This is a genomic window from Hydrogenophaga sp. (assembly GCF_011772445.1).
Taxonomy (GTDB): domain Bacteria; phylum Pseudomonadota; class Gammaproteobacteria; order Burkholderiales; family Burkholderiaceae_C; genus Hydrogenophaga.
In genome coordinates, this window is sequence record NZ_WVZN01000042.1 from 55,698 (window position 1) to 110,370 (window position 54,673).

General features: G+C 68.2%; 59 protein-coding genes (2 of these 59 only partly in view). 32 read left to right on the forward strand and 27 right to left on the reverse strand.

The features are described 5' to 3' along the window. The 18 genes from GTO19_RS16695 to GTO19_RS16780 all read left to right on the forward strand — a co-directional run. Positions 1-430 carry the 3' end of an ABC transporter permease subunit gene (locus GTO19_RS16695; RefSeq protein ID WP_291018811.1) on the forward strand. It extends 680 nt beyond the left edge of the window, so the window shows 430 of its 1,110 coding nt (coding positions 681-1,110); its start codon lies beyond the left edge, outside the window; it ends in the stop codon at positions 428-430. A gap of 5 nt (positions 431-435) precedes the next feature. Continuing rightward, positions 436-1,539: an amino acid ABC transporter permease gene (locus tag GTO19_RS16700; protein ID WP_291018813.1), complete on the forward strand. Its 1,104-nt coding sequence runs from the start codon at positions 436-438 to the stop codon at positions 1,537-1,539. 9 nt (positions 1,540-1,548) lie between these two features. Next, positions 1,549-2,298: an amino acid ABC transporter ATP-binding protein gene (locus tag GTO19_RS16705; protein ID WP_291018815.1), complete on the forward strand. Its 750-nt coding sequence runs from the start codon at positions 1,549-1,551 to the stop codon at positions 2,296-2,298. A gap of 78 nt (positions 2,299-2,376) precedes the next feature. Further along, entirely contained in the window at positions 2,377-3,399 is a 1,023-nt protein-coding gene (locus GTO19_RS16710; RefSeq protein WP_291018817.1) for a glycerophosphodiester phosphodiesterase, read from the forward strand. A 5-nt stretch (positions 3,400-3,404) separates the two neighbouring features. Further along, positions 3,405-3,680: a hypothetical protein gene (locus GTO19_RS16715; RefSeq protein WP_291018819.1), complete on the forward strand. Its 276-nt coding sequence runs from the start codon at positions 3,405-3,407 to the stop codon at positions 3,678-3,680. 103 nt (positions 3,681-3,783) lie between these two features. Next, positions 3,784-4,509 (forward strand): thioredoxin family protein, encoded by a 726-nt coding sequence (locus GTO19_RS16720; protein WP_291018821.1) that lies wholly within the window; start codon positions 3,784-3,786, stop codon positions 4,507-4,509. A gap of 40 nt (positions 4,510-4,549) precedes the next feature. Next, positions 4,550-4,951: a hypothetical protein gene (locus GTO19_RS16725; protein ID WP_291018823.1), complete on the forward strand. Its 402-nt coding sequence runs from the start codon at positions 4,550-4,552 to the stop codon at positions 4,949-4,951. Positions 4,952-5,029: 78 nt separating this feature from the next. Further along, positions 5,030-6,382 (forward strand): hypothetical protein, encoded by a 1,353-nt coding sequence (locus tag GTO19_RS16730; protein ID WP_291018824.1) that lies wholly within the window; start codon positions 5,030-5,032, stop codon positions 6,380-6,382. A gap of 9 nt (positions 6,383-6,391) precedes the next feature. After that, entirely contained in the window at positions 6,392-7,786 is a 1,395-nt protein-coding gene (locus tag GTO19_RS16735; protein ID WP_291018826.1) for a copper oxidase, read from the forward strand. 20 nt (positions 7,787-7,806) lie between these two features. Continuing rightward, entirely contained in the window at positions 7,807-8,310 is a 504-nt protein-coding gene (locus tag GTO19_RS16740) for a cupredoxin family protein (RefSeq protein ID WP_291018828.1), read from the forward strand. Beyond that, a complete protein-coding gene (locus tag GTO19_RS16745) occupies positions 8,307-8,783 on the forward strand; it encodes a DUF411 domain-containing protein (protein WP_291018829.1) in 477 nt (158 codons plus the stop codon). Before GTO19_RS16740 ends, GTO19_RS16745 begins: the two co-directional genes overlap by 4 nt. 147 nt (positions 8,784-8,930) lie before the next feature. Continuing rightward, a complete protein-coding gene (locus GTO19_RS16750; protein WP_291018830.1) occupies positions 8,931-10,406 on the forward strand; it encodes a hypothetical protein in 1,476 nt (491 codons plus the stop codon). Between the two features lie 50 nt (positions 10,407-10,456). Next, the gene (locus GTO19_RS16755; protein ID WP_291018832.1) at positions 10,457-10,747 is read left to right on the forward strand and encodes a copper-binding protein; all 291 of its coding nucleotides are present in this window, start codon (positions 10,457-10,459) and stop codon (positions 10,745-10,747) included. 127 nt (positions 10,748-10,874) lie between these two features. Next, positions 10,875-12,458 (forward strand): PAS domain-containing methyl-accepting chemotaxis protein, encoded by a 1,584-nt coding sequence (locus tag GTO19_RS16760; RefSeq protein ID WP_291018835.1) that lies wholly within the window; start codon positions 10,875-10,877, stop codon positions 12,456-12,458. A gap of 158 nt (positions 12,459-12,616) precedes the next feature. Next, positions 12,617-13,030: a DUF2306 domain-containing protein gene (locus GTO19_RS16765; RefSeq protein ID WP_291018838.1), complete on the forward strand. Its 414-nt coding sequence runs from the start codon at positions 12,617-12,619 to the stop codon at positions 13,028-13,030. A 23-nt stretch (positions 13,031-13,053) separates the two neighbouring features. Continuing rightward, positions 13,054-13,365 carry a 2TM domain-containing protein gene (locus GTO19_RS16770; RefSeq protein ID WP_291018840.1) on the forward strand — a complete coding sequence of 104 codons (312 nt, stop codon included), beginning with the start codon at positions 13,054-13,056 and terminating at the stop codon, positions 13,363-13,365. A 35-nt stretch (positions 13,366-13,400) separates the two neighbouring features. Next, positions 13,401-14,447, forward strand: coding sequence for a sensor histidine kinase (locus GTO19_RS16775; protein ID WP_291018841.1), 1,047 nt, complete (start codon positions 13,401-13,403; stop codon positions 14,445-14,447). Beyond that, positions 14,444-15,223, forward strand: a complete 780-nt coding sequence (locus tag GTO19_RS16780) for a LytTR family DNA-binding domain-containing protein (RefSeq protein ID WP_291018842.1) — start codon at positions 14,444-14,446, stop codon at positions 15,221-15,223. The genes GTO19_RS16775 and GTO19_RS16780 overlap by 4 nt, the downstream gene beginning before the upstream one ends. Positions 15,224-15,249: 26 nt before the next feature. On the opposite strand, the gene GTO19_RS16785 is transcribed toward GTO19_RS16780, so the two are convergent. After that, the gene (locus GTO19_RS16785) at positions 15,250-15,672 is read right to left on the reverse strand and encodes a hypothetical protein (RefSeq protein ID WP_291018843.1); all 423 of its coding nucleotides are present in this window, start codon (positions 15,670-15,672) and stop codon (positions 15,250-15,252) included. A gap of 100 nt (positions 15,673-15,772) precedes the next feature. Between GTO19_RS16785 and GTO19_RS16790 the strand changes: the two genes are divergently transcribed. Continuing rightward, a complete protein-coding gene (locus GTO19_RS16790; protein WP_291018845.1) occupies positions 15,773-16,396 on the forward strand; it encodes a DUF924 family protein in 624 nt (207 codons plus the stop codon). 8 nt (positions 16,397-16,404) lie between these two features. Here the strand turns inward: GTO19_RS16790 and GTO19_RS16795 are convergent, their stop codons facing one another. Next, positions 16,405-17,496 carry a DUF4401 domain-containing protein gene (locus GTO19_RS16795; protein ID WP_291018846.1) on the reverse strand — a complete coding sequence of 364 codons (1,092 nt, stop codon included), beginning with the start codon at positions 17,494-17,496 and terminating at the stop codon, positions 16,405-16,407. A gap of 187 nt (positions 17,497-17,683) precedes the next feature. On the opposite strand from GTO19_RS16795, the gene GTO19_RS16800 reads away from it, so the two are divergent. The 4 genes from GTO19_RS16800 to GTO19_RS16815 all read left to right on the forward strand — a co-directional run bounded on the left by GTO19_RS16800 (position 17,684) and on the right by GTO19_RS16815 (position 20,820). Further along, complete coding sequence (locus tag GTO19_RS16800; protein WP_291018847.1) at positions 17,684-18,154, forward strand: type III secretion system chaperone; 471 nt, start codon at positions 17,684-17,686, stop codon at positions 18,152-18,154. A 35-nt stretch (positions 18,155-18,189) separates the two neighbouring features. After that, positions 18,190-18,603 carry a hypothetical protein gene (locus GTO19_RS16805; RefSeq protein WP_291018848.1) on the forward strand — a complete coding sequence of 138 codons (414 nt, stop codon included), beginning with the start codon at positions 18,190-18,192 and terminating at the stop codon, positions 18,601-18,603. Positions 18,604-18,684: 81 nt separating this feature from the next. Further along, complete coding sequence (locus GTO19_RS16810) at positions 18,685-20,502, forward strand: glutamine--tRNA ligase/YqeY domain fusion protein (RefSeq protein ID WP_291018849.1); 1,818 nt, start codon at positions 18,685-18,687, stop codon at positions 20,500-20,502. A gap of 69 nt (positions 20,503-20,571) precedes the next feature. After that, positions 20,572-20,820 (forward strand): hypothetical protein, encoded by a 249-nt coding sequence (locus GTO19_RS16815; RefSeq protein WP_291018850.1) that lies wholly within the window; start codon positions 20,572-20,574, stop codon positions 20,818-20,820. On the opposite strand, the gene GTO19_RS16820 is transcribed toward GTO19_RS16815, so the two are convergent. From GTO19_RS16820 to GTO19_RS16875, 12 genes are all read right to left on the reverse strand, one after another. After that, on the reverse strand, positions 20,810-21,517 hold the full coding sequence (locus GTO19_RS16820; RefSeq protein ID WP_291018851.1) for an ABC transporter ATP-binding protein: 708 nt from the start codon (positions 21,515-21,517) through the stop codon (positions 20,810-20,812). The two genes, GTO19_RS16815 and GTO19_RS16820, sit on opposite strands and share 11 nt — an antisense overlap. Next, entirely contained in the window at positions 21,517-22,266 is a 750-nt protein-coding gene (locus tag GTO19_RS16825) for an ABC transporter ATP-binding protein (protein ID WP_291018852.1), read from the reverse strand. Before GTO19_RS16825 ends, GTO19_RS16820 begins: the two co-directional genes overlap by 1 nt. Further along, positions 22,263-23,315 carry a branched-chain amino acid ABC transporter permease gene (locus GTO19_RS16830; protein ID WP_291018853.1) on the reverse strand — a complete coding sequence of 351 codons (1,053 nt, stop codon included), beginning with the start codon at positions 23,313-23,315 and terminating at the stop codon, positions 22,263-22,265. Before GTO19_RS16830 ends, GTO19_RS16825 begins: the two co-directional genes overlap by 4 nt. A 1-nt stretch (position 23,316) precedes the next feature. Beyond that, positions 23,317-24,210, reverse strand: a complete 894-nt coding sequence (locus GTO19_RS16835; protein WP_251709640.1) for a branched-chain amino acid ABC transporter permease — start codon at positions 24,208-24,210, stop codon at positions 23,317-23,319. A 22-nt stretch (positions 24,211-24,232) separates the two neighbouring features. Beyond that, entirely contained in the window at positions 24,233-25,417 is a 1,185-nt protein-coding gene (locus tag GTO19_RS16840; RefSeq protein WP_291018854.1) for an ABC transporter substrate-binding protein, read from the reverse strand. Between the two features lie 40 nt (positions 25,418-25,457). After that, positions 25,458-26,270 (reverse strand): enoyl-CoA hydratase/isomerase family protein, encoded by an 813-nt coding sequence (locus tag GTO19_RS16845; protein ID WP_291018855.1) that lies wholly within the window; start codon positions 26,268-26,270, stop codon positions 25,458-25,460. A gap of 43 nt (positions 26,271-26,313) precedes the next feature. Beyond that, positions 26,314-27,861, reverse strand: a complete 1,548-nt coding sequence (locus tag GTO19_RS16850) for an AMP-binding protein (protein WP_291018856.1) — start codon at positions 27,859-27,861, stop codon at positions 26,314-26,316. After that, positions 27,854-28,357, reverse strand: a complete 504-nt coding sequence (locus tag GTO19_RS16855) for a (2Fe-2S)-binding protein (RefSeq protein ID WP_251709648.1) — start codon at positions 28,355-28,357, stop codon at positions 27,854-27,856. Before GTO19_RS16855 ends, GTO19_RS16850 begins: the two co-directional genes overlap by 8 nt. Continuing rightward, the gene (locus GTO19_RS16860; RefSeq protein ID WP_291018857.1) at positions 28,354-29,169 is read right to left on the reverse strand and encodes a xanthine dehydrogenase family protein subunit M; all 816 of its coding nucleotides are present in this window, start codon (positions 29,167-29,169) and stop codon (positions 28,354-28,356) included. The genes GTO19_RS16855 and GTO19_RS16860 overlap by 4 nt, the downstream gene beginning before the upstream one ends. Further along, positions 29,166-32,108 (reverse strand): molybdopterin cofactor-binding domain-containing protein, encoded by a 2,943-nt coding sequence (locus tag GTO19_RS16865; protein ID WP_291018963.1) that lies wholly within the window; start codon positions 32,106-32,108, stop codon positions 29,166-29,168. The genes GTO19_RS16860 and GTO19_RS16865 overlap by 4 nt, the downstream gene beginning before the upstream one ends. A gap of 205 nt (positions 32,109-32,313) precedes the next feature. After that, on the reverse strand, positions 32,314-33,192 hold the full coding sequence (locus GTO19_RS16870; protein WP_291018858.1) for an AraC family transcriptional regulator: 879 nt from the start codon (positions 33,190-33,192) through the stop codon (positions 32,314-32,316). A gap of 249 nt (positions 33,193-33,441) precedes the next feature. Beyond that, complete coding sequence (locus tag GTO19_RS16875) at positions 33,442-35,274, reverse strand: 3'-5' exonuclease (protein ID WP_291018859.1); 1,833 nt, start codon at positions 35,272-35,274, stop codon at positions 33,442-33,444. Between the two features lie 127 nt (positions 35,275-35,401). Between GTO19_RS16875 and GTO19_RS16880 the strand changes: the two genes are divergently transcribed. From GTO19_RS16880 to GTO19_RS16895, 4 genes are read left to right on the forward strand one after another with little or no spacing between them, the layout of a single operon-like run. After that, the gene (locus tag GTO19_RS16880) at positions 35,402-35,809 is read left to right on the forward strand and encodes a phage holin family protein (RefSeq protein WP_291018965.1); all 408 of its coding nucleotides are present in this window, start codon (positions 35,402-35,404) and stop codon (positions 35,807-35,809) included. A 43-nt stretch (positions 35,810-35,852) separates the two neighbouring features. Continuing rightward, positions 35,853-36,476 carry a nucleotidyltransferase domain-containing protein gene (locus GTO19_RS16885; RefSeq protein ID WP_291018861.1) on the forward strand — a complete coding sequence of 208 codons (624 nt, stop codon included), beginning with the start codon at positions 35,853-35,855 and terminating at the stop codon, positions 36,474-36,476. Then, positions 36,460-36,867, forward strand: a complete 408-nt coding sequence (locus GTO19_RS16890; RefSeq protein ID WP_291018863.1) for a hypothetical protein — start codon at positions 36,460-36,462, stop codon at positions 36,865-36,867. Before GTO19_RS16885 ends, GTO19_RS16890 begins: the two co-directional genes overlap by 17 nt. Further along, a complete protein-coding gene (locus GTO19_RS16895; RefSeq protein ID WP_291018865.1) occupies positions 36,867-37,190 on the forward strand; it encodes a hypothetical protein in 324 nt (107 codons plus the stop codon). Before GTO19_RS16890 ends, GTO19_RS16895 begins: the two co-directional genes overlap by 1 nt. Positions 37,191-37,196: 6 nt before the next feature. On the opposite strand, the gene pcp is transcribed toward GTO19_RS16895, so the two are convergent. From pcp to GTO19_RS16910, 3 genes are all read right to left on the reverse strand, one after another. Next, positions 37,197-37,868, reverse strand: a complete 672-nt coding sequence (pcp, locus tag GTO19_RS16900; RefSeq protein ID WP_291018867.1) for a pyroglutamyl-peptidase I — start codon at positions 37,866-37,868, stop codon at positions 37,197-37,199. A 31-nt stretch (positions 37,869-37,899) separates the two neighbouring features. Next, on the reverse strand, positions 37,900-38,772 hold the full coding sequence (locus GTO19_RS16905; RefSeq protein WP_291018869.1) for a DUF3014 domain-containing protein: 873 nt from the start codon (positions 38,770-38,772) through the stop codon (positions 37,900-37,902). 105 nt (positions 38,773-38,877) lie between these two features. Further along, positions 38,878-39,063: a DUF6496 domain-containing protein gene (locus GTO19_RS16910; protein WP_291018871.1), complete on the reverse strand. Its 186-nt coding sequence runs from the start codon at positions 39,061-39,063 to the stop codon at positions 38,878-38,880. 185 nt (positions 39,064-39,248) lie between these two features. Between GTO19_RS16910 and rpoH the strand changes: the two genes are divergently transcribed. Together rpoH and GTO19_RS16920 are read left to right on the forward strand one after the other, a co-directional pair. Continuing rightward, the gene (gene rpoH / locus GTO19_RS16915) at positions 39,249-40,205 is read left to right on the forward strand and encodes an RNA polymerase sigma factor RpoH (RefSeq protein WP_291018873.1); all 957 of its coding nucleotides are present in this window, start codon (positions 39,249-39,251) and stop codon (positions 40,203-40,205) included. A 31-nt stretch (positions 40,206-40,236) separates the two neighbouring features. Further along, positions 40,237-41,991 (forward strand): 7TM diverse intracellular signaling domain-containing protein, encoded by a 1,755-nt coding sequence (locus GTO19_RS16920; protein ID WP_291018875.1) that lies wholly within the window; start codon positions 40,237-40,239, stop codon positions 41,989-41,991. A 10-nt stretch (positions 41,992-42,001) separates the two neighbouring features. Here GTO19_RS16920 and lysS read toward each other — a convergent pair whose 3' ends face one another. The 9 genes from lysS to GTO19_RS16965 form a co-directional block, all read right to left on the reverse strand. Next, on the reverse strand, positions 42,002-43,561 hold the full coding sequence (gene lysS / locus GTO19_RS16925) for a lysine--tRNA ligase (protein ID WP_291018877.1): 1,560 nt from the start codon (positions 43,559-43,561) through the stop codon (positions 42,002-42,004). 80 nt (positions 43,562-43,641) lie between these two features. Further along, the gene (locus tag GTO19_RS16930) at positions 43,642-44,358 is read right to left on the reverse strand and encodes an ABC transporter ATP-binding protein (RefSeq protein ID WP_291018879.1); all 717 of its coding nucleotides are present in this window, start codon (positions 44,356-44,358) and stop codon (positions 43,642-43,644) included. Between the two features lie 17 nt (positions 44,359-44,375). Further along, positions 44,376-45,146, reverse strand: a complete 771-nt coding sequence (locus tag GTO19_RS16935; RefSeq protein WP_291018882.1) for an ABC transporter ATP-binding protein — start codon at positions 45,144-45,146, stop codon at positions 44,376-44,378. 10 nt (positions 45,147-45,156) lie between these two features. After that, complete coding sequence (locus GTO19_RS16940) at positions 45,157-46,251, reverse strand: ABC transporter ATP-binding protein (protein WP_291018883.1); 1,095 nt, start codon at positions 46,249-46,251, stop codon at positions 45,157-45,159. Positions 46,252-46,270: 19 nt separating this feature from the next. Next, positions 46,271-47,200 carry a branched-chain amino acid ABC transporter permease gene (locus tag GTO19_RS16945; protein ID WP_291018884.1) on the reverse strand — a complete coding sequence of 310 codons (930 nt, stop codon included), beginning with the start codon at positions 47,198-47,200 and terminating at the stop codon, positions 46,271-46,273. 220 nt (positions 47,201-47,420) lie between these two features. Further along, entirely contained in the window at positions 47,421-48,710 is a 1,290-nt protein-coding gene (locus GTO19_RS16950; protein WP_291018886.1) for a replication-associated recombination protein A, read from the reverse strand. Further along, positions 48,707-49,354: an outer membrane lipoprotein chaperone LolA gene (gene lolA, locus GTO19_RS16955; protein WP_291018888.1), complete on the reverse strand. Its 648-nt coding sequence runs from the start codon at positions 49,352-49,354 to the stop codon at positions 48,707-48,709. The genes GTO19_RS16950 and lolA overlap by 4 nt, the downstream gene beginning before the upstream one ends. A 35-nt stretch (positions 49,355-49,389) precedes the next feature. Next, complete coding sequence (locus tag GTO19_RS16960; RefSeq protein ID WP_291018891.1) at positions 49,390-51,726, reverse strand: DNA translocase FtsK; 2,337 nt, start codon at positions 51,724-51,726, stop codon at positions 49,390-49,392. Positions 51,727-51,777: 51 nt separating this feature from the next. Then, a complete protein-coding gene (locus tag GTO19_RS16965) occupies positions 51,778-52,452 on the reverse strand; it encodes a Crp/Fnr family transcriptional regulator (RefSeq protein ID WP_009516830.1) in 675 nt (224 codons plus the stop codon). Between the two features lie 176 nt (positions 52,453-52,628). Between GTO19_RS16965 and trxB the strand changes: the two genes are divergently transcribed. From trxB to rpmG, 3 genes are all read left to right on the forward strand, one after another. Beyond that, positions 52,629-53,576, forward strand: coding sequence for a thioredoxin-disulfide reductase (trxB, locus tag GTO19_RS16970; protein WP_291018895.1), 948 nt, complete (start codon positions 52,629-52,631; stop codon positions 53,574-53,576). A gap of 184 nt (positions 53,577-53,760) precedes the next feature. Further along, positions 53,761-53,994 (forward strand): 50S ribosomal protein L28, encoded by a 234-nt coding sequence (rpmB, locus tag GTO19_RS16975; RefSeq protein WP_070400609.1) that lies wholly within the window; start codon positions 53,761-53,763, stop codon positions 53,992-53,994. Between the two features lie 11 nt (positions 53,995-54,005). Next, positions 54,006-54,176, forward strand: coding sequence for a 50S ribosomal protein L33 (gene rpmG / locus GTO19_RS16980; RefSeq protein ID WP_009516827.1), 171 nt, complete (start codon positions 54,006-54,008; stop codon positions 54,174-54,176). Between the two features lie 84 nt (positions 54,177-54,260). Here the strand turns inward: rpmG and GTO19_RS16985 are convergent, their stop codons facing one another. Next, positions 54,261-54,673, reverse strand: the end of a protein-coding gene (locus GTO19_RS16985; protein WP_291018900.1) for a fatty acid desaturase. It continues 814 nt past the right edge of the window; 413 of the gene's 1,227 nt are visible here — the last part of the coding sequence; the start codon falls outside the window, past its right edge; it ends in the stop codon at positions 54,261-54,263.

Here is a 54,673-nt window from a genome sequence, read left to right on the forward strand (position 1 = left end):
GGTCGATGGCGGCCTGGCCCTCACGCCCGAGTTCCTCGCCCTGCTGATCGGCCTGACCACCTACACCGCGTCCTTCGTGGCCGAGGTGGTGCGCGGCGGCATCCAGTCCGTCAGCCGCGGACAAGACGAGGCCGCGTCCGCGCTGGGCCTGAACCCGCGGCAGAAGATGAAACTCGTGGTCTTGCCCCAGGCCATGCGCGTGATCATTCCGCCACTGACCAACCAGTACCTCAACCTCACCAAGAACTCATCGCTCGCGGTGGTGGTCGGCTACCCCGACGTGGTGTCCATCGCCAACACCACCATCAACCAGAGCGGCCGCGCGGTGGAGTGCATCGCCATCATCATGCTGGTCTACCTCAGCACCTCGCTCACCACCTCGCTGGTGATGAACTGGTACAACCGCCGCATGGCGATCCGGGAGCGTTGATCGCCATGAACGCGCAGTTCCAACCCATCGCGCCCCGGCCCTCGCCGGTGCGCCACTCCGGTGCGCTGAACTGGGCGCGCCGCAACCTCTTTGCCGACTGGAAGTCCACGCTCGCCACGCTCATCGTCGGCGCGGTGCTGCTGTGGGCTGTGCCGAAGCTGTGGCAATGGGTGATCGCCGGCGCCGTGTTCCGGCCCGACGCCGACGCCTGTCAGGCTGCGCGCGGCGTGGGCGCCTGCTGGGGCGTGATCGCCGAGAAGTACCGCGTCATCCTGTTCGGTCGCTACCCGTTCGACGAGCAATGGCGCCCGCTGCTGGCCACGCTGCTGATCGTCTTCACGCTCGTGATCAGTTGCATGCGCGTCTTCTGGACGCGCTGGCTGGCGCTGATCTGGCTGGCGTCGCTGGCAGGCTTCTTCGTTCTCATGGGCGGCGGCGTGCTCGGCCTGTCCAGCGTGCGCACCGAGCTGTGGGGCGGCCTGCCGCTCACCCTCATGCTGGCGGTGCTGTCGCTGTTCCTCGCCTTCCCGCTCGCGGTGCTGGTGGCCCTGGGCCGTCGCGCGAAGCTGCCCGCCATCCGCACCATCAGCGTGCTCTACGTCGAACTCATCCGCGGCGTGCCGCTGATTTCGGTGCTGTTCATGGCCTCGTTCATGTTCCCGCTGTTCGTGCCGCGCGGGGTGACGGTGGACGTGCTGGTGCGCGTGGTCGCGGGCCTCACGCTGTTCATTGCGGCCTACATGGCCGAAACGGTGCGCGGCGGCCTGCAGGCCGTGCCGAAAGGCCAGTTCGAGGCGGCCGATTCCCTGGGCCTGGGCTACTGGCAGACGCAGCGGCTCATCGTGCTGCCGCAGGCCGTGTCCATGGTGGTCCCCAGCATCATGAACACCTTCATTTCGCTGTTCAAGGACACCTCGCTGGTCACCATCGTCTCGCTCTACGAGCTCACCGGTGCGCTCGCCCTGGCCCTGAACTCCGACGTGCAGTGGCGCCCCTTCAAGCTCGAGGCCTATTTCTTCATCACGCTGATCTATTTCACCGGCTGCTTCGCCATGTCGCGCTACAGCCTGTGGGTGGAAAAACAGCTTGCCGCCAGCAAGGCGCGCTGAAAGCCGAACATGACCGAACAACAAGCCATCATCCGTTTCGACAAAGTCAACAAGTGGTACGGCAATCACTTCCACGTGCTGCGCGACATCGACCTCAGCGTCGCCAAGGGCGAACGCATCGTGATCTGCGGCCCTTCGGGCTCGGGCAAGTCCACTCTCATTCGCTGCATCAACCGGCTCGAGGAACACCAGCAGGGCGTCATCGAGGTCGACGGCGTCGAGCTCAAGGACGACATCAAGGCCATCGACCAGGTGCGCAAGAACGTGGGCATGGTGTTCCAGCAGTTCAACCTGTTCCCGCACCTCACCGTGCTCGAGAACCTCACGCTCTCGCCCATGTGGGTGGGCAAGATGCCCAAGAAGGAGGCCGAGGAGCGGGCCATGCAGCAGTTGAAGCGCGTGCGCATCGCCGAGCAGGCCAGCAAGTACCCGCTGCAGCTCTCGGGTGGCCAGCAGCAGCGCGTGGCCATTGCGCGCGCGCTGTGCCTCACGCCCAAGATCATGCTGTTCGATGAGCCCACCTCCGCGCTCGACCCCGAGATGATCAAGGAGGTGCTCGACGTCATGATCGAACTGGCCAACATGGGCATCACCATGCTGTGCGTGACGCACGAGATGGGCTTCGCCAAGGCCGTGGCCGACCGCGTCATCTTCATGGACCAGGGCCAGATCGTCGAGCAGAACACGCCCACCGAGTTCTTCAACAACCCGCAGAACGAGCGCAGCAAGGACTTCCTGTCCAAGATCCTCGGCCATTGACTTGAGGCGGTCATCGCGCGCTGACACAATGCGCGCGACACGGAGCCTGCGCCTGGCAGGCCCGACAAGGAGACCGCCATGCCGCAGCAAGCCCTTCCCGCCGCCCGGCGACTGACCTGGCTGCGCTGGAGTTGCACCACGGCCCTGGGCCTGTCCCTGTGGTGCACGGGCGCGGCCCTGGCCTTCGACGTGCAGGGCCACCGCGGCGCCCGTGCATTGGCGCCCGAGAACACGCTCCACGGCTTCCAGCGTGCGCTGGCCATCGGCGTGAGCACGCTGGAACTGGACGTGGTGCTCAGCGCCGAGGGAGTGCCCATCGTCTCGCACGACACCACGGCCAACCCCGACATCACGCGCGACCCGAGCGGGCGCTGGTTGCAGTCGCGCGGCCAGCCCTTTCACACGCTGACGCTCGACCAGATTGCCGCCTTCGACATCGGCCGCATCAACCCGTCGAGCCGGTACGCGCGCGACTTCCCGCTGCAGGAAGCCGCGGATGGCGAACGCATCCCCACGCTGGCGGCGGTGTTCGACCTGGTCAACCGCCTGCGCGCCGACCACGTTCGCTTCAACATCGAACTCAAGCGCAACCCGGAACGGCCGCAGGAATCGCCCGAGCCCGAGGCCTTCGTGCGCGCCGTGCTCGCCGTCATCCAGGCCCGGGGCATGGCAGCGCGCTGCAACCTGCAGAGCTTCGACTGGACCTTGCTCAAGCTCAGCCAGCGCCTGGCGCCCGACATGCCGCTGGCTTTCCTGAGCGTGCAGCGCCCCCGATCGAACAACCTGCACAGCGGCGTGTGGAGCGCGGGCCTGCGCGAGGCGGATTTCAAAGATGCCCCGGCCCTGCTGGCGGCGGCCGGCGCCCGGCTGTGGTCGCCCAACTTCAACGACATCAGCCGCAGGCTCGTGGAGCGCGCGCGCGAAGAGGGCCTGCGCGTGATCCCCTGGACGGTGAACGAGGTGCCCGACATGGAGCGCCTGATCGATTGGGGCGTCGATGGCATCATCACCGACCACCCGGAGCGCCTGCGCGCCGTGATGGAGCAGCGCGGCATGGGCCTGCCGCCGACCGTCGACACCGCGCCGGCCCGCCAGAACTGAACGACATGTCCCATCCACTGCTGCAACCCGTGGCCGATGCACTTGGCGGCCTGCGCAACGCGACCCTCTCGCCCGCCGAGGCCAGCGCGCGCCTGCGCAATCAGAGCGAACTGATCGCCGCCCTGCCCCCGCGCTTTGGCGAGGTGCTGGGCCAGTTGCTCGACCGCCTCGAGTCCTCTGCGCTGTTCGATGGCGAGAGCTGTTCCTTCAGCTCGCGCGAACTGCACGACAGCCTGCAGTTCTGGATCGACAAGGCAGAGGCGCGGCTGGCGGCCGCCTGAGCCCGTCACGGAAACCCGTGTCAGCCGCCCGTCGCGCCACCGGGCGGCCGGCGTAAGGCACGCGGGCGCCGCCGCGACCGACCCCTTTTTTGCGGAGGCCGCCATGTTCCCACTCAAGCGCATCATCCTGACCGCCGGGCTGGCTGCGATGGCCGGGGTCGCTACCGCTGCCGACCTGCGCTGCGAGGCGCAACGCGGCGCGCAGGCGCCGGCCATCGTCGAGCTCTACACCTCGGAAGGCTGCAGTTCCTGCCCGCCGGCCGATCGCTGGCTCAGCGGCCTGCGTGGCCACGACGGGGTGGTGGCGCTGTCCTTCCATGTGAACTACTGGAACCACCTCGGCTGGCGCGACCCGTTCGCCACGGCCGCCACCACCGCGCGCCAGTACCGCCTGGCCGAGCGCCTGGGCGCGCGCCAGGTCTACACGCCGCAGGTCGTGCTCAACGGCCGCGACCACCGCGGCTGGCGCGGTCAGTCGGCCGCGCAACTGCCCACGCCGTCGGGCCCGGCGCCCGCGCTGCGCGTCTGGCGCGAGGGTGGCGATCTGCTGGCGGAGGTGGCGGGTGGCCACGGCGAACTGGCCGGCTACTGGGCGGTGCTGCTCGATGAGGTGAGCAGCCGCGTCACCGCAGGCGAGAACGCGGGTGAGCACCTGCGCCACGACCACGTGGTGGCGCACTACCAGCCGGTGATGCCCTGGCGCGACGCTCAGCCGCACACCGAGCGCTGGCACCTGCCGCTGCGGGGCCCGCACCGCGTCGCCTTCGTGGTAACCGACCCCACGCTCACCCGGCCCGTTCAGGCGGTGGTGCTCAGCTGCCCTGCATGAGCCGGGAACCTAGCACGCGCTTTCCTTATCATCCACACCCATGCGCGCCCTCTGGATCGCCCTGCTGATTGCCCTGCTCCCCGTGCGCGGCTGGGTGGGCGACGCCATGGCCCTGTCCATGCTGGCAGCCCCCGGCGGCCATCCCGCCCAGCAGTCCAGCGCCGCCGGGCCTTGCCCGCACGCGGAGCCAGCCGCGGCCCACGACGGGGCGGCGCATGCCGAGTCCGCCCACGGCGATCACCGCCACCTGCAAGGTGATGCCGCCCACGACAACAACGCCGGGCACCAGCACCTTGCCTGCGACCTCTGCAACGGCCCGGCACTGCAGGCCAGCGCGGCCGATTCGCCGCGGGGGCAGGCGGCCCCCGGGCCTCAAGTGCTGCGCGCCGAGCGCTTCGCCAGCCTGGCCCCGCGGCAACAGCACAAACCCCCCATCGCCTGAGCGCTCGCACCCGTGGTGCGTCCGCGTGTGCCCTGCCGGGCCGCGCGCACGCCGTTCGCGAACCCTCAGGAGATGAACATGAAGCACCGCTTGCGGCTGCTGCCGCTGTGCGTGGCCTTGTCGGCCACTCCCTTGCTGGCGGGCACGCCCGCCGAGGCCTTGCGCGCCGCCGATCCCGGCGAAACGCCGGCCGCCCATACCCCGCCGCTGCCCGAACCGCAGCAACTGGACGCGCCCCCGACCGACACCGACCTGGCCCAGGCGCTCGCACGCTGGCGCGAGGCCAACCGGCGCGTGGCCGAGTTTCCGCGCGGCCACATGGACCTGCTGCGTTGGGAGGCCGCGCGAGCCCCCGCGCCAGCGCCGCCCGCCCCGGCGCCCGCCCTCCCCCTGATGCCGGCCGAGGCCTTGAACATGTCCCTGCGCGAGCGCCCGGACCTGTTCACCCACACGGGCATGAACCCGCTTGAACAGGCGCGCGTGCGGGTGGCCTTCGCCGGCCACGCGCGCACGCTGCAGCAGGCCTGGATCGACGCGGTCGCGCTGCGCGCCTCGGCCCGATTGAGCGCGCACGAACTGGACACGGCGCGCACCGGCACCGAACTCGGCCGGCGCATGGTGCAGGCCGGCAACTGGCCCCACGCCCGGCTGCTGCAAGAGCAGCGCATCGAGGCCGAGGCCTGGCGCGCCCAGGGCGACGCCACCCTGGCCGCGCAGGCGGCGCTGGAGCGGCTGGCCGGCCTGCTGGGCTTGTGGCGCGCGGCCGAGGTCCAGGCGCTCGCCGAGCGCCTGCCCGATGCCCTGCCCGCCCCGCCCGAGCGAATGGTCGCCCCAGCCCCCGACGCCTCGCCCGAGGCCGCGGCGCTGCGGGGCGATCCCTGGCTGGCGATCGAACGGGCCGAAGCCGCCCGGCTCTTCACCGGCCTGCCCGAGGGCCGCTGGGAGGCCTGGACGCGCCAGCGCGACGCAGCGCTGCAGGCCCTGGCCGCCACCGACGGCGGCGGTACCACGCCGCCGCACCTGGACGATCTGCGCCTGCTGCGCGAGCAGCGATCACAGGAGGCCGAGACACAGCGCGCGCGGCTGCTGCGCATGGCCGGTGAACGCCGCGCCATGGCACGCCTGGCCTGGTCGCAACTGGCCGTGCGCCACACGCAGGCGCTGCACGCGGACCAGGTCATTGCCCCCCTGAGCGACGAGCTGCAACAGGACATGCAACGGCGCGTCAACGGCATGCTGGAGAGCACCTGGACCCTGCTGGCCAGCGCCCGCGAACGCAGCGCCGGCCTGCGCACCGCCGTGATGGCGCGCCGCGACTACTGGCGCGCGCAAGCCGCGTGGCAAGCCCTGCTGGCCGGCGACGGCTTCGCCATCGACGGCCCGAGCGGCGCGGGCCAGGCCCCCACCAGCGGCAACGGCACCCCCCACTGAGGACACCCCATGCAACGACGACACTTTTTTGCCGGCGCTGCGAGCGCCGTCGCCGCCGCTGGCGTCAGCCGCGTGGCCCTGGCCGCGCTGCCCGAGGCGCCGCAACAGACATCAGCCGAGACGGCCGCCCCCTGGACGCCGCCCGGCGTGACCGGCGCGGGCCGCCCCTACCAAGCCGTGGTCACGCTCAACGGCTGGACCCTGCCCTGGCGCATGAACAACGGCGTCAAGGAGTTCCACCTGGTGGCCGAGCCCGTGGTGCGCGAGGTCGCGCCCGGCTTCCACGTGAACATGTGGGGCTACAACGGCCAAAGCCCGGGCCCCACCATCGAGGTGGTCGAGGGCGATCGCGTGCGGATCTACGTGACCAACCGCCTGCCCGAGCACACCACCATCCACTGGCACGGCCAACGCCTGCCCAATGGCATGGACGGCGTCGGCGGCCTCAACCAGCCGCAGATCCCCGTCGGCAAGACCTTCGTCTACGAGTTCGTGGCGCGCCGGCCCGGCACCTTCATGTACCACCCGCACGCCGACGAGATGGTGCAGATGGCCATGGGCATGATGGGCTTCTGGGTCACGCACCCGAAGCAAAAGCACCCGCTCATCGAGGACGCGCAGCGCGACTACTGCTTCCTGCTCAACGCCTTCGACGTCACGCCCGGCAGCCGCACGCCCCAGGTCAACACCATGCTCGAGCAGAACATCTGGTGCTGGAACAGCCGCGTGTTTCCCGCCATCAGTCCGCTGGTGGCGCGCCTGGGCGAGCGCGTGCGCGTGCGCATCGGTAACCTCACCATGACCAACCACCCCATCCACATCCACGGCATCGAGTTCGAGGTGACGGGCACCGACGGCGGCCCCACGCCCAGGGGCTCGCGCTGGCCGGAGGTGACCACCGATGTGGCCGTGGGCCAGATGCGGCAGATCGAGTTCATCGCCGACGAGCCGGGCGACTGGGCCATGCACTGCCACAAGAGCCACCACACCATGGGCGCCATGGGGCACGACGTGCCCACCATGATCGGCGCCGACCACCGCGGCCTGGTGGCACCGCTGCAGCGCGCGGCGCCCGACCACATGGTGATGGGCGAACGCGGCATGGCCGACATGGGTGAGATGCAGATGGAACTGCCCGCCAACACCTTCCCCATGATGACCGGCAGCGGCCCCTATGGCCCCATCGAGATGGGCGGCATGTTCACCGTCTTCAAGGTGCGCGCCGACCAGAAGCCCGGCGACTACAGCGACCCCGGCCCCTACGCCCAGCCACCCGGCACGCAGGCCCGCCTGGTGGAGACCGCAAGCGCGCCCGAGGCACCGCGCGACGCGACCCGCCCTTCCGGCCCCGCGCCGCAACCCAAGGCCAGCGCGCGCAAGCCCGCAGGCCACGCCCACCATTGACCCATCGAAGGGAAACCTCCATGAACCCGCAACGACGCACCCTGATTGCACTGCCTCTGGTGCTGACCCTACCTCTGGCGCGCGCGCATGGCGACGCGCACCGGGGCCACGGCGGCCCCGGCGGCGTGGTGAAGGAACAGAAGCCTTGGGGCATCGCCGGCGACGCGAAGGACGCGCGCCGCACCGTCACCGTCCGCATGACCGACGACATGAAGCTCACGCCCAACCACATCGACGCCCGCGAGGGCGAAACCCTGCGCATCCGCGCGGTGAACGCCGGCGCGTTGATGCACGAGATCGTGCTCGGCACGCGCACGGAACTGCAGGCGCACGCCGAACTCATGAAGAAGCACCCCGGCATGCAGCACGAAGAGCCCTACATGGCGCACGTACCGCCGGGCCGGCAGGGCGACCTGGTCTGGCACTTCAACCGCGCGGGCGAATTCGAATTCGCCTGTCTGATCGCCGGCCACTTCGAGGCTGGCATGCGCGGCACGATCCGCGTGCTGCCACGCAAAGGATGAACACCATGAACCGACGACAACTGCTGCTGACTGGCGCCACGCTGGCGCTGCCGGCCCGGGCCGTGGCGCAGGCCAAGGCACCGCTGCCCGTGCTGCAGGTCTGGAAAGACCCCAACTGCGGCTGCTGCAAGGACTGGGTCGCCTACCTGCAGGCCGATGGCTTCACCGTGCAGGTGCACGACACGGGCAACACGGCCATGCGCCGCCGCCTGGGCCTGCCCGAGCGCTACGCCTCGTGCCACACCGGGCTCATCGGTGGGTACGTGATCGAAGGCCACGTGAACGCGCGCGAGATCCGCCGGCTGCTCACGGAGAAACCCCCGGCCCTGGGCCTGGCGGTGCCCGGCATGCCCGTGGGCAGCCCGGGCATGGACGACCCCGTCTACGGCGGCCGCCAGGACCCGTACGACGTGCTGCTGGTGCAGCGCGATGGCACGGCGCGGGTGCTCCAGTCGTACTTCAGGCGCAGGTGAGCGGGCGCCTGGCACCTCACGGATCCCGACCGCCGCGAGCGGGCGAATACCGACGCTCTACCTCCGACGACCTAGTCTGAGCGGCACGTTGCCGGAACGCGCGCCGCTCGTTTGCAACGGAGGCTGCTTTTGAATGGAGAAGCACCCATGAGACGACTTGGCCTGCTCGGCGTCGGATGTGACGTCGCACATTTCACGAAGATTCCGCAGCTCAAGCCTGAAGCGCAAATCCAGCCACCCGAGGCTTGGGAGGTTCACGCCGCGCAGGACTTCATTCAAACCCTGTTCAGCAAGCAACTGAAGGAGGCCTGGCCAGAAACCCGAGTGAAGATACTGGAGGTGGCGCGAGAACTCCGGCACCGTGCCGACCACTGGGAAACGTACCAATGGGAAGAGAAGCCCCAGTACCGTCACATCGTCACGCCAGAGTCCAAGCGCAATCGCGCAGCACTGCTCGAGCGAGCGGTCGGCCTGATGGATGAGTACCTCCACACCCATCCGGACGCCGCGAACACCTGCATCGAAGTGCACAGCTATGAACCAGGCTCGGGCGACTTCCTGATGGAGCGCGTCCCCCACGTGCCACCTGCAAGCGCGCTGAATGCCTACTCACGCGGCGGGTATCTGCAGTACGCCGGATCCGACGACCCCAGGAGAAATCCGCTCGACCAACCTGCCCCGGGCGACTGCATCGTGGTGGCAGGGGCACCGGAAGGCGGGGGCGGCGCGCTCAAGCTCATCAGCCCCTGCTGGGGGCAGGAAGAACAGGCCTTCATGCAGATCCCGGCGCTGTTCATTGCCATTTATGGCGAGGGCTTCAAGACACGCTTCAAGGTGCCGGGCAGCGGCAACCTGATGGAAATCACGCCGGTTCTGGTGACAAACGTGGTGCCCCTGGCCACGCTGGCGAGTGACGTGCACTCCACTCGAAAACCGACGGAGAAAAAGGACGGGGACGGCCACGTGCTCCCACCCAACTACAGCACCAGCGTATTTCACGGCAGTGCGGAACAGTTCAGCGCAGAGGCCAGCCTGCTGAAGAAGGAAGGCCCGGTGGTCAACGCGCTGTTCTATTCGTTTACCGACATGCGCACGCGCGTCAGGGACAACGACCTTGTGTACCGTTTGGAGGACCTGCGCGACATGGCCACGAGCGTGGGCAAAGCCGCCAAGCTGCACGCCAGGGCCACCGCGCCAAAACACCGGGTGCAAGCCATCGGCGTCGGCGCCGGCATCTACGAACATGCCGAGTGCGTATCGGCGGCCATCACCCTGTTGATGATGGTTCTGCTGGGGCTCGATGCCCGCCTCTACTACGGCAAATCAGCCTTCGAAGCGGCGATGACGCTGGTGGGCAAGGTGCTCGACGCGATGGCTCTGAAATCGCCACCCGCGGGTGGCTTCACCCATGACGACTACGTGCGGGAGATGTTGACCCAGATCGGAAACGTGGAGGAAAAGGACAAGGTGCACTGGCAAATCGGTGGCTTCAAGAGGCCACGGCCCGCTCGTGAGAACGCTGCGAAGCAGACGGCGCCAAGCGAGGGTTCAACCGCCTCCCCCCTGCCGAGCGGCGCATCCCGTCCAACCGGCGACGAACTCAAGACCGTCATCCCGGTCTGACTGCCATCACACCCGACATCAATGGGGAACTGCCCCGGACTGGAGATTGGATGAACCGACTGCACCTGGTTGCCGTGCTGGCCTTCGCCACGGCCAGCGCCCTGGCCGCCGAACCCACGCCCGCCGACGGCGAGGTCCGCCGCATCAACCCCGCCGGCCAGGAAATCACCCTCAAGCACGGCGAGATCAAGAACCTGGACATGCCGCCCATGACGATGGTGTTCAAGGTGAAGGAGCCCGCGTTGCTGGCCAACATCAAGGCCGGCGACAAGGTGCGCTTCACGGCCGACCAGATCAACGGCACCTACACCGTGCTGTCGATCGAAGCCGTGAAACCTTGATCTGCATCAAACCCGGCGCCCGAAACGGCGCCGGGCACGAATGCGGCGCTACATATCGGCGAGCAGAGGCCGATAGCACGTGGGCGCGGCGGCCGAACCAGGCGCCGCCTCTCCTCACCACCAATCCATGCGCTCCAACCTGTCAGTCTCCCAACAGGAATACGTCATCCCGGATGGCGTGACCCTGGTCTCCACCACCGATCTGCAGAGCCACATCACCTACTGCAACCCCGCCTTCGTCGCGGTCAGCGGCTTCGACCGCGACGAGCTGATGGGCCAGCCGCACAACATCGTGCGACACCCCGACATGCCCCCCGAGGCCTTTCGCGACATGTGGGACACGCTGCGCAGCGGCTCGCCCTGGTCGGCCCCCGTGAAGAACCGCCGCAAGAACGGCGACCACTACTGGGTGATGGCCAATGCCACGCCCATCGTGCAGAACGGACAGACCGTGGGCTACATGTCCGTGCGCACCAAGCCCACGCGCGAGCAGGTGCAGGCGGCCGAGGCGCTGTATGCGCGCATGCGCGACGAGCGCGAGCGCGGCCAGTCGACGGTGGGCCTGCGGCGTGGCCAGGTGGTGCACCAAGGTCTGGCCGGGTGGCTGCGCCGCGCACTGCGGCCCAGCCTGGGCCGCGCCATCGGCGGGGTTTGCGTGGCGCTGGCGCTGGCCGGCCTGGCGCTGGGCGGGATGGGTGCGCGCCTGGGCACCACGGCCCAGGTCGCCCTGGCGGTGCCCCTGCTGGCGGCGGCTCTGCTCGCCGCCTGGGCCCTTCGCCGCCAGACCGTGCACCCGCTGGCGCAAGCGGTGCGCTTCGCCAACACCATGGCCGCGGGCGACCTCACCGCGCGCCTGGCGATGCGCGGCCCGGCCGAGTTCGGCGAACTCGCCGCGGCCCTGAACCAGCTCAACGTGAACCTGCAGGCGGTGGTGGCCGACGTGCGCCATGAGCTCGAGGGCGTGCAGGTCGCCAGCCACCAGATCGCCAGCGGCAATCAGGACCTCTCCTCGCGCACCGAGGCCCAGGCCAGCAACCTGCAGCAAACGGCGGCGTCCATGGAACAGATGAACGGCACCGTGGCGCAAAGCGCCAGCACCGCGCAGGAGGCCACCGAGCTCGCGCAGCGCGCGGCCAGCGTCGCGCGCGACGGCAACAGCGCCATGGCGCAGGTCATCACCACCATGGGCGAGATCAGCCACAGCTCGTCGCGCATCGGCGAAATCATCCAGGTCATCGACGGCATCTCGTTCCAGACCAACATCCTGGCGCTCAACGCGGCGGTGGAAGCGGCGCGCGCGGGTGAGCAGGGGCGTGGCTTCGCCGTGGTGGCGGCCGAGGTGCGCCGCCTCGCGCAGCGCACGCTGGACGCGGCCCGCGAGATCAAGGCCCTGATCGAGGACTCGTCCGACAAGGTCCGTCGCGGCAGCGAACTGGTCCACGGCACCGGCCAGACGATGAGCCAGGTGGTGGGCGCGGTGGAGCAGGTCAACGCGCTCATCGGCGACATCACGCACGCCACGCGCGAGCAGTCCAGCGGCATCGGGCAGATCAACCAGGCCGTGGGCCAGCTCGATGCGGTCACGCAGCAGAACGCCGCCATGGTCGAGCAACTCGCGGCGGCCGCGAGTTCGCTGCAATCGCAGGCCGAGGTGATGCACCAGGCGGTGCGGGTGTTCCGCCTGCACCCGCGCGGCAGCGCCGGGGACTGAGGGCCCGGTCGCCGGCCAGCGGTGCCTTCAACGGGCTCCGCCGTTCGCGCCGTGCCGGCGTCGTTTCACGGCGCCGCCGTGGCGTTTCGTCTCAGCCCCGTGGCGCGCGCGGGGCCGGCGGCCGACAGTGCGGTCTCACCGCCCCACCGGAGACCGCCATGCAGCTCACCCCCGTCATCGCCATCCACCTCAGCGCCGCGCTCGCGGCCCTGGCCATCGGCCCCGTGGCGCTGTGGGCGCGCCGCAGCGGCCAACCGCGCGCCGTGCTGCACCGGGCGGCGGGCTACGCCTGGGTCACGCTCATGCTCATGGTCGCCATCACGGCCGTGTTCATCCGCGACTACCGCCTGCCCAACATCGCGGGCTACACGCCCATCCACCTGCTGGTCCCCGTCACGCTGGCTTCGCTGGCGCTGGCCCTCTGGCACCTGCGCCACGGGCGCATCCGCTTGCACCGGCTGACCATGGTCGCGCTCTACATCAGCGCCTGCATCGTCACCGGCGCGCTCACCCTGCTGCCCAACCGCTACCTCGGCCAACTGGTCTGGGGCCAGTGGCTCGGCCTCATCTGACACCCACCCCGAAGGAGATCGCCATGAACACCGCGCCGAACATCCCCTCCACGCCGTTCGACAAGGACCTCGAGCGCACCGCGCGCCGCCGCGTCGCCGCCCGCATGGGCTGGACGCTGCACGCCCTGATCTTCCTCGCCGTCAACGCCGGCCTGGTCTACCTCTCGATGCGCAGCGGGCGCGACTGGGCCATCTACCCCGCCCTCGGCTGGGGCCTGGGCCTGCTCATCCACGGCCTGGCCGTGTGGGTGCGCCTGGGCGGCGGCGGCCTGTACGACCAGTGGATGGACCGCGAGCGCGAGCGCCTTCAGCGCGAGCGCGGCGCGCGCCGCTGAAGCCGCGTCCCGCGCGAGCCCGGCATACTGCGCCCATGGTCGCCTTCAACCCCCGCACCGTGGCGCGCCGCGCGCTCATCGCCGTGGTGTTCAACACCGTGCTGGCGCTGGGTATCAGCGCCATCAAGGGCGATCACTTCGCGCCGACCCTGCTGTACTCGCAGCTCATCGGCCTGTCCATCTGGGCCGGTATCGACGGCGGGCGCTACCTGCTCTCACCCGGCGGCTGGCCCGGCGTGCGGCCGATGGCCGCGCTGGTGGTGGTGGCCGTGTTCGCGGGCTACGCATTCGGCCTGGCCGCGGGCAATGCGCTGCTGGGCCGCCCGCTGCTGTCCAGCGCGAACAACCTCCCTGGGGCCACCGTCGGCTTCCTGCTGATGTCGCTGGCGCTGGGCGCTTTCGGCGCGTACTTCTTCACCAGCCGCGAAATGCTGGCCATCGCCCGGCTGGAACAGGAAGAAGCCCAGCGCCAGGCGAGCGAGGCGCGCTTGCGCCTGCTCGAATCGCAGCTGGAGCCGCACATGCTGTTCAACACCCTGGCCAACCTGCGCGCCCTCATCGCCACCGATCCGCCGCGCGCCATCCAGATGCTCGACCGGCTCAACGACTTCCTGCGCGCCACGCTGTCCGCCTCGCGCAGCGACGCGCGGGGCGGCCAGCACACCCTGCGCGACGAATTCGCGCGGCTGGACGACTACCTCAGCCTCATGAGCATGCGCATGGGCCCGCGCCTGCGCGTCTGCCTGGATTTGCCCGAGGTGCTGGCCCCCCTGCCCGTCCCCGCGCTGCTGTTGCAGCCGCTGGTGGAGAACGCCATCCGCCACGGCCTGGAGCCCAGCGCGCGCGGCGGCGAGCTGCACGTTGTCGCGCAACGCGAGGGCGACACACTGTGCCTGAGCGTGAACGACAACGGCGTGGGCAGCGAGGCACCCGCGCATGAAGGCTTCGGCCTGACCCAGGTGCGCGAGCGCCTGCAGGCCCTGCACGGCGCCAACGCGCGCCTGGAGTGGCACAGTGCGCCGGGCCAGGGCACGCGCGCGCGCCTGGTCCTGCCCATGCCCGAATCGAACGCCACGGCATGAACGCCAACGCCCTCATTGCCGAAGACGAACCCCTGCTCGCGCAGGCCCTGCAGGCCGAGTTGGGGCGCGCCTGGCCCGGCCTGCGCGTGCTCGCCACCGTGGGCGACGGCCTGAGCGCCGTGCAGCAGGCCCTGGCGCTGCGGCCCGACGTGCTGTTCCTCGACATCCGCATGCCCGCCCTGAGCGGGCTGGAGGCCGCCGCCACGCTGGCCGACGACTGGCCCGCCGAGCAGCCACTGCCCGCGCTGGTGTTCGTCACCGCGCACGACGAGTTCGCGGTGCAGGCCTTCGAGGCGCAGGCGCTGGACTACGTGCTCAAGCCCGTGCAGCCCGAGCGGCTGCAGCGCACCGTGGCCCGCGTCCAGGCCGCGCTGCGCGCCCGCGCCGCCAGCGTGGCGCCCGATTGGGCGGGCCTGCGCGCCCTGCTCGCGGGCGCGCCCTCGGCCGCGCCACGGCTGCGCCACCTCATGGCCAGCACCGGCAACAGCGTCCAACGCATCGCCGTTGACGAGGTGCTGGTGTTCGAAGCGGCCGACAAATACCTGCGGGTGCTGACGGCGGGGCGCGAATTCCTGATCCGCACCCCGCTCAAGGAACTGCTGCCGCAGCTCGATCCCGAGGCGTTCTGGCAAATCCACCGCGGCACCGTGGTGCGGGTGGACGCCATTGATCGCGTGACCCGCGACGAGGCGGGCAAATGGCGGCTCACGGTGCGTGGCCTCGACGAGGCCTTTGCCGTCAGCCGCCTCTACGCCGACCGCTTCCGCGCGATGTGAAGCGGTGGCGCGCCGGGGTCATCGTTTCAGTCGTCCCAGCCACCACGGCGACCGTCGCGGTAGCCGTGCTTGTAGCCATGTTTGTAGCCGTGCTTGTGCCAGTGCTTGGGCGGACGGTCGTGACGCCACTGGCGCGGGTGCTGGTACACGGGGTAGGAGTGGACGACCACCGGGTGCGGGTGCACGACCACGGGCCGCGGGTACACCACCACAGGGCGCGGGCTGTACACCGGGTAGCCGTAGGACGGGTAGCTGTAGACCACGGTGGGCGCGTTCGACACGCCCACGTGCACACCGGGCGAATTCACGCCGATGGACCAGTAGACGTTGTCGCGGGCCTGGGCCTGCGAGGCGATGCCCGACAGCGCCCAGGCGCCGGCTGCCAGCGACAGCAAGGCCAGACCGCGCAGTGCGCGGTGGTGGCGGGGGCTGAGAGACAGGGTATTCATGGGGTGACTCCAGAGCGACGGCGGCGTGCCGCACCTGAATTACAGACAATGCCGGGGCCGCGCGCACCACACGCCCGGTCAAAGCTGTAGCAACACGTAAATGGCGACCGATCTTTACATTCCTCCTCAGGCCAAACCCTTGCTCGACCAATGGTGCGGCGACGGCCTCACCCGACATTGGCCCAGCGAGCCGCGCGACAAACTCTGGTTCGGCTTCGACCCGGAGCAGGACGAGGACCTTCGCCACCGCTACGGCGCGCTGGTGGACGAGGCCTTGGCCGGCGGCCTGACCGACTGGGCCGGCGCACCCCTGGGCCGCCTGGCCCTGGTGCTGCTGCTCGACCAGTTGCCACGCAACCTGTTCCGCCGACAGGCGCGCGCCTTCGCCGGCGACCCACGGGCCCAGGCGCTCACACACGCGGCCGTGGCCAGTGGCGAAGACGAGCGCCTGCCCGTGGTGGCCCGGGTGTTCCTCTACATGCCGCTGGTGCACGCCGAGTCGCTGCCTCTGCAGGACGAAGCCGTGCGCTGCTTCGAGCGCCTGCGCGAGCAGGCCCCGGCGTTCTGCCACGCCACGCTGGACGAGAACCTGCGCTACGCGCGGCTGCACCGCGACATCGTGGCCCGCTTCGGGCGCTTTCCCCACCGCAACGAGGCCCTCGGGCGCGCCAGCACCGCCGAGGAGCTTGCGTTTCTGAAGGACGGGCCGCGCTTCGGGCAGTAGGCGCTCGCTCAGCCCCCGGCCAGCGGCCTCAGGGCCGCCGGCAGCCAGTCTGCGAGGCGCGCGTGGATGCGCGCCTCGCGCCGCTGCCACCAGATGCCCAGCGCCACGAAGCCCAGGCCCAACAGCGTGAGCACGAAGGGAAACAGCAGGCTGTCGGCGAACACCTTGTAGCTGAGGTAGCCCACGTAGCCGGCCACGCCAATGGCGCCGAACACCGTGAACACGCGCCGCGCGATGGCCGCGCCCAGGAACACCAGAACCACATTGATGAGCGCGTAGCCCAGCTTCGACAGCTCGGAGTCGCTTTCGCGAAAGCTCAGCCCGCACCAGAACATGATGGCGCCGAACAGGTAGAGCCAGAAGGCGAAGTCCTGCCGGTCGCGTGGGTCGCTGGCCAGGCGGCAGCGCAGGTCCACCCACACCGCGATGGCGCAGGTGGCCAGACCGAACACCAGGGACACGTCGCGCGTGAATTCCCAATCGAAACCCTCCTGGCGCGTGAGCATGTGCGCCACGTCCATGTTCAGGTACCACAGCGTCACGGCCACCGGCATCACCATGAACGGCAGGCGCAGCCACCACAGCATGCCCACGGCGGCCGCCAGCGTGAGCAGCTCCAGCGTGAGCCAGCGCCAGTCGATGAGGCGGTGGTAGTCGCGGTAGCTGTCGGGTCCGCCCTCGGGCCACAGGCCCAGGCCGCTCTGCACCGACCACGCCGCCAGCGGCACCAGGCACACCGCGATGGTGGCCAGGATGCCTGCCGGGATGTGCAGGCCGCGGCCTTGCAGGTGGCGCGCCACCGCCACCGCACCCACCGCGTACCCCAGCGAGAGCAGCAGCACGCCCCAGGCGCCGAACAGCTCCCAGCCCAGGGTCATGAACAGCGTCATGGCGCCAATGGCCAGCAGGCCGCCGAAGTAATAAAGCACGTGGGTGAAGCTGAAGCGCGCGGGGGCAATGGCATCGCCCGCCCAGCGCGCCCACAGGCGCTCGGCCTGCTCGAGAGAGATGTCGCCTGCCTGCGCGGCGGCCTGCAAGCGGGTCCAGTCGATCTGCAGGCGCTGGCTTCGGTCCGGCGCCAGGGTGTTCTCGTCGCTCATGGGGTGCTCCTCCTGGCGCGCACGATAGCGCACAAGTCCCGGCCGGTGGCGACGGCCTGAGCGTGCTGCCTACGCCATCGGTGGAAGCGGCCTTAGACCCGGGTCGACCCTCCCTTGGTCTAGACCCGGAACGGCCCGGCGCGGCCCTTCACCCATGCGCCGTCTCTTGATCATTTCGAAACATCAGATGAGCTCACTCCACGACGCGACCGATGCCCTGCGCCTGCTCACGCAAGCGAGCGAACGCCTGACCCAGATCACCGGCCTCACCGAAAGCGAGGACGCCGCCTGGTTCATCGACTTCCAGGGCGACGGCGGCTTCATGGCCGAGTGGTCTGCCGACTGGTCCCGCCTGGTGCTCACCGCCGACTTGGGGCAGCCCACGGCCGAGGGCGAGCTGAGGGCGCTGAACCTGGCCCTGTCCTACAACGCCCTGTGGCGCGAGATCGGCGACCTGCGCATCGCCCGCGACGGCGATGAAGGCGAGCTGATGCTCATCGGCGAGCTGGGGCCCGAGGACGGTGATCCCGAGACCTTCAACGCCGCGCTGCTGCACTTCGAGGCCCTGCGGCGCTGGTGGGTCGACGCCATCGCCCGCGCGGCGACCAGCAACCCGGCGCCGCCCACGCCGCCGGGGGTCATGTTCGATCGCATCTGATTTCCCATCCCTGCTCCCCCATCAACAAGCAAGCCATGTCCATCAAAAACATCTTCCGCACCAAGGCGCCAGCGCCAACCCCTGCACCAGCCCAACGGCGAGTGCAGTTCGCCGAATTCGACCGTCTCATCCTGGAGCCAAAGCGCGAAAAGGGGGCGAGGCGAGCTGCTCGGGTATCCGTTCACTATGGGCAGTCCCCCGCCCAAGCCGCCAACTGCAACGTGCCAAATGATCTGCGACGCCCGCCGCGTGGTCGCCAGGCAGCGGATCAAGCTTCAACCCCTCTGGATCAGCTCGCGCGAGCCAGCACCTTCGAAGACTTCGCCCGGATCCCGGGCAATGATCTGCCGACAGAGCCACAGCAGGCGCCCAATGCCGCGGCCAGACAGCTCGATCAGATCGCCAAGGCGGCGACGTTCGACGACATCGCGAGACTTCTGGGCAATTAAGGAAGCCATCGAATTCGCGGAGCGGGGCCCGCCTTGGCCCTGCCGCGACATCCCCGTGGCGGCGGTCCCTAGAATCCGCCCATGACCTCCCCCGCATCCCCCGCGCCCACCGAAGGCGACGCCAAAGCCAGCAACTTCCTGCGCCAGATCATCGAAGCCGATCTGGCCAAAGGCACCTACGCCAGCCGCCAGTGGGCCGGCAGCCCCGGCGACGCCGCCCACCAGGCCGCCGGCCAGCCCGACCCGGCCAGGATCCGCACCCGCTTCCCGCCCGAGCCCAACGGCTACCTGCACATCGGCCACGCCAAGAGCATCTGCCTGAACTTCGGCCTGGCGCGCGAGTACGGCGGCGTCTGCCACCTGCGCTTCGACGACACCAACCCCGAGAAGGAAGACACCGAGTACGTCGACAGCATCATCGACGCGGTGAAGTGGCTGGGCTTCTCCTGGGACGGCAAGGGCGGCAGCCACCTCTACCAGGCCAGCGACTACTTCGACTTCATGTACCGCGCGGCCGAATCGCTCATCGAGCGCGGCCACGCCTACGTCGATGAACAAAGCGCCGACGACATGCGCGCCAACCGCGGCGACTTCAACACGCCGGGCAAGAACAGCCCCTTCCGCGACCGCACGCCGGCCGAGAACCTGGCGCGCTTTCGCGAGATGCGCGACGGGAAACTGCCCGACGGCGCCGCGGTGCTGCGCGCGAAGATCGACATGGCTTCGCCCAACATCAACCTGCGCGACCCGGCCATCTACCGCATCCGCCGCGCCACGCACCACAACACCGGTGACAAGTGGTGCATTTACCCCATGTACACCTACGCGCACCCCATCGAGGACGCGCTGGAGCAGATCACCCACAGCCTGTGCACGCTGGAGTTCGAGGACCAGCGCCCGTTCTACGACTGGCTGCTGGAGCGCCTGACCGAAGCGGGCCTGCTGGCCAGCCCGCCGCCGCGCCAGTACGAGTTCGCGCGCCTGAACCTCACCTACGTCATCACCAGCAAGCGCAAGCTGGCACAGCTGGTGAACGAGAAACGCGTGAGCGGCTGGGACGACCCGCGCATGCCCACCCTCGTCGGCCTGCGCCGGCGCGGCTACACGCCCGAGGCGATCCAGCACTTCGCCGAGCGCATCGGCGTAACCAAGAGCGACAGCTGGATCGACTACAGCGTGCTCGAAGGCTGCCTGCGCGAGGACCTGGAGAACAAGGCGCCCCGCGCCATGGCCGTGCTGGACCCGGTGAAGCTGGTGATGAGCAACTGGGGCGAGGTGTTCGGCAGCGACGATCACCTGGAGACCTGCACCCAGCCCGCCCTGCCGCACTCGGCCATTGCTGAGGGCCAGACCCCACCGCCCGACCGGGTCTTCAAGATCGGCAAGGCCGTGTGGATCGAACGCGAGGACTTCGAGGAGGTGCCACCCAAGGGCTACAAGCGCCTGTTCCCGGGCAACGTGGTGCGCCTGAAGGGCGGCTACGTCATCGAATGCACGGGCTGCGCGAAGGACGCGGAAGGCCGCGTGACCGAAGTGCATGCCAAGGTGATCCCCGGCACCAAGAGTGGCACGCCGGGCGCCGACAGCGTCAAGGCCAAGGCGGCCATCACCTGGGTGGGCGTGGCGGATGGCATCCCCGCCGAGGTGCGGCTGTACGACCGACTGTTCAGCGACCCGCACCCGGACGCGGGCGGCAAGGATTTCCTGTCGGCGCTGAACCCGGACAGCCTGAAGGTGGTTCAGGCCTGGGTGGAACCTTCACTGGCCACCGCCAAACCGGACGACAAGTTCCAGTTCGAGCGGCACGGGTACTTCGTGGCGGACCAGGTGGAGCATGGCGTGGGTGGCAAGGCGGTGTTCAACCGGGTGACGGGGTTGAAGGATTCGTGGGGGAAGTGATCCACGCGCGCAGTGGGCGTTCACGAAGTGCTGGCGGCTCGCGAGAGTCGCCGGCATTTCGTTTGAGGGATGGCTGATTTGCAGCGTTCTCGAACACCAGGCCTGACGGCCTGTATGGCCGCTTTCAGGCTGAGTGCGGGTGTTGGTGACATGCGAGCCGTATTGCAGAGCGAGGTTGGCCAACGTGCAGAAGAAGATCAGCCTTGGCTGAACGAAGCAATGCAGGTCAGTTCGACTCAGCAGGATTTTTTGAACGAATCATCAACTGTCATGGGCAGCCGCTGCATGCTTTGTTTGCCGTCGGCGATTACACGCTGATGCGACCGATCAGCGCCTGGCGGTCGCCTGGATCGCCCGATTCACCCTCGGCCACCACTTGACCACGTTCGATCAGATAGTGCCGCGTGGTCAGGTTCAGCGCGCGATGCACGTTCTGCTCGACGAGCACGATGGGTGTCCCTTCGCGGGCCAGCTTGCCGATCAGCTCGAATATCTCGTCGACGATCATCGGCGCCAGCCCCTCTGTGGGTTCGTCGATCAGCAGGAGGCGCGGGGCCCCTGCCAGCACACGCGCAATCGCCAGCATCTGCTGCTCGCCTCCCGACAAGGTGGTCCCCATCTGGCGCCTCCGCTCGGCCAGACGGGGAAATCGCTGGTAGGTGTCGTCGAGGCGCCGACGGGATTCGGCCCGGCTGCGCGATGGGCACTGCATCTGGCCCAGTCGCAGGTTCTCTTCCACAGTGAGTCCGGGAAAGATGCGCCGGTCCTCGGGCACCAGGCCGATACCGCGGCGGCAGATCTGGTCGGCACTGACGCCGTCGAGACGCTCGCCATCGAACAGCACCTGTCCGCTCGACGGTGACAGCCAACCCGCAATGGTCTTGATCAAGGTGGTCTTGCCCACACCGTTGCGCCCGAACAGGCCGATCACCTCGCCCTTGCCCACGCGCAGGTCGATGCCTTGCAGCACGTGGCTCAGACCGTAGTGGGTGTGAATGCTTTTGAGTTCGAGCATCAGTGCTTCTCCCCGAAATAGGCGGCCTGCACCGCCGGATTGGCGCGCACCTCGGCCGGTGGGCCCTCGGCCAGCTTCTGACCCTGGTGCATCACGACCACGTGGTCCGACAACTGCATCACCAGATCGACGTCATGTTCGACGAGCAGGATGGACAGCCCGTGGTCACGCGACAGGCCCCGGATCAGGGACTCGGTTTCGCGGGTGTCGGTGTGGCTCATGCCCTGGGTGGGCTCGTCGAGCAGCAGCATGCGCGGTCGCGAGGCCAACGACACCGCGATCTCCAGACGTCTTTGTTCGCCATGCGACAGGTAGCCGGCCAGCTCGTCGGCCTTGGCGCGCAGCTCGAACTGACCGAGAAGCTCGTCGACCCGGTGCGAGGCGATAGTGCTGCGCACCAGTGGCCGGAACAGGCCGCGGCCACGCTCCAGAAACTGTGCGGCCAGGCGAAGGTTCTCGCGAACCGTCAGATCAAAGAACAGGTTGGTGATCTGGAAAGAACGCGACAGCCCGTTGGCCAGAAGCTGGTGCGGCGCCTGGCTGGTGACGTCCCGGCCATCGAAGCGCACGCTGCCGGCCGTGGGGCGGATGGCCCCGCTGATGAGGTTGAACAGGCTGCTTTTGCCTGCCCCGTTGGGCCCGATGACCGCGGTGATGCGGCCGGGCTGGGCCTCGAAGCTCACGTCGTGCACGGCCCTCAAAGCGCCGAACTGCACGCTCAGGCCCTGAACCGAGAGGATGGCGCTCATGGGCGGATCTCCTTGCGCGGGTGGCGGCGGTCCAGCCAGCGCTGCAGTGCCGGCGTGGCATAGCCGATCAAGCCGCGTGGCATCACGATCACGACGATCACGAACATCACGCCGATGACGATGTGGTGATGCGCGGTGAAGGACCCCACCACCGAGCGCAGGCCGGTGAGGATGGCCGAGCCATAGAGCGGCCCGATCAAGGTTCCGGTCCCACCGACGATGACGTTGATGACCGCATTGCCCGAGACCTGGAAGAACATCAGTTCGGGCGAAACGAACCCGCGCAGCATGGGGTAGAGCGCGCCGCTCGTACCCGCGATGCAGGCGGCCCCCACGAAGGCGCCCAGCTTGTAGCGCCAGGGGTCGACCCCGAGAAAGCCCACGCGGTGCTCGTTGGTGCGGATGGCATCGAGCTGGCGGCCCGCCGGGGTGTCCCTCAGGTAACGCAGTCCGATGTAGATCGCGCCGATGAACGCCAGCACCAGCAGGAAGAATCCTTCGGGCGTGCCCGAGTTCAGGCCGGGGATCACCTTGGCTGCGGGCACGCCGATGATGCCGTCGGAGGCCCCAAGCTCGCGCGTGTTGTAGATCACCTTTGACAGCACCTGCGCCATGCCGAAGCTGATGAGAGCGAAATAGACCCCCTTGGAACGTATGGCGATCAGTCCACCGATGAGGCCAGCCACCATGCTGAACGCCAGCGCGCTGGCCATGGCCAGCCACAGGGAGTCGCTCCAATGCTTGAGCACCAGTGCCGACACATACGCGCCCAGGCCGAAGAACAAGGCTTGTCCCAGCGGGAGCAATCCGACGCGACCCAGCAGCAGGTCTACCGACAGCGCCAGACCACCGAAGATCAGGGCCTCCGTGGCCAGGCGCAGGTAGAACACGTCGCCCAGGGCGAACGCGGTGGCGCCGAAGACCAAGGCCCCGGCAAAGAACAGGATGGCCAGCCATGACGCAGCGGAGCGTCGCCGTGCCGGGGGAACCATGGCATCCATGGCCTTGCGCCCCGAGGCGATCGCGGAAGAAGATGCGGGTGTGGTCATCTCAGGCGCTCCCGAGTTTTCCGAACAGCCCTTGCGGACGCCACATCAGCACCAGGACCATGATCCCGAACAGCAGCGGATCGCTCCATACGGGCGAGATGTAAAGGCTGGAGATGGACTGCACCTGCGTGAGCAGCAGGCCGGCCAGCACGGCGCCCTTGATGGATCCCATGCCGCCGATGATCACCACGCTGAAGGCGATGAGCACGAAGTCGCGCCCCATGGTGGGGAACACCGAATAGATCGGCGCCAGCAGGACGCCCGCGATGCCCGCCAGCGCCACACCGAAGGCGAACGTCGCGGCATAGACGCGGTGGACCGGCACTCCCAACGAAGCGCTCATGTGGCGGTCGTACGCGGCGGCTCTCACCACGGCGCCCACCGACGTGCGGAACACCAGCAGCCAGACCGCTGCGATCAGCGCTCCGCCGAACAGCATCACGAACAGCCGGTAATTGGGAAAGAACAAACCCACCATCTCGGTGGCACCGCTGATGGGCGCCTCCATGCGCAGCGGGTTGGCGCCGAAGACGATCTTGAGCGCGTCTTCCAGCACCACCGCCACGCCGAAGGTGAGCAGCAGGGTCAGCGTGTGGCGGTCCTTGCTGTGGAAGACGCGCTGGATAAGGCCGCGTTCGGTGGCGTAACCCAGCACCGCCATCAGCAGCGGCGTCAGGGCCAGTGCCCACCAGAATGACAGCCCGAGGCCCAACAGGGCCACGGCCAGGTAGGCACCGATGGCGTAGAACTCGCCGTGGGCCATGTTGATGACGTCCAGCAATCCGAAAATGATCGTCAGGCCCAGGGCCATCAACACCACGGCCACGCCGATGGAAAGGCCATTGATCATCTGCGGTGCCAGCACGAACTGCAGCCACTCCAGGGCGTTGCTCATGGTGTTGGGCTCCAGGCGTTGATCAGAAGCGGTTGCAGACGTCGGGACCGATTGCCGCGTCCGCCTTGACCTGCCCCACGAGCTCGAACTTGCCGCCATTCACACGCATGGCATACATGTCCTGCATCGCCTGGTGGTCGCCGGCGCGCATCGTCTTGGTGCCCTGCGGCGTGCTCCATTGAAGGCCCCGCATCGCGGTGCGGACCTTGTCGGTGTCGGTGCTGCCGGCTTTTTCGACCGCGGCCTTGTAGAAGAACAGCACGCCGTAGCTGTCGGCGCCGTACAGGTCGGGCGCAGACTTGTTGGCCGCTTCGAAGTCGGCCACGAACTTGCGGTTCTCGGGTGAGTCGATGCTGGTGGCATAGCCGACGCCGGTCACGAAGCCGTCAGCGGCCTTGCCGATGGCGGGCAGGTTCTGCGAGGTCACCGTGCCGGAGGCGCCCACCACCTGCACGTTTCGGCTGATGCCGAACTCGGCCATCTGCGAGAACAGGCGCACCGTGTCGTTGCCCGCCACCGACGTGTAGATGACCGCCGGACGGGCCGAGCGCATCTGGCCGAAGAAGGGTGAGTAGTCCTTGTTGTCGAGCGGCGCGAACACCTCGCCGACCGACTTCGATCCCTTGGCCTCGGCGGCCGACTTGAAGGCTGCCACCGTGCTGCGACCCATCTCGTAGTCCGGTCCGAGGTAGAACACGTTGGCGTTGGGTTTGGTGCCCGCGAGCCAGTCGGCCAGCGCGGCCGATTGCATGCCCGCCCTCGCGTTGACTCGGAACACATTGGGCGAACACTTGTCGCCGGTGATCGAGTCCGCGAACGACACGGTGGTCGCGATCAGGCGGCCGTTGCGCTCGGCGAGCTGGCCCACGGCCAGGGTGGATCCGCTGTTCACGGTGCCGGTGAGGAAGTCGACCTTGTTCACCTGGAACAGCTTCTCGGCCTTCTGCACGGCCACGGCGGGGTTGGCCTCCTCGTCTTCGTAGATCAGTTCCAGCGGGCGCCCGGCCACGCCACCGGCGGCGTTGATCTGGCGCGCGGCCAGGTCCAGCCCCCACTTCACCTGCTGGCCGATGCCGGCGTAGGTGCCCGACAGCGGCGTGACCACGCCGATGCGGATGGGCTGCGTCTGTGCCAGGGTGTTGCCGGCAAAACCGGCCAGGGCGAGCGCCAGCGGAAGGGATGCGGTGCGAAGGGTGGTGGTTTTCATGTCTGTCTCCTCAGGTGGGGTGGTGGAGGTGGCGGGGAAATCAGGTGCCGTTGAAACGGGGACGGCGCTTGTCGTGGAAGGCTTCCACGCCTTCACGGAAGTCGTTCGAGCTGCGCAGGCGCGAGTAGCAATGCCCTTCGAGCTCGATGGCGATCGACAGGGGCGAGTCCTCGGTGTCGTTGAGCAGCTTCTTGGCGGTACGCTGGGCCAGCGGCGAGAAGCCGCGCAGTTCGTCGACCAGCGCGTCGGTGGCGGCCTCGAGTTCGGCGTCGGGCACGCACTCGGTGGCCACGCCCCAGTCGCAGGCCTGTGGACCGGCGATGCGGCGGCTGCGCATCACGATGTCCTTGGTGCGCGTGATGCCGACCATCTTCTGCAGCCGGGCCGAGCCGCCCGAACCGGGGATCTGCCCCAGCTTCTGTTCGGGCAGCGCGTACAGCGTGGTCGGCGTGACCAGGCGGAAATCGCAAGCCAGGGAGATCTCGAAACCGACGCCGAAGCAATAGCCGCGTGCGGCAGCGATCACCGGTTTGCTGCAGCGGGCTGGTGCGGCCACGTTCCAGGCCAGCTTGCTCACGTGCTCGGGCGAGGCCTCGAGAAAGCCCTTGATGTTGCCGCCGCTGGAGAAGTGCTCGCCTTCGGCGCGCAGCACGATCACGCGCACCTCGTCGTTGGCGTCCAGCGCCTCGAAGGTGATGCGCAACTGCTCGCGCTGCGTCATCGAGATGACGTTGAACGGCGGTCGGCAGAGCACGATGTCGGCGCGCTGGCGCGCGGGGTCGATCTCGACGCGGTAGCCGTCGAACGCAGCACTCAGGGTGAGCGCGGGGTGTTTCAGGTCATTGAGTTGCATGGCGTCCTTGCAGGGTGTGGGAGAAACGAAGGGGAGGCCGCCGTCAGGCCGGTGGCACAGCGGGCAGCCATGGGGGCGCGGCGTCGAACTCGCCGGCCACCAGCTTGCGGCGCAGCACCTTGCCCACGGGGGATTTCGGGATCTCGCGCACGAACACGTATTCGCGCGGTCGCTTGAAGTTCACGAGATCGGAGGCGCGGCAGTGCGCGTCCAGCGATTCGGGGGCCACGTTGTCGCGCGCCTTGACAAAGGCCACCACCCGCTGACCCCAGCGCTCGTCCTTGAGTCCGGCCACCGCCACCTCGTCCACGGCGGGGTGCAGCGACAGCACGGATTCGATGTCGACCGGCGAGATGTTCTCGCCGCCGCTGATGATCATGTCGTCCACGCGGCCGGTGACGAACAGATCGCCGTCGGCGTCGACATAGCCGGTGTCGCCGGTGAAGTACCAGCCCTCGCGCAGGCTGCGCGCATTGGCCTCGGGGCGGTTGTGGTAACCCTCGAACGCCTCGTCGCTGAGCAGATCGGCCACGATCTGGCCTTCCTCGAGCGGTGCGGCCACCTCCTGCGGGCTCTTCGCATCGAGCCTGATCACCCGCAGGCGGGTGTTGATGCCCGCGCGGCCGGCCGACCCGGGCTTGCCCACGGCGTCCTGGTTGATCGAGAAGGTGTAGATCTCGCTGCTGCCGTAGTGATTCACGAACAGCTCCGGTCGGAAGGCCTGCTGCAGGCGCAGCAGCAGCGCGTCGTGCATGGGCGCGCCGGCGAAACCGAGCTTGCGCACGGATTGCGTGTCGGTGCGCTTGAACTCGGGGTGCGAGAGCAGGTCGTGGTAAAGCGTGGGGACGAGGTAGAGATGGCTCACGCGCTCGGCTTCGATCGCGCGCAGCGCGGCCGCGGCGTCGAAGCGGGGCATGCAGACGAAACGGCCATCCACCAGCGCCATGGTGAGCAGCGAGCGCACGCCCATGGTGTGGTAGAGCGGCATGACGCCCAGCGTGCGTTCACCGTAGGCATAGCGGTTCTGCGCAACGTGCGCCAGGGCGGCCACTCGCTCCGCGCGCTGCCGGCGCGGCACTCCCTTGGGTGCGCCGGTCGTGCCCGATGTGTAGAGCATGAGCGAGAGGTCTTCGGCCCGCGCCAGCGGCGTCGGGTCGGCGGGCGCGGAGAAGGCCTGCGCGAAGCCTGGGTCGTCGCTTACGATGTCTCCCGCTGCGATGCGCGCCACGGTCCGCGCAAGGGGCGACTGCGAAACCGACTCCTGCGACGCCGCCTCGTACACCAGCAGCTTCGCTCCCGAGTCGTGCAGCGCGTAATCGATCTCGTCGGATTTGGCGCGCCAGTTCAGGGGTGTCATCACCAGGCCGGCAAACTGGCAGGCCCAGTGCAACGTCGCGGCCTCGTGGCGGTTCTGCAGCACGCCAAGCACGTGATCGCCTGGTCGCAGGCCAAAGGCCGCCAGCCCGCGCTGCACGCCACCGATCGCACGCGCCCACTCGGACCAGGTCATTCGCAACGCGCCATCCACCAGGGCAGTGGCGCTGGCCGCGCGGTCCACGCTTTGAAGAAAGGTGCGTCCGAGATCAAGCACGGGCCACCTCCATCACGGCGTTGACGATCGGCGTGTAGCCGGTGCAGCGGCACAGGTGCCCGCTGAGCATGTCGCGCACCGCGGCCTCGTCGGGCACCTGGCCGTTGGCGCGCTGGCGCTGCAGCCAGTCGGCGCTGGACATGAGGATGCCCGCGGTGCAGAAGCCGCACTGCAGCGCATGGTGCCGCTTGAAGGCGGCCTTGAGTGCGTCCAGCACCGCGTCGTTGCCGCCGGGGTTCTCCACGGTATCGACCTGGCGTCCGTCCACCTGGACCGCCAGCGTCAGGCAGGCACGGGCGGCCACGCCGTCGATGCGCACCGTGCAGGCGCCGCAGACACCGTGCTCGCAGCCCACGTGGGTGCCGGTGGCGCCGAGTTCATGGCGCAGGAAATCGCTGAGCAGCAGCCGCGGTCGGGCCTGGCCGCTGCGCGCGCGGCCATTGAGGGTGAGGCGCACCGTGTGCAAGGCCTCGCGCTCGAGAACGGGGTGGTTCATGCGGGTCTCCGTGCTTGCTGGATGGCCTGTCGCGCCAGACGGCGCAGCAGGTGGCGGCGCGTGGCCGCGCTCGCGTGGGCGTCATCACGAACGTCGAGCGACCACGCGAGTTCGTTCAGCGCATCGTCGAGCGCGTCATCGGCCAACGGCGGCAATTCGACGGCGTGCGGCCGGTCACCCAGGCCGCCCACCGCCACCCGCATGCCTTGTGCATGGGCGATCACCGCGACCGCGCACAGCGCGAAATCGCCATGGCGGCGGGCGTGCTCCGCAAACCCGAAGGACTGACCTGCGGCGGGGCGTGGGAAACTCACCGCTTCGATGAGTTCGTCGGCCCGGCGCGCCGTGCTCAACAAGCCGGTGAAGAACGCAGCGGCGGCCAGCTGGCGGCGACCGCGCGCGCTGCACAGGTGCACCGTGCCCTGCAAGGCCACCAGGCACAGCGGCAGCTCGGCCGACGGGTCGGCGTGCGCGATGGAGCCGCACACCGTTCCGCGGTTGCGGATCTGGACGTGCGAGATGTGCGGGATGGCCAGTGCCAGCAGCGGTGGCACATCGGGATGGGCCTGCAACTGCGCTTGCGTGACGGCCGCGCCGACGCGCAATGCGCCGGGCTCCACCGCGATGGACGCCAGCTCGGCGCTGCGCGAGATGTCGATCAACAGCGCGGGCTGGGCCAGCCGCATGTTGAGCACGGCCATCAAGGACTGACCGCCGGCCAGGATGCGTGCGCCTTCGCCATGACGCTGCAACAGCTCGGCGGCGACGGAAGCGCTGTCGGCGCGCACGTAGTCGAACGCCGCGGGCTTCATGCCTTGACCCCCAGGCGCTGCAGCAAGCGGTGCCACCAGGCCACCGGCGCGGCATCGCCGCCCGCGGCCTGACGCCCTAGCGATTCGAAGAGCTGCGCCACGATCACACGCGCCGCGCCCTCCAGCATGCGGCTGCCCACCATGGCCACCTTGCCACCCACCTGGGCGCGGTAGTCATAGTGCAGGCGGGTGCCTGCGGCCGTGGCTTCCAGCCGCACCAGGCCGTCGCCCGCGCCTGTGCCCAGGCTGGAGCTGCCGCGGCCGGCCAGCCGCAGCCGTTGCGGCGCCTCGATGTCGGAGAGCGTGATGCGCGCTTCGTATCGCGCCTTGATCAGACCGATGCCCACCGTCACATCGGCCCGGTAGCGGTTCTCGCCATCGGCCTGCAGTGCGTGGCAACCCGGGATGACGCGGGCCAGCGCCGCGGGGTCGAGCAGCACGGCAAAGACGCGCTCGGGCGGCGCGGCAATCTCCACCGTGCCTTGCGCGGCGAGCGACAGGCCTTCGCCCGCGGCGGCCGGCGCGGGGGCAGGCGCCTGCGGGTGGCGCGGCGCGGGTTCGGCCGTCTGCAGGTGGTGGAGCACGCGATCGGGCGTGAGCGGCAGTCGGATGTCGGCGACGTCGCGCAGCGGACGCAGCGCATCCGCGAAGGCATTGGCGATGCAGGGCGGCGTGCTCATGTTGTTGCCCTCGCCCAGGCCTTTCGCGCCCAGCGGCGTGAAGGGGCTCGGTGTCTCCAGGTGCACGATCACCGGGTCGGGTGCCTCGCAGGTGGTCGGCATCAGGTAGTCGGCCAGCGTGCCGCTCTGGAAGCTGCCGTCGGCGCCGTAGCGGAACTCCTCCAGCAGGGCCGCGCCCAGGCCCTGCGCAAAGGCGCCCCGGATCTGGCCGTCGGCCAACGCCGGGTTGAGCAGGCGCCCGGCGTCGTGCGCCGTGATGTAGCGGTCCACACGCACCGCACCGGTATCGGGGTCGATCTCCAGGCCGCAGACGTCGAACACGAAGCCGTAGGCGGCCGAGGTGTTGACGCGGTCCTGAGGGTCGGGTGCGCGCAGGGTCTCTGGCGTCCAGAAGGCGGTCTCCCGCAGACCCGGTGTCTCGCCCGCCGGCAGCAGCGCAGGTGCCCAGTGCGGGCTGGCGGCCAGCCGCGTGAACGGCTGGGCCTGGTCCGGCTGACGGCGGTTGAAGACCTTGCCGTCCTCGAAGCCGATGTCCGCGCTGTCGCAGCCCCAGGCCGCGGCGGCGATGCGCGCCAGCTTGTCGCGCAGGCGCTGCGTAGCCAGGTGCACCGTGCCCGCCACGGCGCCCGCGAAGCGGCTGCTGTAGTTGCCCGCGGCCACGCTCCAGGCGTCCTTGGCGGTGTCGAACTCGACGTTGACCACCACCTGTGCAGGGTGCAGGCCGAGCACGTCCGCCACCACCTGGGCACACACCGTCATGTGGCCCTGGCCGGCCGGGGCGGAGGCGATGGTCACGTTGACGCCACCCAGCAGGTCGATGGCGACGGTGGCGCTGGCGATGGCGCCGTTCTTGGGCCCGGCCTTGGCGCGCTGTTCGGCCGTGAGCACGGTGCTGATGTAACCCATGTTCGACACCGACGGTTCAACGATGGCGGCCACGCCGATGCCGTAGAGCCGGCCTGCTGCCCGCGCTGCGCGCTGACGCTCGGTGAGTTGCCCGGCCTGTGCTTCGGCCATGGCCATGTGGGTCAGGCGCGCGTAGTCGCCGGAGTCGAGCACCGCGCCGGCGGCCGCGGTGTAGGGGAAGGCGTCGGCCGCCACGTAGTTGCGCAGGCGCAGCTGCACCGGGTCGATGGCCAGCTCGACCGCGATGCGGTCCATCAGCCGCTCCAGCGCGTAGTACACCTGTGGCCCACCGAAGCCACGCACCAGGCCGGTGGGGGTCTTGTTGGTCACGACCACGCGGTTGCGCACCGCCAGGTGCTCGATGGCATAGGCGCCGGTGAGCGCGCCGTGCATGCGGTAGAAGGTGGCGGGTTCGGGCGCGCGCAGGTAGGCGCCCACCTCGTCGGCCTGGTCGTAGCGCAGCGCCAGCACGCGGCCCTCGGGCGTGACGGCGGCCTCGATGGTGGTCAGCCGCGCCGTGGCCGAGGTGGCGGCGCTCAGGTGCTCCAGGCGGTCCTCGACCCACTTCACCGGCGCACCCGCCTTGCGCGAGGCCAGGCACATCAGCACCACGTACGGGAATACCGCCTGCTTGACGCCGAAGCTGCCCCCCGAATCGCGGGGCACGCGGTGGCGCAGCTTGTTGCCCGGCACCTTCAGGGCCATGGCCATCACCGCGTGCAGCGAAAACGGCCCCATGAAGTTCGAGAGCACGTCGTAGCCCTCATCGCCAGGAAGGTGCTCGGCTATCACCACCCCGCATTCGATGGGCGAGCAGCTGTTGCGCGGGTAGTGCACGGTGGTGCGCACCGTGCGCACGCCGGGCTGGGTGAAGGCCGCCCCGGGCTCTCCGTAGCAGAACTCGCGGTCCGACACCACGTTGCTGCCCACGGCCTCGTGCAGCGGCAGAGCGCCGTCCTGCAGCGCACGTTCGATGTCCATCACCACCGGCAGGGGCTCATACTCGACCCGCACCAGATCGAGCGCGTCCTCGGCGATGTAGCGGTCCTCGGCCACCACCACCGCCACCGGTTCACCCACGTGGCGCACGCGGTCCACGGCGAGGGCCCAGTGCTGCATCGGCTGCTTGACACCCACCACGAAGGGCTGAGCCCAGGCCTGCACGTCGGCGCCGGTGAGCACGGCGCGCACGCCGTGCAGCGCAAGTGCAGCTTGCGTGTGGATGCCGAGCAGCCGGGCGTGCGGATGGGGAGAACGCAGGACCGCCGCGTGCAGCGTGCCCGGGCGTGTGCCCAGGTCATCGGCGTAGGCGCCGCGACCGTTCAGCAGGGCATCGTCTTCCACCCGCTCCATGCGTTGGCCGACCCAGGCCTGCCGGGCGGCACCCACCAGTGAAGGTTCTGCGTGCAAGCTTGTCTCCTGTGCCGATGTGGCGGCTGCAGTTCATGTGCAGCGCCAGTGTCAGGAGGCAGGAGGTGCGCGCGTTATCGCCAGCGTCGGGCGAATGACCGGACGATCTGCCGGCTATCCAAAAAGTCTGGTGACTTTGCGGCCGCGCTCAGATCACGTGCGAGCGTGGGCCGGCCGGCGGCTCGAACAGGTTGACCTTGCGGCGGTAGTCGCTGGGCGTGATGCCCAGGTGCGCGCGAAAGAAGCGCGAGAAGTGGCTGGGCGCGGAGAAGCCGAGTTCGTGCGAGACATCGCCCACCGGCTCCTGGCTGTGGGTGAGCCGCTGCACCGCCGCCTCGAAACGCAGCACGTTGGCGTAAACCAGCGGCGTCACGCGCGTGTCGCGCTGGAACAGCGTGAAGAAGTGGGCGCGCGAGAGGCCGGTGGCAGCGGCCAGCCCGTCGACGTCGAGCTCGCGGGCCACGTCCTGGCGCATGAGGGCGATGGCCTGGCGGATGCGCGGGTCCATGGCCACCGGCGGTTTGCTGCGCAGCAGGCTGGCCAGATCACGCCAGCCCGAATAGCTCTCGACCACGGCGATGATGAGATTGAAGAGCAGGTCCTCGAGGCGTCCCGGGGAGACCTCATCGTCCCACCAGAGTTCGAGCACGAACTCCTCCACCATCTTGCGGGTGGCTTCGGTGAGTCGAACGCAGGGTTCGGGAAAGAAGCGCGGATGACCGGATAGTGCCAATGAGCGCTGCAGCTCGGCCAGCCAGCCGGGTTCGATGTAGAGCGCCAGGATCAGCGTGCGCGCACCGGGAGGTGCTTCGTGTTCGTAGGCGTGGTGTTCCCAGGCGTTGACGAGCACGGCGGTGTCGTCCATTAGCGGCGCCCGCTCTCCTCTCACGCTGAAGGCGCTGTCGGCACCGCCTGCCTTGATCAGGATGTGGCAATGGTGATGGGCGTGCCCCACCAGCGGTGCGTCCATGTCCAGCAGGGCAACCCTGCCGAAACGCCCCTGAAAGATCTTGATGGCTGAGGACAAGTTCGAACTCCTGGGCCGAACGATACCGGTATCTGTGGGCACTGAACAGGTGCACGCGACAGTGCCAACCGGGTGGTTGCAGATTTGTTCTCAAACCGTCATGACTGCCCATTCAGCAGCTTTGACGGTGGTCGAATGGCCGTTACGAGCAGAACCGGTCGTTTGGCCGGGAGAAACCACCGGCAGCACCCAGTCTGAACCAGCCCCTCGCTATACCCAGTGACACATCAGAGCGCGCCAAACCCGGTATCACTGAGTCGAACCGAATCGCCCGCCAAATTCCCCTGCCCCGCCCACACCGACAATCAAGCGCTGCGTCGCCCGCGTTGCCCCCACGTAAAACAGTCGTGCCTCGTCGCGCTCGTCCGCGCCGGCCGCGGGCATGTGACCCACGCCCACCAGCGCCACCACCGGGAACTCCAGGCCCTTGCTCACGTGCATCGTCATTACCTTGATGCAGTCGGCGGCGGGGTTGAAGGTGCCGGCGCCTTTTCGAACCTGGTGCGGCAGGCGGCGCTGGCGCAGGGCATTGGCGCAGATGTCCATCTCGCTCCAATGCCGGCACAAGATGGCCATGTCGCCCCAGGCGTGGCCCTCGTTGTGGGCGCTGGCCAGCAGTTCGGCCACTTGTTGCGCCTCTTCGCGCAAGGTGGGCAGGCGGATGACGAGCGGGGCGTCGCCATCGCGGCCGCAACTCACGGGCTTGAGCAGTGGCACGCCGTCGTCGTCCTTGTCTTCGGCGGTCAGCAAGTCGGCTGCGATCAGGCTGGCGGTCTCCAGAATCTGCCGCGTGTTGCGGTAGTTGATCTTGAGGATGGTGGTGCGGCCCTGGGCCTGGATGCCCACACTCCTGAAGCTGAACTGGCGGTTCTTGGTGCGCTCGTAGATGCTCTGTGCGTCGTCGTAGAGCACCAGCAGGCTGTTGGTGGCGGGGTCCACCATCTGCACGATGAGCTTGAACCACTCGGGAGCAAAGTCGTGGCCCTCGTCGATGAGTACGGCCATGTACTGGCCGCCAGGAATCTGCCGGCGCTCCACGCCGTGAATGACTCGGCGGACCATGTCGTCGAAGAAGTGCTCGCGCGGCAGGTTCTGCGCGGGTAACTCCTGTCCATACGCCACCAGCTGGTCGCGGCACCACTTGTGGAAGTGCACCGCGTGCACGCGGTCGGCAATGCCTTTGGTGTGCATCGCCTGTGCCAGTTGCTTGGCCAGCGGCTCGTTGTAACAAAGGATGAGCACGGGCTTGGTGTGTGCGGTTTGCGCGCGGGCCAGGTGCTCGGCGCGATAACCGAGCAGCATGGTCTTGCCGGAGCCCGCCACCCCGTGGATGACGCGGTGCCCGTCGCCCAGGCTGCGCGCCAGTTGCTCTTGCTGGATGTCCATCACACGCATGATGGACGGCAGGTCGGGCGCCGCTTCGTCAGCCGCATTGAACAGCGCGCCCTGCACCGGCACGCGGACGTCGGGGAACATGATCCAGCGCACGCGGTCGATCTGCGGCAGGCTCAGCGCCTTGTTGCCGAACGCGTGCGGAAACATGTTCCACAGGCGCTGCTGGAACGTTTCGACGTCCACCGCTTCCGTCATCTCATCGGAGCAGATGACCAGGTGCGGCTCGATGGCCTCGCCCAAGCCCGCCGTTTCGAATTGGCGCCGCGTGATGTGCGTGAACACCACGCCAAAGCCCCAGGGAAAGGCCAGCTTGCCCTGGTGCGGACCAAGCCCCTGCACCAATTGCGGGTCGCGCTCCAGCGCATTGACGACCTGGATCGCGCAATGCCGCGCCTGCGCCAGTGGATTCATCACCACCTTCACCTGACCATCGGGCGCGATCTCCCACATCTGGCGCGTGGCGCGCTGCACCGTCTCCAACCGCCAGTCCTTGGTCTCCAGGATGAGCAGGCCACGGCGCGGGTGCAGCAGCACGAAGTCGGGGTGTGTCTGCTTTGGGCCGATGGGCACGTCGTACCAGAGCAGGTAGTCGTCTTCCAGCTTTTGTTCGAGCCGCTCGGCGAGGCGCCGCTCACCGGGGGTCATGCGCGAAGCGCAACTGCCGATTGCCGGAATCAGTGTGGCCATGCCCTTGTAAGAATTGACGTCCCTGGGGTGGCATGATGCACGCAAATACCCCCAACCGCATGCTTCGGGTGTCAACGGCGCCAATTGAGTGATCGCCGTCACGTCCGGCGTCCAACCCGACCTCACCATGCTCGCCAACCTCACCCCCTTCCTCCTCCACTGGGCCCTCACCGCCTTCGCGCTCTGGGTGGCCAGCCATGTGTTCAAAGGCATGCGCTTCAGCGGCACGGGCGCGCTGGTGGTGTCGGCCTTGCTGCTGGGCCTGGCCAATGCCATCGTGCGGCCGCTGCTGGTGTGGCTCACCCTGCCGCTCACGTTGATCACCTTCGGGCTGTTCCTGCTGGTGATCAACGCGGTGGTGCTGATGCTGGTGGCGCGCCTGGTGGACGGATTCGAGATCGATGGCTTCTGGACGGCGTTCTGGGCGAGCCTGTTCATGTCGCTGCTGAGCCTGGTGCTCGGCGCCTTCGTGCTGGGCGGCACGCCGGACTTCACTATTCAGACCAGCCCGGGGCCGGGACAGGTCTGGCTCTGACGCGGTAGACAAATCCCCCAAAATGGGTACGATGAGACCCATTTTGGGTACTATCTCCGATACCACTCCCCCAAGCAGCGCCGCCGACGCCCTGTTTCCCCGCGTTCGCCAACGCGTCCTGGCGGTGTTGTTTGGCACGCCGGATCGCAGCTTCTACGCCAACGAACTCGTCGCTCTCGCCCAATCGGGCAAGGGGGCCGTGCAGCGCGAGCTGGAAGGTTTGAGCCACGCGGGCTTGATCACCGCGCGCCGGCAGGGCAACCAGAAGCACTACCAGGCCAACACGGCCTCACCGGTGTTTGCGGAACTGCGCGGACTGGTGCTCAAGACCGTGGGCTTGGCCGACGTGCTCACCGCGGCACTGGCGCCGCTGGCGGCCCACATCGAACGCGCCTTCGTCTATGGGTCCATGGCCAGCGGCGAGGCCACCGCGCACAGCGACGTGGATCTGATGGTCGTGAGTCCCGACCTTGCCTATGGCGAACTCTTCGGCGCACTGGAAGGTGCCAGCGCAGCGCTCGGTCGGCGAGTGAATCCCACCCTATACCCCCCCCAAGAGTTCACCAGGCGCGTGGCGGAAGATCAGGCGTTTGTCACACGCGTGATGCAACAGCCCAGGATATGGCTGATCGGCCGGGAGGGGCCGTCGCATGAACTGGGCACTTGAAAACCTGAGCGGTCCTGGCAAGGCGTTGAAAGCCGAGGCGCCGGATGCTCATGAGACCGCCGGCCTGATCCGCACCGGCACCGCGCGACTCGCGGACGCGCGGCATCCGGCGCTGTCCCTGGAAAGCCGTTTCGACCTGGCCTACAACGCAGCGCACGCACTGTGCCTGGCGGCCCTGCGCCGGCAAGGCTACCGGCCCAGCCATCGCTACATCGTCTTTCAGGTGCTGCCCCACACGCTGAACCTGGGCCCGGAAGTGTGGCGCGTGCTGGACCTGTGCCACAACAAGCGCAACCACGGTGAGTACGAAGGCCTTCTCGACATCGACGAGCGTCTGGTGGCCGATCTCATCACCGCCGCCGAACGCGTCGCGCAAGCCCTTCAGGCCTGATGCCCCGCCCCCACCACCACGTCTACGTCATCGAGCTGCACCCTGACGTGCTGCTCGAACCACGGTTTCGCGCCTGCAACCCGGGCTACCGCGACGGCAAGCCTTGCGTCTACGTCGGCATGACCGGCCTGGACCCCGACACGCGCTTCGACAAGCACAAGGCCGGCATCCAGTCCAATGGCTACGTCTTCAAATACGGACTGCGGCTGCTGCCCGACCTGTACGAGAGCTTCAACCCCATGCGGTACCAAGACGCGGTGGACAAGGAGATCGAGGTCGCGATCGACCTGCGCTCGGCCGGTTTCGGCGTCTGGCAGGCCTGAGGCGATTCAGTGCGTGGCGCCCGCCGCCAACGCCTCGTCCTGCCGCACGCGCAGCGCACATTGCACCGCCAACCGCAGGCCACGCACGATGTCGTCCAGCGCCATGTGTGGCGTGCCCTGTTCGGGCAACCAGGGCACGTGCACGAAGCCGCCGCGCGTGTGGCGCAGGCTGGCGCGGGTAGCCAGTGCGCGCATGAGGCCATAGAACACGTGGTTGCAGACGAAGGTGCCGGCCGTCTGCGACACCTCGGCTGCGACGCCGGCGGCCCGCAACTCGGCCAGCATCGCCTTGATCGGCAGCCCGGTGAAGTAGGCGGCGGGCGCGCCTGGCCGCACGGGTGTGTCGATGGGTTGTCCGCCCGCGTTGTCGGCGATGGGCGCGTCGTCGACATTGATGGCCACGCGCTCCAGCGAAATGGCGCCGCGCCCGCCGGCCTGGCCCACGCAGATCACCAGCGCGGGCCGGTGCGCGTCGAGCAGCGCTGTCAGACACCGCAGCGATTCGCCGAACACGGTGGGCAGTTGCGCTGCCACCACCGCGTGGTCCAGCAGGCGTTCACCGTGCAGGGCCTGCACCGCCTGCCAGCTCGGGTTCACCGACGCGCCGCCGAAGGGATCGAAACCGGTGAGCAGGACCGTGGCGGACGGCGCGGATATCGAGCTGGGGCGGGTGGGCATCGTGCCAATCTACCGCACGCGGTCCGGTGTCTCAGCGCCGTGCGACGCCGCCGCGGATCTCCACCAGCTTGGCCTGCAACCGGCGCTGGTTGTCCGCGCCCATGCGCAGCAGGATCTTCTGGCCAGCGGACATCGATTGCAGCTGGGGGTCGACGTACTCATAGCGCACCCAGGGGCGGGTAGAGACCACTTCGCCCTTCACCTCCACCAGCACGACGGCCGGCGGCGTGGCGGGGACGGGCGTGGCGATGAGCTGGTCCAGCACTTGCACCAGGCGGTCGTTGAAGTAGCGGCCGGGAAAGCCCAGCTCCTCGTAAGCCTGCTGGAACAGCGGGTACAGCCGTCGGTACAGCGCGACAGCCCGGCCCGTGTCCACCGACTCGACAAACTGCACGAAGGGCGCGTAGCGCGCGGCGTTGTCGGGGTGGATGGTCTCGGCCGCACCCCCAGCCCCCTTGGCCGCGGCGAACCGACCCGGCGTGGGGTTGACCGGCCACACCAGCACCGGCGCGTGCGAACGGCCCAGGTTGTCTACCGTGGCCACCGTGCGCTTCACGAAGCCCTCCAACTGCAGGAAGCGCAGCACGTTGGGGCGGCCCAGCAGTTCGCCGAGGCGGTCCCCGACGTAGGGATCGGCATCGGCCAGCGCGGGAAGGGGTGTCGGCTCCGCCGCTGGCTCGGCGGCCGGGGGCTCCACCGGGTGCTGGATGGCGGGCGTCGCCGGTTCAAGCGGGGCCGGGGGAACGACCGGTGCGGTCGCCACCGGCGCGGGTTCCGGGGCGGGCTGCGCCTGCCGGGACTGGTAATACTGCCAGCCAAAGTAAGCGGCCACGGCCAGGATCAGCAGCGCGAACAGGTACAGGGAAAGGCGGGAGTTGTCGTCTCGTTCGGGTTCGCGTGGCATGCCTCGTCGTCTCCGGGAAAGCTCAGCAAACGGCCGATCCTACGCCCCTGCATGGACCCCCGCAAACCGCTGCGCAAATGGCGCCGCGCGAGGCCTTGCCGCTCCCTACCGCTTCTTGTCCGGCGCCGGCGGCACCCTGCCGCCGGCTTCGCGCGCCTCGGACAGGCCGATGGCCACCGCCTGCTTGCGGCTCGTCACCTTCTGGCCCGAGCTGGAGCGCAGCTTGCCCTCCTTCATTTCATGTACGGCTTTTTCGACCTTCTCCGACGCCTTGGGTCCGTATTTGCTCATGGCGGCATCTCCTTGATTTGAAAGGGATCGGGCTCAGGCAATCGGCATGCCGCATGCCCCGTTCAATCAATGTGAGCGCCCGCAAACCCATCTCCACAAACCCTGGGCGTGAATGGAACTTCCGTCTTAGCACTCCCTCCAAGCGAGTGCTAATATTCTTGTCCGATACCCCGAGGAGCTCATCCATGACCCATTCGCTTGTTCCCGTGGCCGCTGCCCCGAGCAGCGATCTGGCCGTGGCCGGCTCCTGGAGCCGTTCGCTCACGCTGCCGCCGCTGGGCCACCTGGATGCCTACATTTCCGCCGTGAACCGTCTGCCCATGCTCAGCCTGGAGGAGGAGCAGGACGCCGCGCGCCGGCTGCGCGACCACAACGACCTGGACGCTGCCGGCCGCCTGGTCATGTCGCACCTGCGGCTGGTGGTCTCCATTTCCCGCCAGTACCTGGGCTATGGCCTGCCGCACGGCGACCTGATCCAGGAAGGCAGCGTGGGCCTGATGAAGGCCGTCAAGCGCTTCGACCCCGACCAGGGCGTGCGTCTGGTGAGCTATGCCATCCACTGGATCAAGGCCGAGATCCACGAGTACATCCTGAAGAACTGGCGCATGGTCAAGCTGGCCACCACCAAGGCCCAGCGCAAGCTGTTCTTCAATCTGCGCTCGCGCAAGCAGGGCCTGCGCGCCGAGGCCGCCGAGGGCGAGACCCACCGCGAAGTCCTGAGCGACGCCGAGGTCGGCCTGGTGGCGCGCGAGCTGAACGTCAAGCCCGAAGAGGTGCGCGAGATGGAGACGCGCCTGGCGGGCGGTGATGTGGTGCTCGACCCAACCCCCGGTGACGATGGCGAGGACGCCTTTGGTCCCATCGCCTACCTGGCGGATGGCGCGCATGAACCCACGGCGATGATCGAGTCCGCCCAGCGCGACCAACTCGCCACCGAAGGCGTGGCCCGCGCGCTGAGCGAGCTCGACGAGCGCTCCCGCCGCATCGTGAGCGAACGCTGGCTGCAGGTGAACGACGACGGCTCGGGCGGCATGACGTTGCACGAGCTGGCCGCCGAGTACGGCGTGAGCGCCGAGCGCATCCGCCAGATCGAGGTGGCGGCCATGAAAAAGATGCGCAAGGCACTCGCCGACTACGCCTGATCCGGCCGGAGCGATTGCACAATCGCTCCCCATGCCTTCTGCTTCCTTGTGGCGGCGCCTGAGCGCCGCCTTGGGCCTGTGCCTGGCCCTGTTCGCCTCCCCCGCCCTTGCCACCGACACGGCCGCGCCTGCCAGCGACGAGCCCATCGTGCTCGACCAGCGCCGCGCCACGATCCCACTGGCTGGCCGCAGCCTCCAGCTGGTGGACGCCAGCGGCGCGCTGGGCATCGAGGAGATCGCATCGGGGCAGCATGCCTTGTCCTGGCACTTGCACGGCGCGGGCGACAGGGTGCGGCTGGACGACCATGCGGCGTTGTGGTTGCGCTTCGACGTGCTGATGCGCAACACCGACGTGCATTGGGAACTCGAACTGGCGCGGTCGGGCACCGATGCCATCGAGCTCTACTACCGCGACCGCCAGGGCCACTGGCGCGTGCAGCGTGCCGGTGACCGACTGGCCGTTCGCGACTGGGCGAACCCCGACCGCTACCCCGTCTTCAGTCTGGACGTGAGACCCGACGAGACCGTTCGCTATTGGGTGCGCGTCGAACACGCGCGGGTGCCGTTCTCTGGCGTGTTCCAGCTCCACGACCACAACAGCCTGCGCGAGCAACGCATCCACCAGCAGTTCGGGCTCGGCGCCTACTTCGGCATGGCCCTGCTGCTGACGCTCGTGGCTCTGGTCAACATGGTGGTGTTCCGCGACGCGGCCTTTGCGGCCTATGCCCTCTACATCACCTTGCTGGGCCTGTCGCTCGCCGCGTCGCTGGGCGTGGCGGGGCAGTTCCTGTGGCCAGGGCTCGCGCGCTGGAACCAGGAGGCCGAGTTCATTCTTCTGCCTCTCCTGGGCCTGGTGGCCATGATGTTCGTGCGCCAGGTGGCCCAGCCGCGGCGCATCGGCCGCACGCTGGACCGGCAATGCCTGCTGCTGGCGCCGCTGTGGCTGGCGGGCATCGTGTGGGACCAGCTCCTGCCCAGCCCGTTCAGCTTGCAGGCGCTCACCGCATTGGTCTCGGTCTGCATGGTGGTCGTCGCTGCCATGCTCTGGAAGGCCTGGCGCAGCGGCGACATCTGGATCCGCTGGTTCGTGGTGGGCATGCTGCCGATGCTGGTGACCGCCGCCCTGCCCGTGATGCGCAACTTCAACCTGCTCTCCTCGGGTTTTCTGTCGCAATACGGCATGGTCATCGCGGCGGCGATGGAAGCGCCCATCCTCATCTACGCGCTGCTGCAGCGCTCGCAACTGCAGCACGAGGCGCAGGTGCGCGCGCTGGCCCTGGAACGCACCGAACCGCTCACCGGCCTGACGCACCGACCGCATTTCCTGCAGCGCCTGCACGACAGCCTGGTGCGCGCCGAGCGCTACGGGCATCAGGGCGCGGTGCTGCTGGTGCACCTGGACAACCACGCCGAGCTCAACGAGCGCCACGGCCGCGAGATCGCCGATCGTGCGCTGGTGATCGCGGCTTCTCAGCTGCGCTCGGTCGCGCGCGACGTGGACATCGCCGCGCGCGTGGACGACGACAGCTTCGCGCTCCTGATGGAAGGCCCGGTGAAAAACGAACAGGTGCTGCACACGGCCACCAGTCTCGTAGCCAATGGCCTGCGCCCTTCACCCCGCCTGCCGGCAGGCACCACGCTGCGCCTGCGTGTGGTGGCGGCTCTGCTGCCCGACGCCAAGGGCGAACTTGCCCAGGACGCCGGCGCGCACCTCGACTGGTTGCGCCAGGGCATGCTCACGCTCAGCGAGGACCCGCGCAAGGCGATCCTGCGGCTGAACTTCTGAGCGGGCGCGCTCAGCCCTCGCGGCGCAGCGCGGGAAAGAGGATCACGTCGCGGATGCTGGGACTGTCGGTCAGCAGCATCATGAGGCGGTCGATGCCGATGCCGCAGCCGCCCGCGGGAGGCATGCCGTACTCCAGCGCGCGAATGTAGTCGGCGTCGAAGTGCATGGCCTCGTCGTCGCCGCCGTCCTTCGCGTCGGCCTGCGCCTGGAAGCGCGCCGCCTGGTCCTCGGCGTCGTTCAACTCCGAGAAGGCGTTGCCGAACTCGCGGCCGGTGATGTAGAGCTCGAAGCGCTCGGTCACCTCGGGCCGCTCGTCGTTGGCGCGCGCCAGCGGCGAGATCTCGGTGGGGTGCTCCATGATGAAGGTGGGGTTCCAGAGTTCGCCCTCGACCTTTTCCTCGAAGAACATCACCTGCAGCGAGGCCAGGCTGCGCGTGGAGAGCTGGTCCTTATCTTCGGTGAGCCCCAGCTTGCGCAACTGGCCGCGCAGCCAGTCGGCGTCGTCCACGTTCGCACCGGCCTCGGTGTACTTGACGATGGCGTCGCGGATGGTCAGTCGCTCGAAGGGGGAGTCGATGTCGACCGCTCGACCCTGGTAGGTGACCTCGCCCTCCCCACGCACCGAGCGCACCACGTGGCGGATGAGCTGCTCGGAGAAGTCCATCAGGTCACCGTAGTTCCAGTACGCCGCGTAGAACTCCATCATGGTGAACTCGGGGTTGTGGCGCACCGAGATGCCTTCGTTGCGGAAGTTGCGGTTGATCTCGAACACGCGGTCGAAGCCGCCCACCAGCAGGCGCTTGAGGTACAGCTCGGGCGCGATGCGCAGGAACAGCTCCAGGTCGAGCGCGTTGTGGTGTGTGACGAAGGGCTTGGCGTTGGCACCGCCGGGGATGGGGTGCAGCATCGGCGTCTCGACCTCCAGGAAGCCGTGCGAGACCATGAACTGGCGCAGCGCCGTGATGGCCTGGCTGCGCGCGACGAAGCGGCGGCGCGCGCCCTCGTCGGTCATCAGGTCCACGTAGCGCTGGCGGTACTTGATCTCCTGGTCGTGCACGCCATGGAACTTGTCGGGCAGCGGGCGCAGGCTCTTGGTGAGCAGGCGGATCTTGTCGGCGTGGATGGTGAGTTCGCCGGTGCGGGTGCGGAACAGCACGCCCTCGGCGGCCACGATGTCGCCCAGGTCCCAGTGCTTGAAGGCGTTGTGCTGCGCCTCGCCCACGCTGTCCTTGTTCAGGTAGATCTGGATGCGCCCGCCGCTCTCGCCCAGGGAGGCGTCCTGCAGGGTGGCGAAGCTGGCCTTGCCCATCACGCGCTTGAGCATCATGCGGCCCGCCACGCTGGCGCGCACGGGCGCGGCCTCGAGCTCTTCCTTGCTGCGCTGGCCGTGCGCGGCGAACAGGGCGGCCGCGTTGTCGGTGGGTTTGTGGTCGTTCGGGAAGGCCACGCCCTCGCCCCGTTTCTGGGCCTCGCGCAGGGCCTTGAGCTTCTCGCGGCGTTCGGCGATGAGCTGGTTGTCGTCTTGTGCGACGGGCGCGGCGGCGGTGTCGGGGGTGTTGGCTTGGCTCATGAAAATGAAAGCGGGTTGGGCGCCTGAATGGCGCGCAACCCGCGATTGTAGTTTTTGGCGGCCCGCCGGGCCGCCAGCGGTCATTCGCCCAAATAGGCCGCGCGGACCTTGGGATCGGAGAGCATCTGCCTGGCGTCGCCCGTCATGATGATCTCGCCCGAGTCCATCACATAGCCCCGGTCGGCGATCTGCAGCGCGCGGCTGGCGTTCTGCTCCACCAGCAGGATGGTCACGCCCTGCGCCGACACGTCGCGCACCACCTCGAAGATCTTGTCGACCATGATGGGCGACAGGCCCATGGAGGGCTCGTCGAGCAGCAGCACCTTGGGCTGGCTCATCAGCGCGCGCGCCATGGCCAGCATCTGCTGCTCGCCACCGCTCATGGTGCCGGCGAGCTGGTCCTTGCGCTCCTTCAGGCGCGGGAAGATGCCGAACATGCGCTCGATGTCCTGCGCAATGCCGGCCTTGTCCTTGCGCACGTAGGCGCCCATCTGCAGGTTCTCGGTGATGCTCATGCGGGTGAACACGCCGCGGCCCTCGGGCACCATCGCCAGGCCCTGCTTCACCAGGTCCCAGGCGCCCTTGCCCTTGATGCTCTTGCCCATGTATTCGACATCGCCCGCCTCCATGGCGAGCGAGCCGGTGATGGCCTTCATGGTGGTGGTCTTGCCGGCCCCGTTGGAGCCGATGAGCGAGATCAGTTCGCCCTCGTTCACTTCGAGGTCGATGCCCTTGACCGCCTTGATGCCGCCGTAGGCCACCTTCAGGCCGGCGACTTTGAGTAGGGTGTTTGCCATGCTGTTCTCCTGCCGACTCAATGCCCGCCCGTGCCGAGGTAGGCCTCGATCACTTTCGGGTCCTTCTGCACCTCGGCCGGCGTACCGGTGGAGAGCTGCTTGCCGTAGTCGAGCACGGTCACGCGGTCGCACAGGCCCATCACGAGCTTCACGTCGTGCTCGATCAGCAGGATGGTGCGGTTGTCCTGTCGGATGCGGTCGATGAGTTCGCGCAACTGGATCTTCTCTGTCGCGTTCATGCCCGCGGCGGGCTCGTCGAGCGCGATGAGCTGCGGGTCGGTGGCCAGGGCGCGCGCGATCTCCAGGCGGCGCTGGTCGCCGTAGCTGAGGGTGCGCGACTTGTAGTCGGCGAATTTGCCGATGCCGACGTAGTCGAGCAACTCCTTGGCGCGCTCGGCGATCTCACGCTCTTCGCGCTTGAAGCCGCCGGTGCGCAGGATGGCACCGAGCAGGCCCGAATGCGTGCGGATGTGGCGCCCCACCATGACGTTTTCGAGCGCCGTCATCTCGGCGAACAGGCGGATGTTCTGGAAGGTGCGCGCGATGCCGGCCTTGGCCACCTCGTGCACCGCCGTGGGCGTGTAGGCCTTGCCCGCGAGCTCGAAACTGCCGCTGTCGGGCGTATACAAGCCCGTGAGCACGTTGAAGAAGGTCGTCTTGCCCGCGCCGTTGGGGCCGATCAGGCCATAGACCTGGCCGCGCTGGATTTCAATGCCCACGTCGCTGAGGGCTTGCAGGCCGCCAAAGCGCTTGGAGACGCTGGCGACTTTCAGAATGGTGTCTGTCATGCCGCGCTCCTCACTTGCTCAGGGACTTGCCATGTTCGGGGGAAGGCCACAAGCCCTTGGGACGCAGCAGCATGATGACGATCATGGCCAGCGCGATGAGCAACTGGCGCAGGATCTCGGGGCCCAGGCGGCCGTCCGTCATGGCCGTGAGCGGGTGCGCGACGTGGCGCAGCAGCTCGGGCAGGCCGGCCAGCACCAGGGCGCCCAGGATGACCCCCGGGATGTGGCCCAGGCCACCCAGCACCACCATGGCCACGATCATCACCGACTCCATGAGGATGAAGGACTCGGGGTAGACGCCGCGCATGAAGGAGGCGAACAGCACGCCGGCGATGCCGCCGAAGGTGGCGCTCATGCCGAAGGCCGCGAGCTTGAGGTTGCGCGTGTTCAGGCCCATGGCCTTGGCCGCGATCTCGTCTTCGCGGATGGCCATCCAGGCGCGGCCGATGCGCGAGTCCTGCAGGCGGTAGGCGATGACGATCGCCACCACCACGAAGAACAGGATGAGGTAGTAGTACATCGTGACCGACTCGAAGGTGTACGAGAAGTCACCGATGCCGATCTCCAGGCGTTGACTCATCCGATGCCCGAAGACGCTCACCGCGTCCACGTTGGTCAGGCCCTTGGGCCCGTTGGTGAGGTTGATCGGCCGGTCGAGGTTGAGCATGAAGATGCGCACGATCTCGCCGAAGCCCAGGGTGACGATGGCCAGGTAGTCGCCGCGCAGTTTGAGCACGGGAAAGCCCAGGATCAGCCCGGTGACGCCGGCGATGATGCCGGCGAGCACCATCACGAGCCAGAAGTTCATGTGCAGGCCGTTGGGGAAGGTGGCGGCCAGCCAGGCGAAGGTGTCGGTGAGGTGCGGCGAGGCGAGCAGGCCGTAGAGGTAGGCGCCCACCGCGAAGAACGCGATGAAGCCGAGGTCGAGCAGGCCGGCATAGCCCACCACGATGTTCAGGCCCAGGGCCAGCAGCACGTAGAGCAGCGCCACGTCGACGATGCGCACCCAGGAGTTGCTGCCGGTGGCCTGCAGCACGAGGGGCAGGACCAGCATCAGCGCCGCGACCACCAGAAAGGCGATCAGCTTGACGGGTTTGGAGTTCATCATGGTCTCTCCCGTCGGATCAGGCGCGGTCGGCCACACGCTCACCCAGCAGGCCCGAGGGGCGCAGGATCAGCACGAAGGCCAGCACGATGAAGGCGAAGATGTCGGTGTACTGGCTGCCCAGGAAACCACCGGTGAGGCGGCCCAGGTAGCCGGCGCCCAGCGATTCGATGAGGCCGAGCGCCACGCCGCCGAGCACGGCGCCCGCCAGGTTGCCGATGCCGCCCATGACCGCGGCCACGAAGGCCTTGAGGCCGGGCATGAAGCCCATGGCGTGCTGCACCGTGCCGTAGTTGGACGCCCACATGATGCCGGCGATGGCCGCCAGCATGGCGCCGATGATGAAGGTCGCGGAGATCACCACGTCCGGCTTGATGCCCATGAGGGCCGCCACGCGCGGGTTCTCGGCGGTGGCGCGCATGGCGCGGCCCAGGTTGGTGCGGTTGACCAGCCACATCAGCAGCGCCAGCACGATCACGGTGGTGGCGAGGATGGTGATCTGGGTGATGGAGAGCACGGCGCCGAAGAAGTCGATCGGCTCGCGCGAGAGGGTGGAGGGATAGGACTTGGGGTTGGGCTTCCAGATGATCATCGCCAGCGTCTGCAGGAGGATGGAGACGCCGATGGCTGTGATGAGTGGGGCCAGTCGCGGTGAGTTTCGCAGTGGCCGGTAGGCCAGCTTTTCAATGGTGAAGTTGAGCGCTGCGCAGACCACCATCGCGATGACGGTGGCGACGATGAGCATCAGCCAGCCGGGCATGCCGGGCGAGGCGTCCTGCATGGTGGTGATGAGCGTCCAACTGGTGAGCGCCCCCACCATGAGCACGTCGCCGTGGGCGAAGTTGATGAGGCCGATGATGCCGTACACCATGGTGTAGCCCAAGGCCACCAGCGCGTACATGCTGCCCAGCACCAGACCGTTGAGGATCTGCTGTAGCAAGACTTCCATGAAAGGTTCTCCGTGGTTTTTGACCGCGGGGGTGCTGTGGACACGCCCCCCGTTTCAACCTAGCAAAAAACCCGCCAGAGACGGCCTGGATAAGGCCGGGGGCGGGTCGGTGGTGCGCGATTGTAGCGAGGGGTATCGGGCTTCCGATTGGGGAGATTCCCCGGTAAATCAAGGGAAAACCCGGGTCTCGAACACCCGTATCAGTGTCTCTGCGGGTGCATCAGCCTTTCTGATGATTGAGGCGGCGCAGCTCGCGCAGCTTCTCGCCGATGCGGATTTCCAGGCCCCGCTCCACGGGCTCGTAGAAGCTGGGGGGCGACATGCCCTCGGGGAAGTAGTTCTCACCCGCGGCGAAACCGCCGGCCTCGTCGTGGGCGTAGCGGTAGTCCTTGCCATAGTCCAGCGACTTCATCAGCTTGGTCGGCGCGTTGCGCAGGTGCAGGGGCACGGGCCGCGTGCCATCGCGCTTGACGAAGGCCTTGGCCTCGTTGAAGGCCTTGTAGACGGCGTTCGACTTGGGCGCGACCGCCAGGTAGACCACGCACTCGCCCAGGGCGAGTTCGCCCTCGGGCGAGCCCAGGCGTTCGTAGACCTCGCTCGCGTCCAGCGCCAGCCGCAGGGCGCGCGGGTCGGCCAGGCCGATGTCCTCGGCCGCCATGCGGATGAGGCGGCGCGCCACGTAGCGCGGGTCCACGCCGCCGTCGAGCATGCGCACGAACCAGTAGAGCGCGGCGTCGGGATCGGAGCCGCGCACGCTCTTGTGCAACGCGCTGATGGTGTCGTAGAACTGCTCGCCGCCCTTGTCGTAGCGGCGCATGCGCTCGCCCAGCACCTTGAGCAGCCAGGCGTCGGTGACGGTGGCGAGCTTCTCGCGCGCCGCGGCCACGGCCAGGGTTTCCAGCGTGTTGAGCAGGCGGCGCGCGTCGCCATCGGCGTAGGCGATGAGGCGCCCGAGCGCGGCGTCCTCGACGGCGGGGATGGCGTCGATGGCGCGCGCCTTGGCCACGATGGCGCGCAGGTCGTCCTCGGTGAGCGGCTGCAGCACGTACACCGCGGCGCGCGACAGCAGCGCGGAGTTCACCTCGAACGAGGGGTTTTCGGTGGTGGCGCCGATGAAGGTGAACAGGCCGCTTTCGACGTGCGGCAGGAAGGCGTCCTGCTGGCTCTTGTTGAAGCGGTGCACCTCGTCGACGAAGACGATGGTGCGCTGCGGGTGCAGGCCGTCGCGCGCGAGTTGGGCCTTCTCCACCGCCTCGCGGATGTCCTTCACGCCGCCCAGCACCGCGCTGATGGTGATGAACTGCGCGTCGAAGGAATCGGCCATGAGCCGCGCGATGGTGGTCTTGCCCACGCCCGGCGGACCCCAGAGGATGCAGCTGTGCGGCTGGCCGGATTCGAAGGCCAGGCGCAGCGCCATGCCCTCGCCCAGCAAGTGCTGCTGCCCGATCACCTCGCCCAGGGTGCGCGGGCGCAAGCGCTCGGCCAGGGGCGCGTGAGCGAGGGTGCTCACTGGCGGATCACGTCGGCGCCGGCCGGCGGTTCGAAGCGGAAGTCGCCCGTGGACAGGCCCGGGTTGGCCTGCCAGCCCTTGAAGGTGAGTTGGGAGCGCTGGCCCAGGCCGTCCTCGATGTCGAGCACGACGAGCTGCTTGTCGCGCAGGCCCACGCGCACGCGCTGGAGCTGGCCGTCGCGCGCCTTGGGCACGGCCTCCACCCATTGCAGGCCGTCCTTGTCGGGCAGGGCCTTGAAGTCGAAGGCCGAGCGCAGGGACGACAGGTCGCCGCCCGAAGCGATCAGCGCGGCGGGCGTGCTGCCCAGCGCGTCCTTCTGGGCGCGCACGGTCACCTGGTTCAGGTCCACGTCGTGCAGCCAGAGCCGCTGGCCGTCGGCCACGATGGTCTGCTCGAAAGGCTTGGCATAGACGAAACGGAAGCGGTCGGGCCGCAGGAATTCGAAGCGGCCCGAGCTGGTGCGCTGGCGCGGCGCGGCTTCCCCAGATTTCTTCGGGGAAGTGACCACCTGCGTGAAGTCGGCGCGCGCGCTGCCGACCTCGCGCAGAAACGCGTCGAGCGCCTGCAGGCCGTCGGCGTGTGCCGGCCAGGCCAGGCTCAGCAGCGACACCGTGGCCGCGCTCACGAGGGTACGGATATTCATGACGGTGTGATTCCCCCGCAGACGATGAGTTGCACTCATTCCGTGCGTCCGCCGACCAGGATGTCGCGCTGGCCGCTGCTCGTGAGCGCGCTCACCAGCCCCGCGTTCTCCATGTCTTCCAGCAGGCGCGCGGCGCGGTTGTAGCCGATCTTGAGTTTGCGTTGCACGTAGGAAATGCTGGCCTTGCGGTCCTGCAGGACGATGGCGACGGCCTGGTCGTACAACGGGTCCTTCTCGCCGCTGGCGTCACCGCCCTCGCCGAACATGTCGCCCCCCTCACCGTCGCTGCCGCCGCCATCCAGCACGCCGTCGATGTAGTTGGCCTCGCCCTGCTGCTTGAGGTAGCCCACCACGCGGTGCACCTCGTCGTCACTCACGAAGGCGCCGTGCACGCGCGTGGGAAAGCCCATGCCGGAGGGCAGGTAGAGCATGTCGCCCATGCCCAGCAGGCTTTCTGCGCCCATCTGGTCGAGGATGGTGCGGCTGTCGATCTTGCTGCTCACCTGGAAGGCGATGCGCGTGGGGATGTTGGCCTTGATCAGGCCGGTGATCACGTCCACGCTGGGGCGCTGCGTGGCGAGCACCAGGTGGATGCCGGCCGCCCGCGCCTTCTGCGCCAGGCGCGCAATCAACTCCTCGACCTTCTTGCCCACCACCATCATCAGGTCGGCCAGTTCGTCGATCACCACCACGATGTAGGGCAGCGTCTCCAGCGGCTCGGGCTGTTCGGGCGTGAGCGAGAACGGGTTGCCTATGGACTCGCCACGCGCCTTGGCTTCCTCGAGCTTGGTGTTGTAGCCCGCGAGGTTGCGCACGCCCAGCTTGCTCATGAGCTTGTAGCGCTTCTCCATCTCGGCCACGCACCAGTTCAGGCCGTTGGCCGCGTGCTTCATGTCGGTGACCACGGGTGCGAGCAGGTGCGGGATGCCCTCGTACACGCTCATCTCGAGCATCTTCGGGTCGATCAGCAGCAGGCGCACGTCCTTCGGGTCGGCCTTGTAGAGCAGCGACAGGATCATGGCGTTGATGCCCACCGACTTGCCGGAACCCGTGGTACCGGCCACCAGGCAGTGCGGCATCTTGGCCAGGTCGGCCACCACCGGTTGGCCACCGATGTCCTTGCCCAGGCCGATGGTGAGCAGCGACCGGGCGTCGTTGTAGACCTGCGAGCCCAGGATCTCGGACAGGCGAATGGTCTGGCGCTTGGCGTTGGGCAGCTCCAGCGCCATGAGGTTCTTGCCCGGGATGGTCTCGATCACGCGGATCGACACCAGCGAGAGCGAGCGCGCGAGGTCGCGGCTCAGGTTGACGATCTGCGAGCCCTTGACGCCGGTGGCGGGCTCGATCTCGTAGCGCGTGATCACCGGGCCCGGCGCGGCCGCCACCACGCGCACCTCCACGCCGAAATCCTTGAGCTTCTTCTCGATCAGGCGGCTGGTCATCTCCAGCGTCTGCGCATCCACCGTGTTTTGCTGTCCGGGCGCCGCGTCCAGCAGGTCCACCTGCGGCAGCTTGCTGTCGGGCAGCTCGGTGAACAGGGGCTTCTGCCGCTCCTTGGCCACCCGCTCGCTCTTGGGCACCTCCACCATGGTGGGCTCGATGACCACCGGCACCGGGTGGTGCTCCTCGATCTCCACGCGCTCGGTCTTCACCACCTCTTCGCGCTCACGCGCCGCGACGCGGCCGATGCGCTCGTCTTCCACGGCCTCGCGCTTCTCGCGCCGGGCCTCGAACCAGCCGTCCACCGTGTGGCCCACCACCTCGGCCCAATGGCCCCAGGAGAAGCGGAACACCAGCGGCAGGCAGGCCAGCAGACCCGCCAGCAACGCCAGCGCCGCGCCGGTAAAACCCAGCCAGCGCTCGGCCAATGCGCCCAGCGCGTGCCCGAGCACCCCACCCGAGTGGCCCGGCAGCAGGGGCTCCAGCCGGTACAGGCGGCTCCATTCGAGCGCACAGCTCAGCATGAGCAGCGCCACCAACCCGCCCCAGAATGCCACGCGACGCATGTGCGGGCGCTGCCACCAGCGCGGGGCGTCGGGCACAGGTGATGGCCCGCGCAGCCAGCGCGCCAGGCCCGACAGCCAGGCGCGCACACCGGCGGCGAAGCACCACCAGACCGAGAAACCGAAGAGAAAGTAGCTGGCGTCGGCCACGATGGCGCCCAGGCGGCCGGCCCAGTTGCCGACCTCGGGCGAGGTGCCCGTGGTGCTCCAGGCCGGATCGGCCAGCGAGTGGCTCAACAGGGCGAGCAGCCAGAAGGCCAGCGCGGCAGCCCCGAGCACGAGACCGATTTCCTGGGCGAAGCGCGCGATGCCGCTGGGCGCGGACGCGCCCTGTCGATCGGCGTTGAGGGTATTGAGCGAGTACGTCATGGGCGAATCAGGGGGCTAGCTTACCCCAGCGCCCTGCCCCGCCCCGGGGGCTCAACCGAGGGTGTTGAGCCGTTCCTTGATGATGGTGCTGCCGTCCTCGGCGACCTCGATGAACCCCCGATCCTCCAGGTCCTTCATGACGCGGCTGACCATCTCGCGCGAGGCGCCGATCATCTTGGCCACGTCCTGGCGCGACACGCGCTCGCGGATCATCAACTGGCCATCACGACCCGGCTGGGCCTGCTCCAGCAGGGCGCGGGCCACGCGGCCGTAGACGTCCAGCAGAGCCAGAGACTCGATCTTGCGGTCGGCCTGGCGCAGGCGCTGCACCAGGCCGCGCATGACGGCATACGCCATCGACGAGTTCTCGGGCAGGCAACGCGCGAACTCGTTGCGACCCAGGATCAGGACATCGGTCTGCACCTCGGCGCGCACCGTGGCCGAATGGGGCTGGTTGTCGATCAGGCTCATCTCGCCGACGTAGTCGCCGGGGTTCATGGTCGCCAGGATCACCTCGCGGCCGCGGCTGTCGGTGGTGACGACCCGCGCCCGACCCGTGAGCACGATGGCCAGACAGTTCGACTTCTTGCCCTGCTCCACGATCATTTCGCCGCGCTTGTACCGGCGCTTGACCACCGCGTCCGCCACCGACTCGGCCTGCGCCTGTGTGAGGGTCGAAAACAGCGGCACACGGCGGATCAGGTCGAGATTGGACAGAATGGACATGCGTGTATTCCCAGACAGCGGGGAAAGAAAGGGCCCGCTTCCCTACAATCCCGGCCGGTCATGGCTTGCAGCGATCGAAGCCATTGACGCGCGTTATTTGACTATCGCGCCGGGTATCTCCATATACCCCCTCGACTCTAAACCAATTGCTGCGTTTTTTGATAGCGCGCACCAAGATGAAACACGCCAAAGTCCTGATCCTGGGTTCCGGCCCCGCCGGTTACACCGCCGCCGTCTACGCGGCCCGCGCCAACCTCAACCCTGTGCTCATCACCGGCATCGCCCAGGGCGGCCAGCTCATGACCACCACCGAGGTGGACAACTGGCCCGCCGACGTGGACGGCGTGCAGGGCCCCGACCTGATGCAGCGCTTCCTGCAGCACGCCGAGCGCTTCAAGACCGAGATCGTGTTCGACCACATCAACAAGGTCGACTTCTCCAAGCGCCCGTTCACCCTCACCGGCGACAGCGGCACCTACACCTGCGATGCGCTCATCCTGGCCACCGGCGCGTCGGCCCAGTACCTGGGCCTGCCGTCCGAGGAAGCCTTCATGGGCAAAGGCGTGAGCGCATGCGCCACCTGCGATGGTTTCTTCTACCGTGGCCAGACCACCTGCGTGATCGGCGGCGGCAACACCGCCGTCGAGGAAGCCCTGTACCTGTCGAACATCGCCAGCAAGGTCTACCTGGTGCACCGGCGCGACAAGTTCCGCGCCGAGCCGATCCTGGTCGACAAGGTGATGGAGAAGGTCAAGGAAGGCAAGATCGAGCTCAAGCTGTTCAAGACCCTGGACGAGGTGCTGGGCGACCAGAGCGGCGTGACAGGCGTGCGCCTGAAAGACACACAGACCGGTGCCACCGAAGACCTGCACCTGCAGGGCTGCTTCATCGCCATCGGCCACCGGCCCAACACCGAGATCTTCCAGGGCCAGCTCGACATGAAGGACGGCTACATCGTCACGAAGTCGGGCCTGAGCGGCATGGCCACCATGACCAGCGTGCCCGGCGTCTTCGCCGCGGGCGACGTGCAGGACCACGTCTACCGCCAGGCCATCACCAGCGCCGGCACCGGCTGCATGGCCGCGCTGGACGCCCAGCGCTTCCTGGAGCAGCAAGGGGCCTGAGTTCCGCGGGCCCGCAGTTATGGCTATAATTGCGGGCTTTGCTGAAAGTCCGGCGTCTGCCGAACCGACCGCGATAACGGGTTACCGCCACCCACAACTGGCGAGGTGAGGCTGAACGCCAGTTGCCGGGAATTCCCCCGGCGGCCCGCTGCGAACAGCCGTGAAATTGGATCGGAGTGTCCTCATGGCACGCGTCTGCGACGTCACGGGCAAGAAGCCCCAGGTCGGAAACAACGTTTCCCACGCCAACAACAAAACCAAGCGCCGGTTCCTGCCGAACCTGCAATACCGCCGTTTCTGGGTCGAGAGCGAGAACCGCTGGGTTCGCCTCCGTGTGTCGGGCGCCGCGCTGCGCCTGATCGACAAGAAGGGCATCGACGTCGTGCTGGCCGACATGCGCGCCAACGGCCAGGCTTAAGGAGATCCACCATGGCAACCAAAGGCGGTCGCGAAAAGATCAAGCTCGAGTCCACCGCGGGCACCGGCCACTTCTACACCACGGACAAGAACAAGAAGACCACGCCGGACAAGCTTCTGATCAAGAAGTTCGATCCGAAGGCCCGCAAGCACGTGGACTACAAGGAAGTGAAGCTGAAGTGATTCGGCGCCACCCAACAAAAAACCCGCTGTGAAAACAGCGGGTTTTTTGTTGCCTGAAGGAAAGCGGCCGCGTGGCCGCTTTCATCATGCGTGGGCAGAGCGCAGGCGGATGGAGAAATCGCGCAGCGCGGCGATACCGCTTTCTTCCGCGCGGCGGCACCAGGCCTGCAGATCGGCAGCGAGCTGCTCGCGCGTGGAGTTGGTGCACGACCACAGCGCGCGCAATTCCTCGCGCATGGTGACCATCTTGTCGAGCACCGGGTGATCGGCGCGCGCCTGCGCCAGGTGCGGTTTCACGGCGGCCGGCACCTTGTCGTCGTCGCGGTGCAGCCAGCGCTTGGCGGCCTTGAGCACCGAGGCGTCGGCCTGGCGCGCCTTGAGCGCGGCAAGCTCCGCCTTGCAGGCCTGCCGCATTTCGCGCGCATAACCGGCCATCACCTCGTAGCGGTTGGCGATGATGGCCTCCAGGGTTTTCTCGTCGGCCACCGGCCTCACTT

Excerpts from the sequence above, each read along its gene's own strand:
- GTO19_RS16700 (WP_291018813.1), top strand. The coding sequence starts at position 436 with ATGAACGCGCAGTTCCAACCCATCGCGCCCCGGCCCTCGCCGGTGCGC.
- GTO19_RS16705 (WP_291018815.1), top strand. The coding sequence starts at position 1,549 with ATGACCGAACAACAAGCCATCATCCGTTTCGACAAAGTCAACAAGTGG.
- GTO19_RS16710 (WP_291018817.1), top strand. The coding sequence starts at position 2,377 with ATGCCGCAGCAAGCCCTTCCCGCCGCCCGGCGACTGACCTGGCTGCGC.
- GTO19_RS16715 (WP_291018819.1), top strand. The coding sequence starts at position 3,405 with ATGTCCCATCCACTGCTGCAACCCGTGGCCGATGCACTTGGCGGCCTG.
- GTO19_RS16720 (WP_291018821.1), top strand. The coding sequence starts at position 3,784 with ATGTTCCCACTCAAGCGCATCATCCTGACCGCCGGGCTGGCTGCGATG.
- GTO19_RS16725 (WP_291018823.1), top strand. The coding sequence starts at position 4,550 with ATGCGCGCCCTCTGGATCGCCCTGCTGATTGCCCTGCTCCCCGTGCGC.
- GTO19_RS16730 (WP_291018824.1), top strand. The coding sequence starts at position 5,030 with ATGAAGCACCGCTTGCGGCTGCTGCCGCTGTGCGTGGCCTTGTCGGCC.
- GTO19_RS16735 (WP_291018826.1), top strand. The coding sequence starts at position 6,392 with ATGCAACGACGACACTTTTTTGCCGGCGCTGCGAGCGCCGTCGCCGCC.
- GTO19_RS16740 (WP_291018828.1), top strand. The coding sequence starts at position 7,807 with ATGAACCCGCAACGACGCACCCTGATTGCACTGCCTCTGGTGCTGACC.
- GTO19_RS16745 (WP_291018829.1), top strand. The coding sequence starts at position 8,307 with ATGAACACCATGAACCGACGACAACTGCTGCTGACTGGCGCCACGCTG.
- GTO19_RS16750 (WP_291018830.1), top strand. The coding sequence starts at position 8,931 with ATGAGACGACTTGGCCTGCTCGGCGTCGGATGTGACGTCGCACATTTC.
- GTO19_RS16755 (WP_291018832.1), top strand. The coding sequence starts at position 10,457 with ATGAACCGACTGCACCTGGTTGCCGTGCTGGCCTTCGCCACGGCCAGC.
- GTO19_RS16760 (WP_291018835.1), top strand. The coding sequence starts at position 10,875 with ATGCGCTCCAACCTGTCAGTCTCCCAACAGGAATACGTCATCCCGGAT.
- GTO19_RS16765 (WP_291018838.1), top strand. The coding sequence starts at position 12,617 with ATGCAGCTCACCCCCGTCATCGCCATCCACCTCAGCGCCGCGCTCGCG.
- GTO19_RS16770 (WP_291018840.1), top strand. The coding sequence starts at position 13,054 with ATGAACACCGCGCCGAACATCCCCTCCACGCCGTTCGACAAGGACCTC.
- GTO19_RS16775 (WP_291018841.1), top strand. The coding sequence starts at position 13,401 with ATGGTCGCCTTCAACCCCCGCACCGTGGCGCGCCGCGCGCTCATCGCC.
- GTO19_RS16780 (WP_291018842.1), top strand. The coding sequence starts at position 14,444 with ATGAACGCCAACGCCCTCATTGCCGAAGACGAACCCCTGCTCGCGCAG.
- GTO19_RS16785 (WP_291018843.1), bottom strand. The coding sequence starts at position 15,672 with ATGAATACCCTGTCTCTCAGCCCCCGCCACCACCGCGCACTGCGCGGT.
- GTO19_RS16790 (WP_291018845.1), top strand. The coding sequence starts at position 15,773 with ATGGCGACCGATCTTTACATTCCTCCTCAGGCCAAACCCTTGCTCGAC.
- GTO19_RS16795 (WP_291018846.1), bottom strand. The coding sequence starts at position 17,496 with ATGAGCGACGAGAACACCCTGGCGCCGGACCGAAGCCAGCGCCTGCAG.
- GTO19_RS16800 (WP_291018847.1), top strand. The coding sequence starts at position 17,684 with ATGAGCTCACTCCACGACGCGACCGATGCCCTGCGCCTGCTCACGCAA.
- GTO19_RS16805 (WP_291018848.1), top strand. The coding sequence starts at position 18,190 with ATGTCCATCAAAAACATCTTCCGCACCAAGGCGCCAGCGCCAACCCCT.
- GTO19_RS16810 (WP_291018849.1), top strand. The coding sequence starts at position 18,685 with ATGACCTCCCCCGCATCCCCCGCGCCCACCGAAGGCGACGCCAAAGCC.
- GTO19_RS16815 (WP_291018850.1), top strand. The coding sequence starts at position 20,572 with ATGGCTGATTTGCAGCGTTCTCGAACACCAGGCCTGACGGCCTGTATG.
- GTO19_RS16820 (WP_291018851.1), bottom strand. The coding sequence starts at position 21,517 with ATGCTCGAACTCAAAAGCATTCACACCCACTACGGTCTGAGCCACGTG.
- GTO19_RS16825 (WP_291018852.1), bottom strand. The coding sequence starts at position 22,266 with ATGAGCGCCATCCTCTCGGTTCAGGGCCTGAGCGTGCAGTTCGGCGCT.
- GTO19_RS16830 (WP_291018853.1), bottom strand. The coding sequence starts at position 23,315 with ATGACCACACCCGCATCTTCTTCCGCGATCGCCTCGGGGCGCAAGGCC.
- GTO19_RS16835 (WP_251709640.1), bottom strand. The coding sequence starts at position 24,210 with ATGAGCAACGCCCTGGAGTGGCTGCAGTTCGTGCTGGCACCGCAGATG.
- GTO19_RS16840 (WP_291018854.1), bottom strand. The coding sequence starts at position 25,417 with ATGAAAACCACCACCCTTCGCACCGCATCCCTTCCGCTGGCGCTCGCC.
- GTO19_RS16845 (WP_291018855.1), bottom strand. The coding sequence starts at position 26,270 with ATGCAACTCAATGACCTGAAACACCCCGCGCTCACCCTGAGTGCTGCG.
- GTO19_RS16855 (WP_251709648.1), bottom strand. The coding sequence starts at position 28,357 with ATGAACCACCCCGTTCTCGAGCGCGAGGCCTTGCACACGGTGCGCCTC.
- GTO19_RS16860 (WP_291018857.1), bottom strand. The coding sequence starts at position 29,169 with ATGAAGCCCGCGGCGTTCGACTACGTGCGCGCCGACAGCGCTTCCGTC.
- GTO19_RS16865 (WP_291018963.1), bottom strand. The coding sequence starts at position 32,108 with ATGGAGCGGGTGGAAGACGATGCCCTGCTGAACGGTCGCGGCGCCTAC.
- GTO19_RS16875 (WP_291018859.1), bottom strand. The coding sequence starts at position 35,274 with ATGGCCACACTGATTCCGGCAATCGGCAGTTGCGCTTCGCGCATGACC.
- GTO19_RS16880 (WP_291018965.1), top strand. The coding sequence starts at position 35,402 with ATGCTCGCCAACCTCACCCCCTTCCTCCTCCACTGGGCCCTCACCGCC.
- GTO19_RS16890 (WP_291018863.1), top strand. The coding sequence starts at position 36,460 with ATGAACTGGGCACTTGAAAACCTGAGCGGTCCTGGCAAGGCGTTGAAA.
- GTO19_RS16895 (WP_291018865.1), top strand. The coding sequence starts at position 36,867 with ATGCCCCGCCCCCACCACCACGTCTACGTCATCGAGCTGCACCCTGAC.
- pcp (WP_291018867.1), bottom strand. The coding sequence starts at position 37,868 with ATGCCCACCCGCCCCAGCTCGATATCCGCGCCGTCCGCCACGGTCCTG.
- GTO19_RS16905 (WP_291018869.1), bottom strand. The coding sequence starts at position 38,772 with ATGCCACGCGAACCCGAACGAGACGACAACTCCCGCCTTTCCCTGTAC.
- GTO19_RS16910 (WP_291018871.1), bottom strand. The coding sequence starts at position 39,063 with ATGAGCAAATACGGACCCAAGGCGTCGGAGAAGGTCGAAAAAGCCGTA.
- rpoH (WP_291018873.1), top strand. The coding sequence starts at position 39,249 with ATGACCCATTCGCTTGTTCCCGTGGCCGCTGCCCCGAGCAGCGATCTG.
- GTO19_RS16920 (WP_291018875.1), top strand. The coding sequence starts at position 40,237 with ATGCCTTCTGCTTCCTTGTGGCGGCGCCTGAGCGCCGCCTTGGGCCTG.
- lysS (WP_291018877.1), bottom strand. The coding sequence starts at position 43,561 with ATGAGCCAAGCCAACACCCCCGACACCGCCGCCGCGCCCGTCGCACAA.
- GTO19_RS16930 (WP_291018879.1), bottom strand. The coding sequence starts at position 44,358 with ATGGCAAACACCCTACTCAAAGTCGCCGGCCTGAAGGTGGCCTACGGC.
- GTO19_RS16935 (WP_291018882.1), bottom strand. The coding sequence starts at position 45,146 with ATGACAGACACCATTCTGAAAGTCGCCAGCGTCTCCAAGCGCTTTGGC.
- GTO19_RS16940 (WP_291018883.1), bottom strand. The coding sequence starts at position 46,251 with ATGAACTCCAAACCCGTCAAGCTGATCGCCTTTCTGGTGGTCGCGGCG.
- GTO19_RS16945 (WP_291018884.1), bottom strand. The coding sequence starts at position 47,200 with ATGGAAGTCTTGCTACAGCAGATCCTCAACGGTCTGGTGCTGGGCAGC.
- lolA (WP_291018888.1), bottom strand. The coding sequence starts at position 49,354 with ATGAATATCCGTACCCTCGTGAGCGCGGCCACGGTGTCGCTGCTGAGC.
- GTO19_RS16960 (WP_291018891.1), bottom strand. The coding sequence starts at position 51,726 with ATGACGTACTCGCTCAATACCCTCAACGCCGATCGACAGGGCGCGTCC.
- GTO19_RS16965 (WP_009516830.1), bottom strand. The coding sequence starts at position 52,452 with ATGTCCATTCTGTCCAATCTCGACCTGATCCGCCGTGTGCCGCTGTTT.
- trxB (WP_291018895.1), top strand. The coding sequence starts at position 52,629 with ATGAAACACGCCAAAGTCCTGATCCTGGGTTCCGGCCCCGCCGGTTAC.
- rpmB (WP_070400609.1), top strand. The coding sequence starts at position 53,761 with ATGGCACGCGTCTGCGACGTCACGGGCAAGAAGCCCCAGGTCGGAAAC.
- rpmG (WP_009516827.1), top strand. The coding sequence starts at position 54,006 with ATGGCAACCAAAGGCGGTCGCGAAAAGATCAAGCTCGAGTCCACCGCG.